The 52,430-nt window shown below is 69.4% G+C and carries 42 protein-coding genes and 1 pseudogene (1 of these 43 cut by a window edge); 25 read left to right on the top strand and 18 right to left on the bottom strand.

All coding sequences use genetic code 11. The features are described 5' to 3' along the window. Both ACZ7OY_RS35435 and ACZ7OY_RS35430 read left to right on the top strand, forming a co-directional pair. Nucleotides 1–1,026: acyl-CoA carboxylase subunit beta (locus ACZ7OY_RS35435; protein ID WP_472249653.1), on the top strand; the 1,026-nt coding region annotated here is incomplete at its 5' end. A gap of 37 nt (nucleotides 1,027–1,063) precedes the next feature. Next, entirely contained in the window at nucleotides 1,064–1,537 is a 474-nt protein-coding gene (locus tag ACZ7OY_RS35430; RefSeq protein WP_472249652.1) for an ester cyclase, read from the top strand. Between the two features lie 68 nt (nucleotides 1,538–1,605). Here the strand turns inward: ACZ7OY_RS35430 and ACZ7OY_RS35425 are convergent, their stop codons facing one another. Then, nucleotides 1,606–2,748, bottom strand: a complete 1,143-nt coding sequence (locus tag ACZ7OY_RS35425) for an acyltransferase family protein (protein ID WP_472249651.1) — start codon at nucleotides 2,746–2,748, stop codon at nucleotides 1,606–1,608. Between the two features lie 320 nt (nucleotides 2,749–3,068). Here ACZ7OY_RS35425 and ACZ7OY_RS35420 point away from each other — a divergent pair. The 3 genes and pseudogenes from ACZ7OY_RS35420 to ACZ7OY_RS35410 form a co-directional block, all read left to right on the top strand. Beyond that, nucleotides 3,069–3,371: pseudogene (locus tag ACZ7OY_RS35420) on the top strand (ATP-binding protein); the annotation flags it as partial. A 1,851-nt stretch (nucleotides 3,372–5,222) separates the two neighbouring features. Continuing rightward, complete coding sequence (locus ACZ7OY_RS35415; protein WP_472249659.1) at nucleotides 5,223–5,720, top strand: helix-turn-helix transcriptional regulator; 498 nt, start codon at nucleotides 5,223–5,225, stop codon at nucleotides 5,718–5,720. A 50-nt stretch (nucleotides 5,721–5,770) separates the two neighbouring features. Further along, complete coding sequence (locus tag ACZ7OY_RS35410) at nucleotides 5,771–7,138, top strand: cytochrome P450 (protein WP_472249650.1); 1,368 nt, start codon at nucleotides 5,771–5,773, stop codon at nucleotides 7,136–7,138. Nucleotides 7,139–7,164: 26 nt separating this feature from the next. Here ACZ7OY_RS35410 and ACZ7OY_RS35405 read toward each other — a convergent pair whose 3' ends face one another. The 3 genes from ACZ7OY_RS35405 to ACZ7OY_RS35395 all read right to left on the bottom strand — a co-directional run bounded on the left by ACZ7OY_RS35405 (nucleotide 7,165) and on the right by ACZ7OY_RS35395 (nucleotide 12,095). Next, nucleotides 7,165–9,612 carry an ATP-binding protein gene (locus tag ACZ7OY_RS35405; RefSeq protein WP_472249649.1) on the bottom strand — a complete coding sequence of 816 codons (2,448 nt, stop codon included), beginning with the start codon at nucleotides 9,610–9,612 and terminating at the stop codon, nucleotides 7,165–7,167. 90 nt (nucleotides 9,613–9,702) lie between these two features. Beyond that, nucleotides 9,703–11,250, bottom strand: a complete 1,548-nt coding sequence (locus ACZ7OY_RS35400) for a LuxR C-terminal-related transcriptional regulator (protein ID WP_472249648.1) — start codon at nucleotides 11,248–11,250, stop codon at nucleotides 9,703–9,705. Between the two features lie 230 nt (nucleotides 11,251–11,480). Further along, nucleotides 11,481–12,095, bottom strand: a complete 615-nt coding sequence (locus ACZ7OY_RS35395; RefSeq protein WP_472249647.1) for a TetR/AcrR family transcriptional regulator — start codon at nucleotides 12,093–12,095, stop codon at nucleotides 11,481–11,483. Nucleotides 12,096–12,262: 167 nt separating this feature from the next. On the opposite strand from ACZ7OY_RS35395, the gene ACZ7OY_RS35390 reads away from it, so the two are divergent. Beyond that, nucleotides 12,263–13,717, top strand: coding sequence for an MFS transporter (locus ACZ7OY_RS35390; protein WP_472249646.1), 1,455 nt, complete (start codon nucleotides 12,263–12,265; stop codon nucleotides 13,715–13,717). An 81-nt stretch (nucleotides 13,718–13,798) separates the two neighbouring features. On the opposite strand, the gene ACZ7OY_RS35385 is transcribed toward ACZ7OY_RS35390, so the two are convergent. The 3 genes from ACZ7OY_RS35385 to ACZ7OY_RS35375 form a co-directional block, all read right to left on the bottom strand. Beyond that, nucleotides 13,799–14,323 (bottom strand): pyridoxamine 5'-phosphate oxidase family protein, encoded by a 525-nt coding sequence (locus ACZ7OY_RS35385; RefSeq protein WP_472249645.1) that lies wholly within the window; start codon nucleotides 14,321–14,323, stop codon nucleotides 13,799–13,801. 340 nt (nucleotides 14,324–14,663) lie between these two features. After that, nucleotides 14,664–14,993, bottom strand: a complete 330-nt coding sequence (locus ACZ7OY_RS35380; RefSeq protein WP_472249644.1) for a hypothetical protein — start codon at nucleotides 14,991–14,993, stop codon at nucleotides 14,664–14,666. Between the two features lie 255 nt (nucleotides 14,994–15,248). Further along, entirely contained in the window at nucleotides 15,249–15,521 is a 273-nt protein-coding gene (locus tag ACZ7OY_RS35375) for a hypothetical protein (protein ID WP_472249643.1), read from the bottom strand. A gap of 179 nt (nucleotides 15,522–15,700) precedes the next feature. On the opposite strand from ACZ7OY_RS35375, the gene ACZ7OY_RS35370 reads away from it, so the two are divergent. From ACZ7OY_RS35370 to ACZ7OY_RS35360, 3 genes are all read left to right on the top strand, one after another. Then, nucleotides 15,701–16,675: a carboxylate-amine ligase gene (locus ACZ7OY_RS35370; RefSeq protein ID WP_472249642.1), complete on the top strand. Its 975-nt coding sequence runs from the start codon at nucleotides 15,701–15,703 to the stop codon at nucleotides 16,673–16,675. A gap of 222 nt (nucleotides 16,676–16,897) precedes the next feature. Beyond that, entirely contained in the window at nucleotides 16,898–17,653 is a 756-nt protein-coding gene (locus ACZ7OY_RS35365; RefSeq protein WP_472249641.1) for a YhjD/YihY/BrkB family envelope integrity protein, read from the top strand. A 263-nt stretch (nucleotides 17,654–17,916) separates the two neighbouring features. Continuing rightward, nucleotides 17,917–18,477: a hemerythrin domain-containing protein gene (locus tag ACZ7OY_RS35360; protein ID WP_472249640.1), complete on the top strand. Its 561-nt coding sequence runs from the start codon at nucleotides 17,917–17,919 to the stop codon at nucleotides 18,475–18,477. A gap of 100 nt (nucleotides 18,478–18,577) precedes the next feature. On the opposite strand, the gene ACZ7OY_RS35355 is transcribed toward ACZ7OY_RS35360, so the two are convergent. The 4 genes from ACZ7OY_RS35355 to ACZ7OY_RS35340 form a co-directional block, all read right to left on the bottom strand. Further along, complete coding sequence (locus ACZ7OY_RS35355) at nucleotides 18,578–18,745, bottom strand: DUF6480 family protein (RefSeq protein WP_384720574.1); 168 nt, start codon at nucleotides 18,743–18,745, stop codon at nucleotides 18,578–18,580. A 631-nt stretch (nucleotides 18,746–19,376) separates the two neighbouring features. After that, on the bottom strand, nucleotides 19,377–19,646 hold the full coding sequence (locus tag ACZ7OY_RS35350; RefSeq protein ID WP_472249639.1) for a hypothetical protein: 270 nt from the start codon (nucleotides 19,644–19,646) through the stop codon (nucleotides 19,377–19,379). Nucleotides 19,647–20,012: 366 nt separating this feature from the next. Next, complete coding sequence (locus ACZ7OY_RS35345) at nucleotides 20,013–21,104, bottom strand: hypothetical protein (protein ID WP_472249638.1); 1,092 nt, start codon at nucleotides 21,102–21,104, stop codon at nucleotides 20,013–20,015. Nucleotides 21,105–21,203: 99 nt separating this feature from the next. Beyond that, nucleotides 21,204–21,788 (bottom strand): TetR/AcrR family transcriptional regulator, encoded by a 585-nt coding sequence (locus ACZ7OY_RS35340; RefSeq protein ID WP_472249637.1) that lies wholly within the window; start codon nucleotides 21,786–21,788, stop codon nucleotides 21,204–21,206. Between the two features lie 68 nt (nucleotides 21,789–21,856). Here ACZ7OY_RS35340 and ACZ7OY_RS35335 point away from each other — a divergent pair, with 68 nt between their 5' ends. The 12 genes from ACZ7OY_RS35335 (at nucleotide 21,857) to ACZ7OY_RS35280 (ending at nucleotide 35,136) form a co-directional block, all read left to right on the top strand. After that, nucleotides 21,857–23,191 (top strand): alpha/beta hydrolase, encoded by a 1,335-nt coding sequence (locus ACZ7OY_RS35335; protein ID WP_472249636.1) that lies wholly within the window; start codon nucleotides 21,857–21,859, stop codon nucleotides 23,189–23,191. Between the two features lie 524 nt (nucleotides 23,192–23,715). After that, entirely contained in the window at nucleotides 23,716–24,942 is a 1,227-nt protein-coding gene (locus tag ACZ7OY_RS35330; RefSeq protein WP_472249635.1) for an ATP-grasp domain-containing protein, read from the top strand. A 122-nt stretch (nucleotides 24,943–25,064) separates the two neighbouring features. Further along, nucleotides 25,065–26,126 carry an LLM class flavin-dependent oxidoreductase gene (locus ACZ7OY_RS35325; RefSeq protein WP_472249634.1) on the top strand — a complete coding sequence of 354 codons (1,062 nt, stop codon included), beginning with the start codon at nucleotides 25,065–25,067 and terminating at the stop codon, nucleotides 26,124–26,126. Then, nucleotides 26,123–26,287 carry a hypothetical protein gene (locus ACZ7OY_RS35320; protein WP_472249633.1) on the top strand — a complete coding sequence of 55 codons (165 nt, stop codon included), beginning with the start codon at nucleotides 26,123–26,125 and terminating at the stop codon, nucleotides 26,285–26,287. The genes ACZ7OY_RS35325 and ACZ7OY_RS35320 overlap by 4 nt, the downstream gene beginning before the upstream one ends. Nucleotides 26,288–26,290: 3 nt before the next feature. Beyond that, a complete protein-coding gene (locus tag ACZ7OY_RS35315) occupies nucleotides 26,291–27,535 on the top strand; it encodes an ATP-grasp domain-containing protein (RefSeq protein ID WP_472249632.1) in 1,245 nt (414 codons plus the stop codon). Between the two features lie 46 nt (nucleotides 27,536–27,581). After that, the gene (locus ACZ7OY_RS35310; protein WP_472249631.1) at nucleotides 27,582–28,826 is read left to right on the top strand and encodes an MFS transporter; all 1,245 of its coding nucleotides are present in this window, start codon (nucleotides 27,582–27,584) and stop codon (nucleotides 28,824–28,826) included. 219 nt (nucleotides 28,827–29,045) lie between these two features. Further along, nucleotides 29,046–29,552, top strand: coding sequence for a flavin reductase family protein (locus ACZ7OY_RS35305; protein WP_472249630.1), 507 nt, complete (start codon nucleotides 29,046–29,048; stop codon nucleotides 29,550–29,552). 142 nt (nucleotides 29,553–29,694) lie between these two features. Then, nucleotides 29,695–30,759, top strand: a complete 1,065-nt coding sequence (gene hppD, locus ACZ7OY_RS35300) for a 4-hydroxyphenylpyruvate dioxygenase (protein WP_472249629.1) — start codon at nucleotides 29,695–29,697, stop codon at nucleotides 30,757–30,759. A gap of 52 nt (nucleotides 30,760–30,811) precedes the next feature. After that, nucleotides 30,812–31,729: a phytanoyl-CoA dioxygenase family protein gene (locus ACZ7OY_RS35295; protein WP_472249628.1), complete on the top strand. Its 918-nt coding sequence runs from the start codon at nucleotides 30,812–30,814 to the stop codon at nucleotides 31,727–31,729. Continuing rightward, a complete protein-coding gene (locus tag ACZ7OY_RS35290) occupies nucleotides 31,729–32,637 on the top strand; it encodes a prephenate dehydrogenase (protein ID WP_472249627.1) in 909 nt (302 codons plus the stop codon). Before ACZ7OY_RS35295 ends, ACZ7OY_RS35290 begins: the two co-directional genes overlap by 1 nt. 3 nt (nucleotides 32,638–32,640) lie before the next feature. Beyond that, nucleotides 32,641–33,975 (top strand): aminotransferase-like domain-containing protein, encoded by a 1,335-nt coding sequence (locus ACZ7OY_RS35285; RefSeq protein WP_472249626.1) that lies wholly within the window; start codon nucleotides 32,641–32,643, stop codon nucleotides 33,973–33,975. A 63-nt stretch (nucleotides 33,976–34,038) separates the two neighbouring features. Beyond that, nucleotides 34,039–35,136: an alpha-hydroxy acid oxidase gene (locus ACZ7OY_RS35280; protein WP_472249625.1), complete on the top strand. Its 1,098-nt coding sequence runs from the start codon at nucleotides 34,039–34,041 to the stop codon at nucleotides 35,134–35,136. A gap of 268 nt (nucleotides 35,137–35,404) precedes the next feature. Here ACZ7OY_RS35280 and ACZ7OY_RS35275 read toward each other — a convergent pair whose 3' ends face one another. The 4 genes from ACZ7OY_RS35275 to ACZ7OY_RS35260 all read right to left on the bottom strand — a co-directional run bounded on the left by ACZ7OY_RS35275 (nucleotide 35,405) and on the right by ACZ7OY_RS35260 (nucleotide 39,373). Then, nucleotides 35,405–36,103, bottom strand: a complete 699-nt coding sequence (locus ACZ7OY_RS35275; protein WP_472249624.1) for an SDR family oxidoreductase — start codon at nucleotides 36,101–36,103, stop codon at nucleotides 35,405–35,407. Between the two features lie 378 nt (nucleotides 36,104–36,481). Then, nucleotides 36,482–37,456: an AI-2E family transporter gene (locus tag ACZ7OY_RS35270; protein WP_472249623.1), complete on the bottom strand. Its 975-nt coding sequence runs from the start codon at nucleotides 37,454–37,456 to the stop codon at nucleotides 36,482–36,484. Nucleotides 37,457–38,078: 622 nt separating this feature from the next. Beyond that, nucleotides 38,079–38,402, bottom strand: coding sequence for a plasmid stabilization protein (locus ACZ7OY_RS35265; RefSeq protein ID WP_472249622.1), 324 nt, complete (start codon nucleotides 38,400–38,402; stop codon nucleotides 38,079–38,081). 599 nt (nucleotides 38,403–39,001) lie between these two features. After that, nucleotides 39,002–39,373, bottom strand: a complete 372-nt coding sequence (locus ACZ7OY_RS35260) for a low affinity iron permease family protein (protein ID WP_472249621.1) — start codon at nucleotides 39,371–39,373, stop codon at nucleotides 39,002–39,004. Nucleotides 39,374–39,615: 242 nt separating this feature from the next. Here ACZ7OY_RS35260 and ACZ7OY_RS35255 point away from each other — a divergent pair, with 242 nt between their 5' ends. Then, nucleotides 39,616–40,461, top strand: a complete 846-nt coding sequence (locus ACZ7OY_RS35255; RefSeq protein ID WP_472249620.1) for a hypothetical protein — start codon at nucleotides 39,616–39,618, stop codon at nucleotides 40,459–40,461. Between the two features lie 344 nt (nucleotides 40,462–40,805). Here ACZ7OY_RS35255 and ACZ7OY_RS35250 read toward each other — a convergent pair whose 3' ends face one another. Next, nucleotides 40,806–41,369: a GNAT family N-acetyltransferase gene (locus tag ACZ7OY_RS35250; protein ID WP_472249619.1), complete on the bottom strand. Its 564-nt coding sequence runs from the start codon at nucleotides 41,367–41,369 to the stop codon at nucleotides 40,806–40,808. A 258-nt stretch (nucleotides 41,370–41,627) separates the two neighbouring features. Here ACZ7OY_RS35250 and ACZ7OY_RS35245 point away from each other — a divergent pair, with 258 nt between their 5' ends. From ACZ7OY_RS35245 to ACZ7OY_RS35235, 3 genes are all read left to right on the top strand, one after another. Continuing rightward, a complete protein-coding gene (locus ACZ7OY_RS35245; RefSeq protein ID WP_472249618.1) occupies nucleotides 41,628–41,960 on the top strand; it encodes a trypco2 family protein in 333 nt (110 codons plus the stop codon). A gap of 70 nt (nucleotides 41,961–42,030) precedes the next feature. Continuing rightward, nucleotides 42,031–46,701: a tetratricopeptide repeat protein gene (locus ACZ7OY_RS35240; protein WP_472249617.1), complete on the top strand. Its 4,671-nt coding sequence runs from the start codon at nucleotides 42,031–42,033 to the stop codon at nucleotides 46,699–46,701. 102 nt (nucleotides 46,702–46,803) lie between these two features. Continuing rightward, on the top strand, nucleotides 46,804–50,610 hold the full coding sequence (locus tag ACZ7OY_RS35235) for a CHAT domain-containing tetratricopeptide repeat protein (protein ID WP_472249616.1): 3,807 nt from the start codon (nucleotides 46,804–46,806) through the stop codon (nucleotides 50,608–50,610). Between the two features lie 64 nt (nucleotides 50,611–50,674). Here ACZ7OY_RS35235 and ACZ7OY_RS35230 read toward each other — a convergent pair whose 3' ends face one another. Both ACZ7OY_RS35230 and ACZ7OY_RS35225 read right to left on the bottom strand, forming a co-directional pair. Further along, the gene (locus tag ACZ7OY_RS35230) at nucleotides 50,675–51,523 is read right to left on the bottom strand and encodes an alpha/beta hydrolase (RefSeq protein ID WP_472249615.1); all 849 of its coding nucleotides are present in this window, start codon (nucleotides 51,521–51,523) and stop codon (nucleotides 50,675–50,677) included. Between the two features lie 266 nt (nucleotides 51,524–51,789). Continuing rightward, a protein-coding gene (locus tag ACZ7OY_RS35225) for an alpha/beta fold hydrolase (protein WP_472249614.1) crosses the window boundary here: on the bottom strand, nucleotides 51,790–52,430 show its 3' portion. 187 nt of this gene lie beyond the right edge of the window; only the last 641 of its 828 coding nucleotides appear in the window; its start codon lies off the right edge, out of view; it ends in the stop codon at nucleotides 51,790–51,792.

The raw sequence follows: 52,430 nt of genomic DNA, 5'->3' as shown, positions 1-52,430 counted from the left end.
AGCCCCGCCCTCACCGACTTCGTCTTCATGGTCCGTGAGACCTCGCAGATGTTCATCACCGGACCGGACGTCGTCAAGGCGGTCACCGGCGAGGAAATCACCCAGAACGGGCTCGGCGGCGCCGACGTGCACGCCGAGACGAGCGGTGTCTGCCACTTCGCCTACGACGACGAGGAGACCTGCATCGCCGAGGTGCGCTACCTCCTGTCGATGCTCCCGCAGAACAACCGCGAGAACCCGCCGCGCGTCGAGTCGACGGACGCGGCGGACCGGCGCGGTGACGCCCTGTGCGACCTGGTCCCGGCGGACGGCAGACAGCCGTACGACATGTGCCGGGTGATCGAGGAGATCGTCGACGACGGCGACTACCTGGAGGTCCACGAGCGCTGGGCGCGGAACATCATCTGCGCGCTGGCCCGGCTCGACGGCCAGGTCGTCGGCATCGTCGCCAACCAGCCCCGTGTGCTGGCCGGAGTGCTGGACATCGAGGCCAGCGAGAAGGGGGCCCGTTTCGTCCAGATGTGCGATGCCTTCAGCATTCCTCTGATCACTCTGCTGGACGTGCCGGGGTTCCTTCCCGGTGTCGACCAGGAGCACGGAGGGATCATCCGTCACGGAGCCAAGCTGCTGTACGCGTACTGCAACGCGACCGTGCCGAGGATCTCGCTGATCCTGCGCAAGGCCTACGGCGGTGCGTACATCGTCATGGACAGCCAGTCCATCGGTGCCGACCTCACCTATGCGTGGCCCACCAACGAGATCGCCGTCATGGGCGCGGAAGGTGCCGCCAACGTCATCTTCCGCCGTCAGATCGCCGAAGCCGAGGACCCCGAGGCGATGCGGCAGAGGATGGTCAAGGAGTACAAGGCCGAGCTCATGCACCCGTACTACGCGGTGGAGCGCGGCCTGGTGGACGACGTGATCGACCCCGCCGAGACCCGCGAGGTCCTGATCAAGTCCCTCTCGATGTTGCACACGAAACACGCCCACCTGCCCTCCCGCAAGCACGGCAACCCCCCGCAGTGACATTGCTGCCCCCACCACGAAACAGAGAGGTTTCGCCATGGCGGACGACGCGGTGCCGGCCGAGGCACAAGGGGCCGAAGCGGTCGCCGAAGGACAGGTCCCGGATCCGGCCGAGGTGGTCCGCAGGGTCGTCGCGTGTTTCAACGCCGGGACGTTCGACCCTTCGCTCTTCGCCGCGGAAGTGGTGGACCACGTGGCCCCGCCCGGAACACCCGCCGGCCCGGAGGGCTGGCGCCAGAAGTGGGAGTCCATGCGAGCGGGCTTCTCCGATCTACGGTCCACTGTCGAAGAGACCGTCGTGAGCGGTGACCTGGTGTGCAACCGCCACACCGTCAGGGGCACTCACACAGGTGACTTCATGGGTGTGTCGGCGTCGGGCCGTGCGTTCGAGGTGCTGGCGTTGGACATGCTCCGGGTGCGCGACGGGCAGATCGTCGAGCACTGGGCGGTGAACGACGTGCTGTCGCTGTTCACGCAGTTGGGGCTGGAGCTGCCGGGCCGGGCCGACTGAGGCGGAGGCGCACATCGTGGTGCCCCGGTCGCGACGGACGTCGAGACCGGGGCACCGGTGCGAGCGGGTCAGTCCAGATTGAGTTCCGGCCGCTCTCGTCGGACTGCCACGGGCGTCCTCTCGACCCGTTCGCCGGGGACGCTCGTCCGCGCTGCCCTCGCCCTGCTCCACCGCCGCATGACGGGCATCTCAACACCTTCGTGCAGCAGCCACGCGGCGACGAGTGCCACTAGGAACCCGGCGGCCCACAGCCCGAGCGCGGCAGAGGTGCTCCACGTCTGGACGGGCCCGATGACGCGGTGGCCGTAGTGCAGCACCAGCCAGTGCACCATGTAGAACGCGAAGGAGATCTCGCCGAGCTTCACCATCACCCTGCTGCGCAGGCCCCAGGTGCTGGTGCCGCGGCGGTCCGCCTCGGCGGCGGCCGGGACGAGAAGGGCCAGCGGGATGATGCCGGCGGCGGCGAAGGAGTAGAACATCGGGACCTTCATGACCGCGTAGTAGGCGCACACGGCCAGGATCGCCGCCGGGGCGAAGCCCAGGTTGATCCAACGGCCGGCCAGGACGATCCGCGCCGTCAGAATGCCCACCACGAATTCGAAGAGGTGGGCCAGCGGGAAGACCTTCATGAACCATGCTCCGTAGAAGGTGACGTTGTAGCCGGGGATCACGGGCTGCTGCGGCAGCAGCGAGGTCACCAGCGGGGTGCACATCACGATGGCGACGGCGCCGATCGCAGCAGGCCACAGCATGACCGGCCGTATCTTCCGGACGAGCCAGATGATCAGCGGAAAGGCCAGGTAGAAGAGTGCCTCGCAACACAGCGACCAGGACGGGGCGTTCAGGCTGACCATCGTGTCCGACCACGGGAACCAGGCGTGCAGCAGGAACAGATTGAGCGTCGCTACGTGCCAGTTCAGTACGAGTCCGGGGGACTTGACGGTGGCCAGCAGCACGAGCGCCAGCGCCCAGGTGACGACATGCAGCGGGTAGATCTTGGCCAGCCGTCGCCGCCAGAAGCCTCGTACAGTGTCGTGGGGCCGTGCCGACCAGGTCAGCACGAAGCCGCTGAGGACGAAGAAGAACGAGACGCCGTACCTGCCACCCGGCTCCAGAGCGCGATGTGTCCAGGAGGCGACACCCTGATCGCTGAAGACGGACTCGATCGACGCATGCGTGAAGAAGACCAGTAAGGCAGCGATAAATCGCATTCCGGTCAACGACGGGAGACGTGCACCACGTTCCCTCTGATTGTTTTCAAACATGCCGGGATGGCCTCCGAGTCGTGTATGACAGCCTTGACCGATCTGCGTTCGAAAACACGTTACTTTATGGCCGGATCGACTCCTCCCCTAAAAACCCCCACAAAAATGGAAGCAAAGACTCCGCCTCGCCAGTGGAAAATGCACCGACCAGCGGGCCGGACCGCGCAGAGCATGCCGTAACGCTTTCCGCGTTACGGCACGAGACTTCCCTAATGGGGGGTGGCGATGACTGCAGGGGGTGAGCAACGATCAGTCACGGAGCTCCAATGATCAATTGTTTGCCCAGAACGAGCGGATTCCGGCCGAAACCACATGAAACGGCCGGCACCGCCAGGGGCAGGCGAGGAAGAGCCTGCCGAACATATTCCGCGCCGATGACGTCGCGCACCGCTAAGGAGAGAGACAATTACCGAGCGGGAGAATCCGTGGAGCACCTAGAAAGGGTCACCGAGTTAACCACTCTCAACAGTCTCGTGGAAAATACCGCGCGAGGCAGCGGAGGCATCGTGATCGTGCTCGGTCCGCAAGGGTCGGGCAAGACGACACTGATGTCGGCTGTCGCGGAAACTGCATCCTCCCGTGGTTTCGAAATGGAAACCATCACGTTCCCCCACTTCTCCAAGCCCCTTCCGCTGGAATCACCGGTTCGCCCCGGCAGTGCGGCACCTCGGCTGCTGTGCCTCGATGAGGTGCAGGATGCGGACGCCGGATCGTTGCGGGCCCTGATCGCCTTCGCACGGACCGTACGGTCGCAACCCGTGCTCCTCGTCCTCGGAGAAAGGTGCACGCTGCACCGCACGCACCAGCGGGAACTCGTCGAACTCGCCGGCCAGCCGCACTGCCGCACCCTGTACCTGGAGCAACTGTCCGCGGCAGAGGTCGTACGGATGGCTGCTCAGCGGTTCGGCCTGACACTGAACAGCAGCACCGCCGCTGAGCTGATGGAGCTGGCGGGCGACAACCTGTCCTTACTCAAGGCGCTGCTCGGCGACTGCCGGCGGCGGCAGGAGGAAGGCGCCGTCATGACCTCGGCCTCCCAGGTACCGGGCATGCGCTACCGCGAGACGGTTCTGAGCTGCTACTACCGCAGCACCCCCGAAGTCCGGGAGGTGGCCCAGGCCGTCGCGGTCCTGGATGAGTACAGCAGCGCGCACAGCCTGGCCGAGGTGGTCGGTACGACCCCGGAGAACGCCGCCCGGGCGTTGACCTCTCTCGCTGCCGCCGGGCTGGTGACCAACAACCGCTTCCGGCACCCGACGGCCGCGCACGCGATCCTGTCCTCGATCCCGCTCCAGCAGGGCTCCGCGCTACGCCGCCGCGCGGCCGTCGTGCTTCGCACGATGGGAGCGCGGGCTGTCACCGTGGCACGGGTTCTGATCGCGGCGGATCACACCGACTCTTCCTGGACCGACTTCCTGGCCCAGGAGGCGGCCACCCAGGCGCTGGCACTCAACGAACGGGAACTGGCAGTCAAGACCCTGTGGTTGGCGGTCCGGGGCATGACGGACAGTGTCGAGCGCGCGGAGACCCTGACCCAGATCGCCAAAATACAGTCGGCCGACAATCCCGAGCACTGCGCACAGTGCCTGCACGAAGCGCGTGCGCTGATCGGCGCCGACGCATTGTGGCAGAAGCAACCCTCCCTGCTCAGCGAGCAGATGGCGCGGCGCGGCAGGGCGGTGGAGGCCATCTCCGAACTGGACACGCTGACGGACCGGCTCGATCCGGGGAGGATCGCGGCGCATGCCGAACTGGAAGCCGATCGCCTCCTCCTGTGCGGAGACTACCCGGTGCTGACACGCAGTTCGGCGGTGCGTCTGGACGACTCCGCAAGGACCACCGCGTACAGCACGGCCTCCACCCGCTTCGCCGCGGCATGGCCCTTGGTGCGGATGCTGATGAGCGAACTGCCCGATCCCGCCGTCGTCGCAGCCGCGTCCGAAGCGTTGTACGCCTCCGCCTTCACCGAGAATTCCGCGCCGGCCGTGCTCGCCGCCCTCTCCACGCTCCTGTACGCGAAGGAGTTGAAACTCGTCCATTCCCTCACGGACAAGCTCGTGGACGAGGCCGCGGTACGACGCGCACCCGTGTGGCAGGCCCGGTTCCTCGCGATACAGGCCGAGGCGTCGCTGGGTGAGGGGCGGTACGCCGACGCGGCCGAGGCTGCCGAGGAGGCCATGGCCATGCTTCCCCCGCAGTCCTGGGGCGCCCGGTTTGGTGGTCCGCTGGCCTCGCTCCTGCTTGCCCAGGTCATGACCGGCCAACTGCCGCACGCCAAGAGGGGACTGGAACAGGCGCTGCCCAGCGCTTCTTTGGACACCCGGCACGGACTGCGATTCCTGTACGCCCGTGGCCACGTCAACCTGGCGGACGGCAGGGCCGAAGCGGCACTCGCGGACTTTCTCACCTGCGGGCGGCTCATGACTGCCTGGGGCATCGACCACGAGCACATCCTGCCGTGGCGACTCGCCGCAGCCGGTGCGCAGTTGGCGCGAGGCGACCACGAGGCCGCGGTGGACCTCGTCGACGAGCGCAACACCCGGTTGACGACGCACGACCAGCCGCTGAACCCCGACGAGGGTCGCCGCTCAGCGCGTGAGCAGGTGTACGACGTCCTCACCGGCGCCGTCGAGTGCGGCGAACTCATCGAGTCCATCAGGCTCCTGACACTGAACGAGGCGGCTGCGCCCAGCGCCCGTCCCGCCCGTTACCGGATCGAGGACCGATTCGACCGCTACCTCGACAAACTCACCTTCTCCGAGCGGAAGGTGGCCATGCTCGCGGCGACCGGCAGCAGCAATCGTGTCATCGCCCGCTCCCTGTCCCTGAGCATCAGCACAGTCGAACAGCACCTCACCCACACCTACAAGAAGCTCGGTGTCTCGGGACGGCAGCAACTGCGCGCCAAGCTCGGCTGAGCCGGCACACCGACGAATCATCCGACGATCACACGAAGGAGAACGACGGCATGCTGACTTCCGTCAAGGACGGAGCATGGACGGTGGGAGCGGCTCCCGGAGCGCTCCCGGTGCTCGGCCACTCGCGCCAACTGCGCCAGGACCCCCTGGGTTTCCTCAGCTCCCTGCACCAGTACGGCGACATCGTCGCCATCCGCATGGGTCCGACCCCGCTCAACGTTCTGTGCCGCCACGACCTCGCGCATCACCTGCTGGTCGAGCGCTCCAAGGACTTCGGCCGAGGCGGCCCTTTCCTCGAGCGGTCCCGCACGATCATGGGCAACGGTCTGGCCACCTCGACCGGGCAGGAACACATGCGGCAGCGCCGGATGTCACAGCCCGCCTTCCACTCCCAGCACATCAAGTCGTACATGCGGGTCATGCAGGAGGAAGTCGACGCCCTGTCGAGCGGCTGGGAGCCCGGTCAGGAGGTCGACATCGTCAAGGAGATGCACGACCTCACCACCCGTGTGACGCTGCGCTGCTTCTTCACCATGTCGACAAGTGGGTCCGAGTCGGCCGGCACCGTCGCCCAGGCGGCGGACTCTCTGGACCGGCTGACGGCCGGCATGTACCAGCAGATGACAGCGCCCCTGGCGATCCTGGGGAAACTGCCTACTGCCGCGAACCGGCGATACCAGGAAGCGGTGCGCCAGTTCGACGAGACGGTCGACAGGATCATCGCCGACCAGCGTCGCACCAGCACCCGCGACGACCTGCTCGGTCTGCTGATGTCGGCCCAGGACGAGGACACCGGTGCCACGTTCAGCGACGAGGAACTGCACGACCAGGTCATCACCTTCCTGGCCGCCGGCATCGACACCACGGCCAACACCCTCGCCTGGGCTCTGGGCCTGATCTCGCAGTACCCGGACGTGCAGCAGCAGTTCCAGGCCGAGATCGACACCGTACTCGACGGCGAGGACGTGTCGTACGACACCCTGCGCTCGCTGACCTACATCAACGCGATCCTGGACGAGACGCTGCGTCTGTACCCTCCGCTGTGGATGCTCACCCGCCGGGCGCTGCGCGACACCACGCTGGGCTCACACCGCTTCCCGGTCGGCACGCAGTTCGCGGTCAGCCCGTACGCCCTTCAGCGCGACCCCCGCGTGTTCGAAGAGCCCGAACTGTTCGACCCCGAGCGGCGCAAGCGCAATCCCGACGTGCCGCGCAGCTCGTTCATCCCGTTCGGGGCGGGGGTGCACAAGTGCATCGGCGACGCGTTCGCCATCACCGAATCCACCATCGCGCTGGCCACCATCGGACGGCACTGGCACCTGCGTCTCGCCCCGGAGAGCAACCCGCTCAGGCCGCAGACCGAGATGACGCTGGGGCCCGCGTCGGTGCGCGTGACCACCATTCCCAGGGCGGTGTGAGCCCTCGTGCGTGCCCCACGGCCGTGCTACCCGCGCAGTGTGGTCCTTGCCCAGGCGGCGACCTGGGCGCGTGACTCGATGTTCAGCTCGCTGCGCAGCCGGGCCAGGTGGGTGGACACCGTCCGAGGGGACACACCCAGGCGATTGGCTATCTGACTGTTCGTCATCCCCTCCGCCACGAAGAGGGCGATGTCCAGCTTCCTGGCGGACAGCACACCGGTACGCTGCTCCTCCGCGGTCTCGTGCGGCCAGGTCGCACCCAGCGCGAAGGCCCGCGCGAGCCGCGGCGAGAGGGTGGCCGCCACCTTCCGGATCCGCTGCACCTCCGCCGGTTGCTGGCCACCGACGAATGCCTGCAACTGCCACTCCACCTCGTCGTCCAGCCACTTCTCCTCGCTCACCCCGCCCTGATCACGCATGGCGCGGGCCAGCTCCGCCAGTCTCAGGGCCCGCAGCCGGTCCCCGTCGGCTGCGGCGGCCGCGGCCAGCCGGCCGAGCGGCCGGTGCAGCAGCCCTGCGTCGTCCGGCAGCCTGCGCAGCAGCTCCTCGGCATGGGCCGCGGACCTGCCGTTGTCTCCCGCGGCCAGCGCGATGTCGGTCGCGGCGTCGAGAGCCTGCACGGCGCCCGTCTCGTCGTCCTCGGGCAGGGAACCCAGCACAACGGCGATCGTCAGAGAGGCTCGGTCCAGGTCTCCGGCGGCCATGCTCGTGATGGCCACATGCTCAAGACAGGCGGCCTCGTCGAGGGCATTGCCGTACGCCCGCACGATGGTCAGAGCCTGCTGCGCCGTGGTCTCCGCGGCGGCGTGCCGTCCGATCCGTCGCAGACAGGAGGCCATGGTGAGCAGCGCGCGGGCCCGTACGGCATGCTGCGGGCACTCGTGCGGATCACGGGCTCCGTCACCGGCGTGTCCCTCATCGATCAGCTCTGCCGCACGCGAAGCGTAGGTGACCGCGTCGATCAGGCTGCCGGCGGCCAGCTTGGCCTCGGCCAGTTCGGTCAGCAGGATCGCACGGTCGGCGCTGTCGGCGGCGGTGTACAGAGCGCGCTCCCCCAGCGATCCGATCAGGGCGTACTCGCCCCTGGCCCGCAGCGCCCGGGTGAGCGCGGCGACCAGCACCACGTGCCGCTCATCGTCGGCCCGGGCCGTCCACTGTGCGGCGTTGAGGAGGTGGTGGTGCACCTGGCTGAGCCGGGACAGCATGTCGCGTGGCACGGTGATGCGCCGCAGTACCGAGCGGCACAGGTCCACCAGCCAGTCGATCAGCCGGTCGCGGGTGGTCTCGGCCTCCCCGGCCTCCTCCAACAGCTCGCCCGCGTATCTGCGCACCGAACCGTACTGGCGCAGCTCCGCCCCGTGCGGCGAGTCCACCGTGGCCACCAGCAGTGACTTCGCCCGCAGTCGCGTGAGGAGTTCGGCGCTGTGCTGGGTGCCGGGCACGTCATCGCCGCAGACCGCCATGGCCAGGTCGAGGTCGAACGGTCCGGACAGCACCGACAGCCGGCGGAACACGGCCTGCTCGGAGGGATTCAGCCGGTCGTAGCTGGAGGCGAACACCGACACGGAGCTCCTGTGCCGGTCGCTCGCGGTGCGGCTTGCGACGGTGAGTGCGTTCACCGACTGCCGCAGCCGCGTCAGCAGCTCGGTGACGGTCAGCAGTCCGACCCAGTGGGCGGCGAACTCGATCAGCAGCGGCAGTCCGTCCAGTTCGACGCAGAGTTCCGCGATCGCGGCAGCGTTGTCACGGCTGAGTGCAAAGTTCGGGTTTCCCAACGAGGCGCGCTCCACGAAGAGTTGAGCCGCATCGGACCGCAGCAGCGCCCGGGGGGTGGCCTCGGCGGGATCGGGCAGGGACAGCGAGTCGAGTCCGATCACGATCTCGCACGGTATGCGGAAAGCCTCTCGGCTGGTCGCCAGGATCCGCAGTCCTGGGCAACGGGCGAGAATCGTCTCCAGGTAGGGGGCATGACGCTCCACTACGTCCTCGCAGTTGTCGAGCACCAGCAGAACCTGTTGGGCGCCGAGCGACATGAACAGCGACCGGCTGGCGCCGGGCTCCGTCCAGGGGGCGAGTGTCGTGGTCAGGAGGTCCGGGAACCGCTCGGCGTCGCCCAGTCCCTCCAAATCGAGCCAGGCCACCGACAGACCGTCGGCGGACGACATCTCGACGTGCTGCATCGCCAGCCGGCTCTTGCCCACGCCCGGTGCTCCGGTCACGGTCAGAAGCCGCTTGTTGGAGAGTGTCTTGAGGCGCTCCAGCTCCTCGGCCCGGCCGACGAACTTGTCCAGGCGAACGGGGAAGGTGGTGGCGCCGATCGGCCTCGGTGGATCGGTCGGCAGTCTGCTGGCGGCGAGCCGGCGCCGGTAGGCTCGCTGACGGCACGCGTTGGAGCAGTACTGCTTGTGTGTTCTGACACGCCAGGTGGACGGTACGACAATTCGAGATTCACAGATGACGCAGTAGATCGCCAACGCTCCCAATGATCGTGCTCCCTTCGTCTGGTCCCTTCGCGGTACAGCGGTCGTCCGGAGACGGTGCTTCCTGGCATGGCCGACGAGGGCTCACATCTGCAGCACGGCACCTCCTCCGAAGGGACCGTCTCCCGCCGACGAGGTCGTCTCCTGGGCCGGCGCGGCGATCGAGTGACGCGGCACACCGCAGGGGCTGCGGGCGGCCACCCAGGCGGCGAGCTGGGTACGCGAGCGGATGCCGAGCTTGGCGTAGATCCTCTTCGTGTGCGATGCCACAGTGCTCTCGGCTATCTGCAGGTGATCGGCGATCCGCCGGTTGATCAGTCCCTGTGCGATCAGCATCGCGATCTCGTACTCCCGCCTGGTCAGGGTCGACGGCTCCGGGGTCGACAACCGCTCGTCGCTGCCCAGCGCATAGCTGGTGAGCTGCTGGTCCGTGTGCCCCTGGGCGGTCCGCCGGATGTCGTCGATCTCCTCGGCCGTTAGACACGCGATGGCGGCGAGGCGCGCGTCCGCCAGCTTTCGTTCCCACCACAGGGGAACACGTGTCTGCTCGCCAGCTCCATTGCGGAACCTCTCGTACGCGGTCACCAGCATCAGGCAGCGGCTCGGCTGTCCGCGCAGGAGCGCAATGAGGGCAAGGCCGCCGACGGGGTAGAAGCAGCTCGGACCTGATGAGTTGAAGATGCCGACCGCGGCGCGCATGTGCTCCTCGGCGGCGTCCAGGGCACCCGTCGCGAGATCACTGGCTCCGGCCACGAAGCGATAACTGGCGTACTGGAACGGCTCAGCCTGCTGTTCGAAGGACGGAGTGGTGACGGATATCGCGGCGCACGCTTCGGCGTCCTCGCCGATGCCGAGCAGGAACCACGCATAGATGTGGGAGCACAGCGAGAGGCTGAAGTCGTCGTTCAGCTGCCTCGCCAGAGCGATGACCTCCTCGAAGCACCGACGCGCCGAGTCGTCGTCCTCCAGCCGGACATAGACGCACGCGAGCGAGTTGAGCGCCCGGAGCAGTACGGAGTCCATACCCGATGCACGGGCTTCGACCACCGCGTTCTGGACGACGGCGAGATACTCGTCCGACTGTTCGTCCCGCTGGGTGAACCACAGCCCCCACAACAGCAGATCACTGCGGTACGCGGACCGCGCGCTACGGCCCAGCGCCCTGTCGACGAGGCGCTGACTGGACTCCTGCCGTCCGTTGTGCAACCAGATGTTGGCCAGCAGGACCACCATCAGGTCGTGCCGGTCGTCGTGGCCCGTGCGCCAGGTCCACTCGACGGCCCGTACGAGATAGTCCACGCGGTCGGCGAACCACTCGTTCTGCTGCCGGGACAGCATGTAGGCATGGGTCAGCCAGCGGACATGGTCCCATATCCAGTCCACCAGGCGGTCGTTGACGGTGGCCGTCTCTCCGAACTCTGCAAGGTGACCGGTACCGAACTCCACCGTACTCTCGGGCCACCGGAAACGGCTCTTCTCGGAGTCGCCGGGCACCCGCTGGATCAGCCCTGTGACCTCCAGCGCGGATAACGCGGCCACCACGTCCATCGCGCCCAGTCGGCTGTCGTGGCAGACGGCCACCGCGGCTTCGGCGTCGAATACCGGGCCCAGCACCGATAATCGCCGGAACACCGCGCGATCGTCCTGTGTGAGGTGCCGATACTTCGCGTCGAGCCGCTGTCGCGTCGCCCGGCCGACCCGATCCCGGGTCCCTGAGTCGTCGGACTCCGGGCACGCGGCCCGCCGATCCTCCCGGACGTCGCCGCACGTGCCCCCGTATTCCATCAGTCTTTCCCCCGGTTCCGATGTAAGCAACACGACTGATACGGCTCTACCAGTGACGTCCGCTCGTCCTCAGCAGGTCACAGGTACCGCAACGGATCGACGCGGGTGCGCAGTCCGTCCAGCAGCAGGCGCAGCAACCGGTCGGCGTGTTCCTCGCTGTCCGGCGCCCGCTCCGCGGCCACCGCGATGGCGTGGGTGAACGTGATCAGGTCCGAGACCGCCAGATCCGGGTGGAACGAGCCGTCTTCCTTGGCCCGCGCCAACAGGGGGGCGGCCGCCGCGTCGAGTACCTCGCGGCAGTACCGGAACAGTTCGGAGCCGCTGTCCTTGTTGTCCGCGGCGAGCGCCGCCGCGAGCCCGCGCCGCATCGTCAGCCGGATGAGGCTGCGAAGCCAGACGACGATGCCCGCGACCGGCGACTCCGCCAGGAGCAGGTCTTCTGCCTCCTTGCACAGTGCCTCGATCCGCCCCCAGAACACCGCCGCCATCAGGGCGTCACGAGTGGCGAAGTGACGGTAGAGCGTGCCGGAACCGAGACCCGCCCGGCGGACGACGTCGTCCAGGGGCACGTCCGTGCCCCGTTCGGCGAACAGCTCGTCCGCCGCCGCCACCAGACGGTCGTAGTTCCGCCGGGCATCCGTCCTGGTCGGACGCTTGGGAAGGCTCGGCGGAGCCGGTCTCGAACGCTGCATCAGTCCTCCACGTTGCAATACGGAGAGCATCCCCCGTATCGTACGAGCTATACCCGGAGAATACTCCCCGCTTTTTTGGGCCGGGCGTTCCGCCCTGCACTGGCCGTCATCGCCTCATCGCCGTCATCCGTTCGCGAGCATCGACTCGCTGAAGGAGGCTCAGCACCTTGTCCAGCACCAACCCCCCCGACCAGGCCACCAAGGCCCCCGCGCGCCGCGGCGCCATCCTGACCGTCATCCTCTGCGTCCAACTGCTCAGCGCCATCGACATCACCGTGATGAACATGGCGCTACCGAAGATCCAGCACGCGTTAGACGTCTCGCCCACCGGGCTGTCCTGGGTGCTCAACGCCTACACGCTGGTGTACGGCGGTTTCCTGCTTCTCGGCGGGCGCATGGGCGACATCCTCGGCAACCGCAGGGCGCTGTTGACCGGCGTGGCGATCTTCACAGCGGCCTCCCTCGCCGGCGGCTGCGCCCAGGAGACCTGGTGGCTGCTCACAGCCCGGGCGTTGCAGGGCCTGGGCGCGGCGCTGGCGCTGCCCTCCACTCTGGCACTGATCGTGCGGACGTTCACCGGCCAGGAGGAGCGCACCAAGGCGCTCGGCATCTCTGTCATGGCCTCCGGTATCGGCTCCACCGGCGGTCTGCTCCTCGGTGGCGTCCTGACCGACCTCGCCTCGTGGCGATGGGTGCTGTTCATCAACGTGCCCATCGGCGTCGCGGTGCTCGCCCTGACGCCGCGTCTCATCCCTGCGGCCGAACCCCTGGGCGGCCGGTTCGACGGAGCGGGCGCACTGCTGGGCACCGCCGGAATGAGCGCGCTGGTGTACGGCTTCGTCCACGCGGCCGACGCGGGCTGGTCCGACACGCTCACGGGGAGTTCCTTCGTCGCAGGCGTCGTACTGCTCGGCCTGCTCGTGCTGGTCGAGTCCCGGCACTCCCAACCGATCCTGAACCTGAGTTTGTTCACTCACCGCAACCGAGCCGGCGGCTTCCTCGTCTTCGTCTGCTCTGGTGGCGCGATGTTCGGGATGTTCTTCTTCCTCACCCAGTTCGTGCAGAACGTGCTCGGCATGAATCCCATTGAGGCAGGACTCGCCTTCCTGCCGATGTCCCTCGGCATGGTGGTGGTGCCCAGGACGGTGACGCCGAAGATCGTCAAGCGGTACAGCCCCAAGGCCTCGATGACGACGGGGCTGCTCATGGTCGCCGCAGGAATGGTGTGGCTGACTCAGATCTCGGCATCGACCGGGTACTTCGGCGGGATCATGCTCCCGATGCTGCTCGCGGGAGCCGGCGTCGGTCTGCTCAACGCGCCGCTCGCCGGGACCATCCTCGCGGACGTCCCGCCGAAGGAGGCCGGCGGCGCCTCGGGCGCTCTGCAGACGGTCGGCATGATCGGTGGTTCGATCGGTACGGCCGTACTGGTCACGATCTTCGGCAGCGCCCTGCGCGGACACGGCGGCGGGGCGACCAAGGACGCCCTGGCGGACAGCATTGCGACCACGTGCGTGGGAGGTCTGGCGTTCGCGGTCGTGGGTCTACTCCTGGTACTGACCGTCATCCGCACACCGAAGGCGGAGCGGGCCGACCAGCGTCAGGCCGTCAGCACCGCCTGACGAACAGCAGAAGAAGGGGGTGGGGAAACGGAGGCGACTCCGTTTCCCCACCCCCATTCCCGCGAGAGGCGTCCGGCCGACTCAGTCGGATTCCGGAAACACCCAGCGCGTCGCGGTGTTGAAGAACGGCGCGTTCCAGCCCAGCACCTTGACCGGCGTAATCTTGAAACCGGGACCGCCATACCCTTGCAGGGTAAAAACACCCTCGTCGGTGGCGACCGTTTCATGACTGAAGTGCTCGCGGTAATTGTCCGATATCACCTGGAGGTTTTCTTTTCCGTAGAGCCTCTCGCATCGGCCTTCCACGATCACCACTTCGTCACCGCTCTCGGTGTGCACGGTGACGTTGTTGTCCGCCTCGATGTACGCCACGGAGCGGTTCGTCGTCGAGAACCACAGGCCTCCCTGCAGCCAGAATCCCCAGACGGGCCGGCTGTGCGGGCGACCGTCCAGGGCGGTAGTGGTCAGCCAGAAGTTCTTCGACTCCCGCAGCCGTTTGTGCGCCCACTCCCAGTCCAGCTGCGGCCCGGTGGCCGTGTAGCTGAATATCCAGGCAGGCTCCGTGACCGGCTCACGGTCCACATGCAGCAACTCCGGGTTGGCCATCGGAATTGCCACCTCCATTCCGTCTAGGCTGGGACACGTTCGTCACCACGCTAGCGGTACGGCAGGACGCTACAACCCCTAAGAAGCCACAGTGCGACACGGCTGTCCGACCCTGTCATAGCATTGATTTCTTTATCTGAATGCGAATGCTGTCACCGAGCGGCTCGGAAAGGTACGCTGGTCGAGAACCGTCAGATTTCCGTGGGGCGGTATTTCACCGCAGCGGCTGCCCATGCAGGCGTCGTGCGGCATCAGAACGGTGCGGGAAGGAAAGGAATCACCCCCGTCTCCTCTCCTTCCCGCACCACCTGCCGAATCGGGACCAGGTGATCGGTCGCGTTCAGTCGTCGCGGTCGACCCACTCCAGGGCCATCGCGCGGACAAGGTCGAGAGCGGAGGTGTCCGCGTCGGTTTCGTCGTATGCGGCGGCAAGACGGACGAACGCCGCCGCGAATCCGCCGATGAGCAGATTGATCCTGCCCTCCGCCCGGCTCACAGTGATCGCCACGACCTCCTCCGCCGAGAGGCCCGGGGGCAACTCTCCGCCGAGACCGGCGAGATCGTCCATCAGCAGCGCCAAGCGGTCCGGCTCGCCGTCCCACGGTTCCTCAGGCATCAGGGTCAGCGCCAGGATTCCCGCGACCCGACGCCAGACGTCACTCTTCCTCATATGCACAGCATGGTGCCCGTCCCGGCCGCCTCGTCCGGCCCATGCCGGAATTCGGACGGCCGACGCAGGGTCGGTCCCGGGCCGGACGTCAGCCGGGGCGGCCCCGCGGCGGAGACGACCTGGCTGCGGCTGTCGTGCCATCACGACGGCTCCGGCGTGTGCTGCTGCTCGGCGCGGGCCGGTGGCCCTGGCGGGCGCGTTCACCGCCACCGCCGAGTCCGGCACCGAGATCGCCCCCGACGCACAGTTCGCCTGCTACGGCGTCACCACCAACAGTGTCCAGAAGTCGTTCACGGCGCGCGGCGCGTCCTGGGTGAACAGTCCGACCCGGGTGAGCAGGATTCCGGTGAGCTGGTTGATCCTGTCCGCATACGCGGTGGTGCCGCTTCCGCCGAATGAGCCGAACTGACCGAGGGGCGCACTGACCGAGGGGCGCGTAGCGCCTTGATGAGTGCGCACCGCCATCCCGAAGCTCCGTCCGCCATGCGCCCCCTGGCCGCACGACAGGTGGGCGATGTTGCCGAACATGGCCTCCCGGGGGCTCAGTTGCCCGGACGAGAGTCGGATGGTGTCTCGTCCGACGCCGTGACCGGCTTGGACACGGACGCCATCCGGAAGGACTCATCGCAACGCACCTGCGCGCAGCCTGCATCGCCGTCCCGCATCAGTGACATCCGCCCGACAGGCCCGGAGGGCGGAAACACCAGGTGCCCGGTCGGCGTCGGTCACGTTTGCACCCCGAAACTTACGGTCACCTGGTCTGCGCACACTCGACGAGGTCGGCGGCCATCTGCTGCGGCTGCGGCCACGCGGTCACCGCGGCGGCGGAATCACTCGGCTGCCGGGTCCTGGCGAGCGGCACGCCCCCGTCGCACACCGGATCCATTCCGGTCATCGACTGCCCACGCTACCGGACGATGCAACGACAGGCTCCGCGACTGGTGACCGGGCAACTCGTGAACGGCAGGCACATCCACGCCGCGGTACCCGACCGGCCCACCGGCGTGCAGGTACTCAACCGGATCCGGCCCTGGCTGCCCGTGCTCACCGCGATGTCGGCCAATTCCCCCCTGTGGGAGGGCGAGGACACCGGCTTCGCCACATGGCGCACCCTCGTATACGGCCGGTGGCCGGTCAGCGGCGTTCCACCGTCCTTCATCGACGACCTCGACTACGGCCGACGGGGCCAGCACCTGCTGGACGGCGGCGTCATCACCGACGCCGGCCAGCTCTACTGGCAGGCCAGACTGTCCGAGCGCTGTCCGACGATCGAGGTCCGCTGCTTCGACGTCCAGTTGCGTACCGACGAGGCCGTGATGTTCGCCGGTGTCGTGCGGGCCCTCGTACAACGCGCGATGTGGGACGGCGCCGGGGGCGAGCCGGCCTGGCAGCCCGACCCGGAACTGCTGGAGGCGGCGATGTGGCAGGCCGTCCGGCACGGACTCTCCAGCGATCTGATCGACCCGGACGGCCGACGGCGACGCGCCGGAGACGTGGTCTGCCGCCTGATGCGTCACGTCGGCCGGGCCCTGGAGGATGCGGGAGACGCGCGGGAGGTCCGGGCCCTGGTACACCGGCTGCTCCGACTGGGCACCGGCGCAAACCGGCAAGGGCAGGCGCCGGCCCGGGGTGGTGTCTCCGAGGTCATCGACATGATCACCGGCATGAGCGGCTCACTCTGACCTGCGTCACAGCGGTGCGGTGTTGCAGGCGGCAGCCGCCGAGACAGACTGGGACAGGCAGCCAGAGACCTCTGCGTCGCGTGCGATGGCAGCCGACAGCGCGCAACCGCTGGGATCCGGCCTCCCAGGCCGGCGTACTGCCGAAGGAAGTGTGCTTCCGTGGCCGGAGAACGGAGCATGAGGTTCGTCAAAGAGCCGTGCCGGCGGGTGGGAGAGGCCGCCGTGAGTGTGTGGCGCGCCGGTCGGGAAATCGAGCTGCTGCACCGCGCGATGGCCTTCGCCACCCTGTTCCTCGTCACGCTGGTGCCCCTGTTGGTCGTGATCGCGGCGGCATTGCCCGCCCAAGGAAGCGGGATCGCGGACTGGATCACCGAGGGTCTCGGCGTGTCCGGCAGCTCGGTCCCCGCGGTGGACGAACTCTTCGCCTCCCGCCAGGCCGTCCTGAGCGCCACCACCGTGCTGGGGCTGGTCGGCCTCGCCCTGTTCGGCATCTCACTGATGGCCGCCGTCCAGAACGCCTACGAACGGATCTGGCAGCTGCCGCCAGGCCCGTGGCACAGCCTGTGGCGCCAGATCCTCGGCCTGGCCGGACTGATCGCACTGATCCTCCTCAGCACATGGCGCGGCCTCCCCTGGCCCGGCACCGCTGCCTCGACAGCACCTCGCGTCGCGGTGGGGGCGTGCGGCGGCGTGCTCTACTTCTGGTGGCTGCAGCACTTCCTCCTCGAATCGCGCGTCTCGTGGCTGCGTCTGCTTCCCGGCGCGGTCGCGACCGTGGGGGCCTTCGCCGGCCTCCGGCTCTTCTCCAAACTGGTCTTCGCGCCGCTCATCGTGACCAACGCGGTCTCCTACGGCGCGGTCGGCACCATCCTGGTCATCCAGTCCTGGCTCGTCGGCGTCGGCTACACCGTCTACGGCGGCGCGCTCATCGGCCGCCTCCTGTCGGCACGCCCCCGATCGGACACACGCCCCTCGTGATCGGGCCAGGCTTTTCGATCACGGCACCCCGGGCACGCGGGACCACTGGTGTCCTGCGCGAGTGCACCGTCGTTCGTGATCGCGGTCATCGGTCGGGCTTCGACCGGCTCGGTGCGGCGCTCGGCTCGCGCCTCCGCCCGAGTTGGCCACCGACCGGGTGAGATCCGCGCGCCGGGATCGCTTCGCCCCCTCGGCAGGGGGATGGCTGTCCCTCAGGGCGGGAACCCGGCCCTGACAACAACCACTGAGAGGCGGAACAGGCGATGGGACACGGCGGAAACATCATCGAGGAACTGATGACCGACCACCGCGAGGTCGAGGAGATGTTCAGTCGGATCGAAGCCATGACCGGCAAGAGCCCGGAACTGCGTGACCTCGTGGACGAGGTCACCATCGAGCTCGTACGCCATTCGGTTGCCGAGGAGCAGTACCTGTACCCGGCGGTCCGGAAGCACGTCGCGGGCGGCGACCGGCTCGCGGACAAGGAACTCGCGGATCACGGCCGGATCGAGAAGATCCTCAAGCAACTGGAGAAGACGGACACCGATGCTCCCCAGCGGATGCAGCTGCTGCAGCTCCTGATGGACGAGGTGTCCAGCCACATCCAGGACGAGGAGAACACCCTCTTCCCCAAGCTGCGCGAGGCCTGTTCGCCCGAGACACTCGACGATCTGGGGGACAAGATCCGCCGGGCCAAGGCCATGGCCCCCACCCGCCCCCACCCCTCCGCGCCCGACACTCCGCCCGCGAACAAGCTCCTCGCCCCGGGCGCCGGCCTTGTGGACAGGGCCCGCGACTTCGTCACCGGCCGCGGTACATCCTGAAGCGCCCGGTCTCCGGGGCCGTCGCACCAGCCGACGGCCCCGAAGACCGGACAGGCAGCGGAGTGTCCGTGCGCCGACAAACCTCCCGGGCGTGTCGGAATTACGCCAGGGCCACGATCATGCCGACCAGCCCGACGACGACCAGCACAACAACAGCCATGATCAACAAGAGGGAGAGGGGCGCCCACGCCTTGGACGCCGCGGGCTCGTGCTGGGAGATTCCCTCCGTGGTGCTCCCCTCTCCCGGCGGCGTCGGGGTGGGAGCCACTTTTCGACTCACGGGGGCAGTGCCCTGCTCTGACCAGATGTGGGGATGTGAGGTTGCCATGACGTACTCCGGTTGATCCGACACACAGGAGCGGTGGCCAGCCGTTCACCGCGTCGCGTCGAACGGCGTGCCGCCCGCATCGCAGAGCCCGCAAGCCGCGCCGTAGAGGTCCACCCCTCCTTGGAGTCCGGTGGCAGAAACGGCACGGGAAAGAACCCTGCGGACTAAGGGTTCCCTGCGCAGGTTGCCGCAATCGGAGAGACTCTGACAATTTGCACCAAAGGCCTACAGGGTGCCGTCGACCCGGGCAGCGAGCTCCGCTGGGGCCTGACCGCAGACCCCCACCGAGCGCAACGCCCAGCCCGCCGCTCGGCGGGCGGCAACGCCAAAAGGCCGCCAGCGACCACCTGCACAACTACATCGGGTCCGGGGCGATCCGCGACCGGGGAGCCCGGCCGGACACGCTGTGGCCGACCGGACCCCCGGCAGAGTGCGAGTCGAAGTCCCGGGCCCTTGACCGAGCGGCCGGCTCGTATTGGGTGAAGCCGTCGGCCCGGAACACCGTCACGCCATCCCTGCACTATCCGCCCTTCGCGGCCGCGACCCCGCACGACACCCCGTACCAGCGCCCTCACACCAGCCCGGAGACGGCTTCCGCATCAGGGGTGGGGCGCATGAAGCGGCAGGCTGCGAGAGCGGCTGCGTCGGCCCCGCCGGAGGCCAGATCGTGGCCCATGGCATCCAGCAGCGTCAGGTAGAGCATGTCGTCGACGAGGTTGTGGGCGAAGGCGTCGCCGCCGATGTCGTGGGCGGGCTCCAGGACGGCGCTGGGGGTGACCTGAGCGGTACCGATGGTGCGCGGCGGCAGGAACGCCCACGGAAGTTCCGCCTGGATGGTCATGGCGCTCGAGCGCTCCCCGCATGATCACCAGGTCGCTGAAGACCGACTTGGACACGACCAGCAGGGTCGCCAGCCCCGCCGGCGCCTGGCTGTCCTCCAGGAGGCGGGGGGGGAGGGTGGCCGCGGTGACCTTTATGACGCCCACCCACTCGACTCCGTCGATCATCGTCAGCCATGCCGTGCCACCGTCGCGCGACCGCTGGAACATCGCTGTGATCGGCAGCCTGACACGGCACCCCTGCCCGTACGGGCTCGGCACGGCAGGCACCCGGCGGGCCGCGCATCGGGGAACCCGAGGGTGTCCGCCGGTACGAACACCCTCGGCACCCGGACGGCCCCTCCGCGGGCCGGAACATTCCGTGACCGCTACGACGACGATCGCTGCGTGGCCCTGGTGGCGAGGGCGGCCATGACGGCCCGGAGGGTGGGCCGGTATGTCACCGTGCCGGCCAGTCGGCCGAGCTCGGCGTAGGCGTCCTCGTCGCCGAGTTGGACCAGAGCGTGCACGGCGGCACTGGCCGTCCTCGGTGATCGCGGACCGATGCCGGAAAGACGAATCAGTGCCGCTTCCACCAGTTCGCCCAAGGCGGCTGCCGACTGCGGATGCGCCGGTGCGAGAGCGAGCAGCGCCGCGAGGCCCTGCAGCGCGCGAGCGTTGAACGGGTCGAGTTCGAGTCCGGCGGTACCGGTGCGGTGGCGGGAGTTCACCGGCGTAGTGCGGGATTCACCTGCCGGGGTGAGCCAGGAGGTGATCGCCGTACGGGCGCGATCCGGTCCCGCTTCCGCCAGCAGCTCGCGCCCGAGGCGCTGCCACTTGCCTGTGGGGCGGGAGCCGGTCGCGCCGAGGGCGTGGGCGACGAGCGCGTGCCACACGGGTTCCGCCCCGGTCAGATCCGCGATCACACGCTCGGCCCACGGCTCGCCGGGATTGAGTACGGGCTCCACGATGCGGGCCGCGAGCGTGCGGAGTTCACCGGGCGAGTCGGAGGTCAGCGCGGTCCTGCGCACGGTGGCGACAACCGGATCGGGCAGTGTCCGCCCTGCCGCTTGCTCCACCTCGACCAGGCAGGTCAGCCGCCAGCCCTCCCAGAGGGCCATCTCCGCGGCGGCCTCGGTCATCAGAGGTTCGCGCCAGGCGGCCAGTTGCTCCGCGGTCAGCCCGTGGGCCGTCAGGGTGATCAGCGAAGCGAGGCTGCGGCAGTGCTGCGGGGCATGCACGGCCGTCTCCTCCAGTCCGTCGGTCATCCGTCGCAGCAGCAGGACTCGGGTGGGGGTCGGTATCTCCCGCAGTACGCCGATCAGTTGGCCGTCGTCGAAGGCCCGGTCGTCACCGCTGTCGGCACACAGGTGGTAGAGGTACCGGTCCAGGCCCGGCACATCCCCGTCGTTCGCAAGCCGGCGGATCCTTGCCGTCCGCGCCACCCGCTCGTCCTCGCGCAACACCGACTCCCCCTCCACGCAACGCACCTGGCCTCTACCGCCCCGACAGTAGGCGAGGCCACTGACAACGCCGCGGCTCCTCGCACGCGAGCCGACCACGACGCCCGCACCGCATCCTCAGGACTCCGGAGTCGTCCATCCGCGCAGCGTGGCGTGGATCGTCGAGTCGAACGCGGACTCGGCCGTGGTGGCGTCGAGTGCCCCGGCCAGTTCGAGAGTCACGAGTCCGTGCAGGGTGGCCCAGATCGACAGGGCGATGGATGTGGCCTCGCCGTCGAGGAAGGACGCCGTCAAGGCGCGGTCGATCGCCGCGAGCAGCGGACCGATCGGGTCACGGGCACCGACTTCCCCCGACGGGTCGAAGGACTGCACACCACCGAACAGCACCGTGTACAGGTGGCTGTGACCGCGGCCCCATCGACGGTAGGCGACGGCGAGCGCGTAGAGGTCGGCGAGGGGGTCCGCGGAGGTCCGCACCGCCGCCAGGTCCTGGAACAGGCCGGCGACGGCTCTGTCGCGCACCGCACCGATCAGTCCGTCCTTGCCGGCGAACAAGGAGTACACCGCCGTCGTCGACGTCTCGGCAGCGGCGGCCACGGCACGGACCGTCACCGACTCCCGCGGACGAGTGGCGAGCATCTCGGTCGCACATTCCACCAGCCGCTCTTTGACGGCCTCGTCGTTCGTTCTCGGCCTACCCACGGTCAGCAGCCTACCCTCTCTGATAACGTCGTTTTGAAACAGCGTTCTGAAACTGTCGGAGGTATGCCGTGCCCACGCCCGCGATACGCCTGGTCCGCTGCACCGGACGCTTGCTGTCGGCACTGGTTGCCGTCGCCACACTGGTCGTCGTCTTTCTCGCGCTGCTCGCCCTCACGGACGGAGCGGGCTCGGGGCTGGCCGCATGGCTGACGACCCTCGGGGCCGGAGCCGTCCTCGCGCTGTGGCGAGGCCGGCACCGCGCCTGGCCTGTGCGACTCGTGCCGTTCCTGCCGGTGATCGTCGCCGCGACGCTGACAGCGGCGGTGTGCATCCCGACCGTACCGACGGCCCGACGGTATCCACCCGCCCTGCCCTTCGTGGTCACGCAGCACTGGAGCCTGGCCACGGGCAGCCGGGTGGCGGTGTACCACTACCCGCCCGCGAACCCCGGCGCCCGGCACCCCATCCCACTCGTGTACCTCAACGGCGGCCCGGTCCGCGCCGTCTCGGTGCTCGACCACCGGTTCCTGCAACTCCTCGCACGCCGGGGCTACGACGTCTACGCCTACGAACAGGCGGGCGGCGGGCGAAGCGACCTGCTCCCCATGAGCCAGTACACGATCTCCAGGTCGGTCCGCGACCTCGCCGCCTTCATCGACCGCCTGCACCAGGGCAAGGTCGACATCCTCGGATTCTCCTCGGGCGGGGTCGTGCTCACCCGAGCCCTGGCAGCCCCGCGCGTCGCCGCACGCCTGCACCGGGCGGTCATCGCCGAGCCCGGCCCCATGGACGGCCCCACCGCACACATCACCGGGCACAAGGGCCGAGAATCCGCACGCGGCCTCGCGCCGGCCATGACCGGGCCGCGATCGACACACATCCCCCGGTACGCCGTGGCCTTCGGCCTCATGCGACTCGGACTCCTCACCCCCGACACGGGATTGATCGGACAGGCCGAGGGCGACAACGCCTTCACCGCCGCCGACCTCGGCAGCGACACCGCATCCGCCTACTGCGCGCGCGACGCGCACCGCATCCCCGCCGAGGACACCGCACGGAACTTCTCCTTCAGCCCCGCCGCCAGCCTCCGCATCCAGCAGACGGTCAAGGACTCACCTTCCGTCGCCGCGCGACTGGGGCGCTCCCGGACCCCCGCGATGCTGATGATCGCCGAGTGCTCCTCCCAGGTCCGCCAATGGGCGACCGCCGTACTCGCCCATGACCCCGCCATTCAGCGCACGCAGTACATGCCCGGAGTCGGACACCACATATGGAACGGCCTCGACGACAACGACGACCGAGCCGTCGCCGTCATCACTGCTTTCCTCCAGGGCAAGCCGGCACCTTTGCCGAACTACCCGACCCGCGACGACATCCCCGCCTTCCTGCGCAACCACGAATGAAACCTGCGGCACAGCAAACTCCTCCTGAACAGCGCACCTGCGGCGGTTCCGGAGGGAGTCCCCGTTCGACATGGCCGTCGGGGCGATTGTGGGCTTGTTTCGCCAAAGTCGACATAAGGGACCGGACTAACGCGGTCGGGTTGACTTCCAGGATTTGTTGACCCTGAACCGTGCCGCCCTCTAGGATCATGATCGACACGCAGGGGATTTGTCGAGCGTCAATGGCACGGGGGCCCGGTTGACTGTCTTCTCCCTTCCTTCCTGGGATTCGCCGCACGTGAGGGTGTCCAGACCGAGGTAAGTACCCACGACCGACCACTCGTGGGTGCCGTACGGAATTTGATCCGTCAACTTCTATGCATGTTGCGGTGCGCCAGCCGTTTCGCAGCTTGCACACCTTACCCGCGTCTCGGCGCAGCGGTCAGCCTCGTCATGCCCTGACGCAGGTCGAGTGCTGCCCCGATGAATCCATCGCTGGCCTCAGAGCGAGATTTCGAGGAGCTATTGTGTCCTTACGTATTTTAGTGGTTCAGCCTGCCTTCTCGGCGAACGCCTATATCGCGCACGCACATTCCCAGGGCTGGGATGTCGTGGTCGCGTCTTATGAGAGAGAAGGCCGTGTCATCGCCGACGCGGTGCGTGACCTGGCCACCGAGATCGTCATCGCAGACACCAATGACAATGCCTCCCTCGAGGCGGTTGTCCTGGAATCCCATGAACGTCACCCCATTCACGCGGTGGTGGCCGGCGGGGAATACTACGTACCAGGTGCCGCGCATCTGTCCGCGCTCCTCGGACTACCCGCCCTGACCCCCGTGGCCGTCGACCAGGTCCGGCACAAGGGGAAGATGCGCCAGGCCGTTGCCGACGCCGGCCTCGAAGTCCCCAGATGGGTGGTGGTGAGTACCCCCGCCGCTCTCGAGGAGGCCTGTGCGCACGTGGGTCTCCCCGCGGTCATCAAGCCGGTGGACTCCGGGGGCAGCGTGCACGTCTCACGCGTCGACACCATGAAGGAGGCGCGCGCGGCGCTGGCCGCGATGCACGCCGAGGAGGGCCTGGAATTCGACCGCCCCCTCACCCACGACGCGATCATCGAACAGTACGTCCCCGGCACGGAGTACAGCGCCGACGGATACGTACGCGACGGTGAGGCGGTCGTCGTCGCGGTGACCCGCAAGCTGCTCGGCCCCGAGCCCCGCTTCCTGGAACTGGGCCACCTCACGCCCGCCCCGCTGGACGAGGCCACCCGCCAGGAGCTGGCCGTCTACGCCACGGACGTGGTCAGGGCGGTGGGCATCACCACGGGACCGTTCCACTGCGAACTGCGCCTGAGCGAGGGCCGCCCGGTCCTCATGGAGATCGCCGCACGACTGCCCGGCGACAAGATCACCGAGCTGATGGAGATGGCCACCGGTCTCATGCTGCCCGGCAAGGTCCTCGCCGACATCACCGGTGCCGACCCCGAGCGCTCAGGGGCCTACCGCGAGCCGGTCGCGAAGGCGGCAGGCATCCGGTTCCTGACCGCCGCGGGCGTGGGCTCGTACGCCCGCCTGGAAGGCTGGGACGAACTGGCCGCCGAGCCCTGGGTGGTGGCGAGCCATGTCCTCGTCCGGCCCGGCGCCGCGATCAAGACGGACGAGGCCGACTACAGCTGCCGGATCGCCGCCGTCGTCTTCACCGCCGATTCCCCCGACGAGGCCCATGAGCGGTGGTCGGAGATCGGCGAGCGCGTCCGCGTGCTCAGCGCCTGAGGCGCGCCGCACCCGCAGGACCTGTCGCACCCGTAGCCCCGCAATCACCTGAAACGCCACGCGCGTAAGGCGCCTGGCGCGCGAACGCGTGCCTCGCGCCCGCAACGGAAGGAAGACGCACGATGGAACCCCTCCGTCTCCACTGGTGCTCGCCGCCCGACACGGGACAGGCGAAGCCCACGGACAAGTACAACATCGGCAAGCTGGACATGGGCCAGGTCAGGGACTTCGTCCAGGAGGCCGAGGAACTCGGTGTCGACAGCCTGCTGTTCGGCATCTCCAACTACCTGCCCGACCCCCTGCCCGTCCTCGGCGCCCTGTCGCAGGTGACGGACCGCGTCAAGTTCATGCTGGCGTACCGTCCGGGCCTGATGTCGCCGACCCTGTTCGCCCAGGTCGTCAACACCTTGTCCTGGATGACCGACGGACGGATGTCCCTCAACATCGTCTCCGGCATCTCCCCCGCGGAGCAGGCAGGTTACGGCGACTTCCTCAGCCACGACGAGCGCTACGCCCGCTGCAACGAGTTCCTCGAGGTCATCCGCGGTCTCTGGGAGGACGAGTCGCCGCTGAGCTACGACGGACAGCACTACACCATCAAGGACGCCACGCTGGGCCTGGGCCACAAGGGCGGCGGGCGGCGCCCGGAGATCTACATCAGCGGCGCCTCCGCGGTCGCCCAGCAGACGGCGATCGCCTCCGGCGACTGCTGGCTGCGCTACGGCGACACCCCCGAGAGCCTGGCCGTGGCCGGCAAGCCGCTGCTCGACGCCGGCCGTCGGGTGGGCACCCGGATGCACGTGCTCTCCCGCGACACGCGCGAGGAGGCCGTGGCGGAGCTCGCCCACCTCATGCGCGACCCCGACGAGGACCACACCGCATGGATCCGCCAGTGGGTCGACACCACCGACTCCGAGGCGGTCAAGTCCTCGTACCAGCTGGCCGACAGCGTCAAGGACGAGTGGCTCTCGCCCTACATCTGGACCGGCGCCGTGGCCTATCGCGGCGGTCCCGCACTGTGCATCGTCGGCAGCCACGAGGAGGTCGCCCGCTACATCCACAGCTACAAGGCGGCGGGCATCAGCGAGTTCATCTTCTCCGGCTGGCCCACCCGCGACGAGATGCGGAACTTCTTCACCCATGTCGCCCCGCTGATCCGCCGGCTCGAAGAGCAGGAGTCATGAGCGGACGGCGGGGGTACGAGCCGCCGCTCGTCCGCGTCGGGGGCACGGCCCCCTGCCCCGGGGCGGCCGTGGTGCTCCGCGACAAGCAGTCGGAAGAAGTCATCGAGTTCGCCGGACGGACCCTGTCGACCAGGACGGTCCGCGCGGCAACGGAGGAGTGAGTCGTGCACATTGTCGTCGTCAACCGCTGGCCCCGGTTCACCGAAGGGCCGCGCTGGGACTTCTCCATGGGCCGCTTCGAGGAGCTCATCGACCACGAGCGGCACCGCGTCAGTTACGTCGTGGACGCGGTCGGCGCCACGGGTGTCCTGGCCCCCGCGGAGCGGATCGCGAGCACCGTGCAGATCGAGGACGTCAACGACTTCGAGGCGCTGCGCGACGCGGTCGGCCGGGTCGCGGACGAGGTCGGCCCGGTCGACCGGCTCATCGCCGTCTCCGAGTTCACCCTCGGCATCGCGGCCGAGGTCCGTGCGGCGCTCGACATACCCGGGCCACGTCCCGAGGACGTCGCGGTCTACCGGGACAAGCTGAGGATGAAGGAACTCGTCGCCAAGGCGGGCGTCCGGGTGCCCCGCTTCGACGCCTGCGAGAGCGCCGAGTCCGCTCTGGAGTTCGCCCGCGACACCGGCTTCCCGCTGATCTTCAAGCCCGTGTCGGGCGCCGCGAGCATGGGTGTGCACCGCGTCGAGGACGAGGCCGCGCTCACCGCACTGCTGTCGGAGGTGGACCTCGCCGAGTACGAGCTCGAGGAGTTCATCGAGGGCGCGATCTACCACGTCGACGGCTTCGCGGACGCCGAGGGCGGCGTCCCGTTCATGGCGGTGTCGCGTTACGTCAACGACTGCCTCGCCTTCGAGTCCGGCGGACAGCCGCTCGGCTCGGTGGTCGTCCAGGACTCGCCGCTGCGTACCCGGGTGCACGAGTTCAGCAGGCGCTGTGTGGCGGGTCTGGGCATGACGTCGATGCCGTTCCACCTGGAGCTGTTCGTCACGCCCGACGATGACCTGGTGTTCCTGGAGATCGCGGGACGTATCGGCGGGGCCGAGGTGCCCTACCTCACGGACAGGCTGTTCGGGGTGAACCTCTTCGAGCTGTGGCTGGACGCCCTGTGCGAGGGCGGCGCGACGGTACCGCCGCAGACCGGCGACCCGTCCGGCGGCTGGCTGATCATCCCCAAGCCCGCCTCGCTGCCGGCCGAGGTGGTCTCGGTGACCTCCATGCGCGACCGGTTCGCCTCGGTCTGGCGGGAGTTGGTGCCCACGCCCGGTGAAGTGATGGAGCCCGGCGGCAGTTACGACGCGGTGCACAGCGGCCGGTTCATCCTCACCGGTGACGAGTCGGCCGTCGAGGAGGACATCCGGCGGATCATCGCGGACTTCCGCATCGAGACCGTACCGGTGTCGCGGTGAAGGGTCCTGGCCGCGCTTGGCCGAGCACGAGGAAGAGGTCGATCTCATGACCGCGCGATCCGCGCTGCACCGGCGGCTGTTCGCCTGTGGAGTCCTCCTCGGTGTGGTCGCCGAGCAGATGGTGATGTTCGCCGTCCCGCTGCTCATCTTCCAGGACACCAAGGAGGTGTCGGCGCTCGGCCTGGCCTACGCGATCGAGTGGCTCCCCGCCCTGCTCGCCTACCCCTTCGCCGGCCTCCTCGCCGACCGGGACGGCGGGGCGCGGCTGTTCTCGGTCGTCACGACGGGACGTGCCATCGTCCTCGGCGGCGCCCTCGTGGGCTGTCTGGCCGCGCCGTCCTTGTTGACGCCGATCCTCATGACTGCCGCTCCGCTGCTCTCGCTGCTGATGGCGCCGGTGCGGATGTCGGTCGAGAAGGTCGTGCCCCAGCTGGCCAAGGGCACCGAAGTGGCCAGGATCCAGGGCCTGGTGCAGAGCATGGAGGTCTCGGCGATGGCCGTCGGCCCCGCCCTGGCGATGCTGGGCGTGGCCTTCATCGACAAGGTCTGGCTGCTGGGCGCGGCCGGCGCGGTCTTCGCCGTCGCCGCCCTGTGCTGGCTGCCGCTGCCGCGCGGCCTGCGTGCGCCGGGCAACGGTGGAGCGGCGGAGATCGTCGCCGAACTCCGCCTGGGCTGGAGCCTGTTGATGCGCAGCAGACCGCTGGTCCTGCTGGCCTCGCTCAACTTCTCGATCAACCTGGTGTTCGCCGTGGTGCTCGCCGCCAACGCCGCGCTCGTCACGGGTGTGTTCCACGCTCCGGAGTCGTCGTTCGCCCTGCTGAACATCTGCATCGGGGTGCTGGGGATCGTCAATCTCCTGGTCATCCCGTTCCTGCTGCGGTACGTCAACGTGCGCGTCCTCGGGATCTTCGGCCTCGCCCTGCTCTGCGCCTGTCTGCTGCTGATCGGCTTCGCCTCGTCCATACTGCTGTACGCCCCCGCGTTCGTTGCGGCCATGGTCGGAGTGACGTACTTCAACGTCTTCAACCGGACGCAGCGCATCAAGGTCCTTCCCGAGGAACACCTCGGAAAGGTGATGGGGCCGTTCTACCTGCTCAACATGCTGGCCATGCCCATCGCGGGTCTTCTGGTGGCCGGCTCCGGGTCCAGTCTCGGACCGCAACAACTCGTCCTGGTGCTGGCCGCGGCGCTCACCGTGTTCGGTGCGCTGATGCTGCCGCTGACGATCCGGGCCTTCGGTCACGCGATCGCGGCACGGGAGATGACTCTCGTGGGCGCGACCGCGGAATAGCCGAACAGGGAAACCGCCGCCGCAACGGCGCGGGGGCGGTTTCCGGGGGGGGCCACCGGCCCGCCACCAGTCGCCGAGTACCTCCACAACCGGCCTCACCGACGTCAGAGCCTTACCGGGCCGTCGGTTGATTCGGGCTGCCCGAAGACTCCTGCATCTGCCCACAGCCCTTTCGGCCTGCCCGAAAACAGCGCACGTGTTGCTCCGCGGAGGATCGTGATGGATATCGGTTCTGTACGCTTCAGCCAACTCTTCGGCTCATTTCCGACCCCGATCGCCATCGTGACGGCGACGGACGGAAACGGCCAGCCGTTCGGTTTCACCAGCAATGCCGTCTGCGCGGTGTCGGCGGCCTCGTCGACACTGCTGGTCTCCGTCGGCAAGGAGTCCCGTACCCTGCCGGCGATCGTGAAGTCGCAGGCGTTCGCGGTGAATTTCCTCTCCTCGTCCGGACGCGACGCCTCCCGGGTGTTCGCGAGCAAGGCAACGGACAAGTTCACACATGTCGAATGGCGCCCCTCGGCTCTCGCCGAAGGCGCGCCACTGCTCACCGAAATTGCTCTCGGGTTTGCGGAATGCAGGGTTGAGAAAGTCATCGAGGTGAGCGACCATCGGCTTGTGATCGGCCGGGTCGAAGGCTTCGAAGTCTTCGCCCGTGAGCCACTTCTCTACCGTCGGGGCGACTACGGTGTCTGGTCGCCGCTGAACGAGTTCTCCACTCTCTAGGACGAGTCGCGTGCCGGCCTGAACCATGGACCGGCAGGCGCCGCGGGACGGAATCCGAAGATTCACCCGCCCGTCACTTCCAGCAGGCATCTCGCAACTTTTCAACTCTCTCCTTTCCGGTGTGGGAACAGAAGGGTTTGTCATGGATATCGGGGCCGTAGACCACGTCGAGTTCTATGTCGGAGACACCCAGCAGTCCGCGTTCTACCTCTGCACCGCTTTCGGATTCCGTATTTGCGGCGAGGCCGGTCCCGAGACCGGACAGGCCGACCACCGCTCGCTGCTCCTGCGTCAGGGCGGCATCGACGTGGTGCTCACGTCCGCGCTCACTCCCTCTCACCCGGCCGCGTCCTATGTGATGCAGCACGGCGACGGTGTCGCCAACATCGCCTTCGAGGTCGGCGACGCCGTCGAGGCCTTCGAGACGGCCGTCGAGCGCGGCGCGGTCGCCGTGGAGCAGCCCACCGTCCACAGCAAGGACGGCACCGAGGTGGTCACCGCCGCGGTCCTGGGCTTCGGCGACGTGGCCCACCGGTTCGTCCAACGCAGCGGCGACCGCGCGCAGTTCATGCCCGGCGTGATGGACATGATCGCCACCGACCCCGAGGCGGGCAAGGAGCTGCTGAACACCGTGGACCACGCGGCGATCTGCCTGCCCGCCGGGCAGCTGCGTCCCACGGTCGCGTTCTACGAGAGCGTGTTCGGCTTCTCGCAGATCTTCGAGGAGTTCATCGAGGTCGGCTCCCAGGCCATGGACTCCAAGGTGGTCCAGAGCCCGTCCGGGAAGGTGACCTTCACCCTGATCGAGCCGGTCACCGACCGTGAGCCCGGTCAGATCGACACCTTCCTGGCCCGCCACGGCGGCGCCGGAGTGCAGCACCTGGCGCTGCTCTGCGACGACATCGTGGGCACCGTACAGACCCTGGAGAAGCAGGGCGTCGCCTTCCTGCAGACGCCGGGCTCGTACTACGACCAGCTCCAGGAGCGTTTCGAACGCTCCAGCCTCGATGTCGAGGACCTGCGCCGGACCAACGTGCTGATCGACGAGGACCACTGGGGCCAGGTGTTCCAGATCTTCACGCAGTCCCAGCACGTACGCAGGACGTTCTTCTGGGAGGTCATCGACCGGCACGGTGCCCGCACCTTCGGCAGCGGCAACATCAAGGCGCTCTACGAGGCGGTCGCCCGCGAGAAGGCCCTCCTCTGACCCCGCGCGCCGTGCCTCCCCTCCACCGAACCACCCACCTGTGAGGAAGACCATGACCATCCAGGACACCCAGAGCTTCGCCCTCACCGCCGAGGAGCGCGCCCTGCTGCCGACCGACGAGGACGTCGCGTTCTACGCCGAGCACGGCTGGTATCTGTCGAAGAAGCTGTTCACCGACGAGGAGGTCGAGCTGCTGGAGTCCGCCAGCGAGCGCTTCTACGCCGGCCACCGCGACCGAACCCTGCCGACCCGCCCGCCCAAGCTGGCCTACTGGGAGCCGGACAAGGGCGACGTGCAGCGGCACAACGACTACATCCACTACGAGGACGACACCATCGGCCGCATCCTGCGCAAGCCGCTGCTGGGTGCCGTCGCCGCGCGTCTGGCCCAGGCCGAGCAGATCCGGGTGTTCCAGTCGACGCTCATCTACAAGCCCCCGGTGGCGCAGGAGCAGTCCAACATCGTGCCGTGGCACTTCGACCGCCACTACTGGTCGACCTCCACCTCCGAGCGGATGCTGACGGCGTTCATCCCCTTCCACGACTGCGGCGAGGAGATGGGCACCATCACCATGGTCGACGGCAGCCACCTGTGGAAGGAGACGGCCGACAACGACACCACCTCATTGCACTTCGCCGAGCGCGACCGCTCCGAGCTGGACGAGATGCTCGCGGAGAACGCGGCCTTCAACGGGGTCGAGGTCACCAAGATCCCGGTCTTCATCCCCAAGGGCCACGTCAACTTCCACCACTGCCGCACCTACCACGGCAGCGGGGCCAACGTCAGCGACCGCCCGCGCCGCGCGATCTCCTTCCACCTCCAGGACGGCGAGAACCGCTACCGCGAGTTCCTGCGCTCCGACGGCACCCGGGTGAGCTACAACCACGACGTGCTCGTGCGCCGCACCGCCGAGGGCACACCCGACTACAGCGACCCCGAGTTCCTGCCACTGCTGTGGAGCGATCACTGATGCGCAGTGCCGCAGTGGTCGGGACCGGCCTGATCGGTACCTCGATCGCCCTGGCCCTTCGGGGCCGGGGCGTGACCATCCATCTGATCGACGCGGACCCGGAGACTGCGCGCGCCGCCGCGGACCTCGGAGCCGGCGTCACGGGCACCCCGCGCGAACCGGTCGACCTGGCCGTCATCGCTGTACCGCCGCGGCACGTCGCGGCGGCGCTCAGACAGCATCAACGAGACGGTCTCGCACATGACTTCACGGACGTGGCGAGCATCAAGGAACTGCCGCAGCGCGAGGCGGCGCAGGCCGGCTGCGACCTGACCCGCTACGTCGGCGGGCACCCCATGGGCGGCCGGGAGCAGTCCGGCCCGCTGGCCTCCCGCGGCGATCTGTTCCACGGCCGGCCCTGGGTGCTCACGCCGTCCGCGCACACCCGGACACGGACCGTCGAACGCGCCCGCGAGCTGGCCGAGTTGTGCGGGGCACGGCCGGTGGTGATGGCCCACGCCGAACACGACCGCGCGGTCGCGCTCACCTCGCACGTCCCGCACCTGGTGTCGAGCCTGCTCGCGGGGCGGCTGCTGCACGGCGACCCGTCCCAGCTGGCGCTCGCCGGTCAGGGCCTGCAGGACATCACCCGGCTCGCGGCGGGCAACGCCGACCTGTGGACCGACATCCTCAGCTCCAACGCGGTGGCCGTCGCCGACATCCTCGTGGGCTTCTCCGAGGACCTGGACCGGGTGGCCGACGCCCTGCGCAAGCTGAGCGCCGCCGACGGCCCGGAACAGCGGCGTGCCCACACCGACCGGCTCACCACCGCCCTGGTCCGCGGCGTGCAGGGCCGTGCCCGGATTCCCTTACGCACCACTGCCCCCGCCCTGAGCAGGGCCCCCGTGGCCGTGCCGAGAGGAGTCTGAGCGGTGACCGAGACCGCCCCGTCGCATCAGCACGCCATGGCACGCGAGCGCCTGCACGGGTCGCTCGACGACCCTGTCCTCGACGCCATGAACTTCCTCAACGAAGTCGTGAGCCGCTTCCCGCAGGCCATCTCGTTCGCGCCCGGCAGACCCACGGAGGGCGACTTCGAGCCGGAGCACCTCGCCCGCCACCTGCGCACCTACACCAACTATCTGGAACACACCCTGGGCCTCTCGCGCGAGCGGGTGCGTACCCAGCTGTTCCAGTACGGCCGCACCAACGGCCTCATCCACGAGCTGATCGCCCGTACCGTCGCCAACGACGAGGGCATCGAGGTCCCCCCGGAAGCGGTCGTGGTGACGACCGGCTGTCAGGAGGCCATGCTGCTGATCCTGCGGGCGCTGTTCGCCGGCCCCGAGGACACTCTGCTCGTCAGCTCACCGTGCTACGTGGGCATCACCGGCGTGGCCCGCCTGCTGAACATCCGGGTGCGGCCCGTGCCCGAGGGCCCCGCGGGGCCCGACCCGGAGGCCGTACGGGCGGCAGCGCGCGCCGCCAGGGCGGCCGGCGAGCGCCCCCGTGCCTTCTACGTGGTCCCCGACTTCGCCAACCCGACCGGCACCAGAATGAGCCTGCCGGACCGCGAGCGCCTGCTGGGGGTCGCGGAGGAGGAGGACCTGCTGGTCCTGGAGGACGATCCGTACGGCTTCTTCGTCCGCACCGGGTCCGCGCGCCCCACGCTCAAGGCCCTCGACACGGGCCGCCGCGTGGTGCACCTGGGCTCCTTCGCCAAGACGGCACTGCCCGGTGCCCGGGTCGGATACGTCCTCGCCGACCAGGAGATCATCGGCCCGGACGGCCGACGCACGCTGCTCGCCGACGAACTGTCCAAGATCAAGAGCATGACCACCGTCAACACCTCGACCGTCGCTCAGGCCGTGATCGGCGGACTGCTCGTCGAGAACGGCTGCCGGCTGCGCGAGGCGAACGCGGGGACGATCGCCTACTACCGCACCAACATGAACACCCTCCTGGACGAGCTCGAGCGGCACTTCCCCGCCGCGCGCAGGGCCGAGCTGGGCATCTCCTGGAATCGGCCGGACGGCGGCTTCTTCGCCGTCGTCACCGTTCCCTTCGAGGCCGACCACAAGGCGCTCGAGGTGTCGGCGCGTCACTACGGCGTGCTGTGGACCCCGATGAGCGACTTCCACCTCGACGGCGGCGGCACCCGCCAACTGCGGCTGTCGTGCAGCGCGCAGAGCCCGGAGGTCATCACCGAGGGCATCGCCCGGCTTGCCGCCTTCCTCACCGCGCAGGCCACCGGCACGACGGTCTGACAGCCCGTCCGCGCACACCCGTTGTGAACACTGTTGCGAAACCGTACGGCGATCGGAGAGACCGTGGTGCTGACGCTGGACGCCTACGAGACGGCGGCCAAGGAACGCCTGCCGGGTCCGGTGTGGGACTTCTTCGCGGGCGGAAGCGGTACCGAGTCGATGCTGTCGGAGGGGCGCGCGGCCCTGGACCGCATCCGGCTCAGGCCGCGCTGTCTCGTGGACGTCTCCCACTGCGACCCGCGCACCGAGCTGCTCGGCGCGGGGCTTGCGGCCCCCCTGGGCATCGCCCCCATGGCGTACCACCAACTCGCCCACCCCGAGGGCGAGGTGGCGACGGCACGGGCCGCGGGCGAGACCGGGGCCCTGTTCACGGTCAGCATGTTCGCCAGTCGGACCCTCGAGGACATCGCCGCCGCGGCCACCGGACCGCTGTGGCTCCAGCTGTACTGGCTCAAGCGCCGCGACCTCCTCGCGGACCTGGTCCGCCGGGCCGAGGCCACGGGGTTCCGCGCACTCGTGCTCACCGTGGACGCGCCCCGGGTGGCCTTCCGCCCTCGTGACGCCGCCAACGGGTTCGCGGTGCCACCGGGCATCCGGGCGGTCAACGTGGCGCACGACGTGATGGCCGCCTCGCACGGCGGCAAGGACGGCGAATCGGCCATTGCCCGGCACTCCAGGGAGCAGTTCGACGCCTCCATCACCTGGGAGGACCTCGCCTGGCTCCGGGGGATCACCTCCTTGCCCCTGGTCCTGAAGGGCATATTGACCGGCGAGGACGCCGAACTTGCCGTGAAGCACGGGGTGTCGGGGCTCGTCGTCTCCAACCACGGAGGCCGGCAGCTGGACTTCTCCCGTGGCGCGCCCGATGCCCTGGCCGAGGTCGTGGACGCGGCCGCGGGACGGTGCGCGGTCGTCCTCGACGGCGGGGTCCGCCACGGTGCCGACATCGCCAAGGCACTGTGCCTCGGTGCGGACGCGGTGATGGTCGGCCGCCCGGCGCTGTGGGGGCTCGCCCACTCGGGCGCGGCGGGGGTCGCGGACGTACTGCGTCTGCTCATGGGCGAGTTCGAGGAGGTCATGGCGCTGATGGGGGCACCCACGGTGGCGGACTTCGAGCGGACGGGGGTGGTCGTCCCCGGGTGTGCCCACGTACACGGCTAGCGGGTGCGGCGGCCGGGGGCGTACGAGCACCCGCGTACGCGCTTGGGGCGGCGGCCTGTTGACCGCCGCCCTTCACGCGACACACGCGTGAGCGCGATACGTACGCGTGCGGGCGTGGGCACCGTGCACGCGCGGGTGGTTGTGGGCGCCGTACCCGCGCGTAGGCGTATAGGCGCCGTAGCCGCGCGTAGGCGTGTAGGCGTGTAGGCGCCGTAGCCGCGCGGGTGGCGGGCGCGCCGTGGGCGAGCGTGTGCGGGCGCCGTGCGCGTCAGCCGGTCTGACCGGTCGGCCGCAGGGTGATGTGGTTGATGTCCACGCCCGCGGGCTGGTTGACGGTGAAGGCGATGATGTCGGCGATCTGCTCCGGGGTCATCGAGGGCGCCGCCTCGGGGGTGCCGCCGCGCTTGTCCCAGAACGGCGTGTCCACCACACCCGGCGCGACGACGGTCACGCCGACGCCGTCCTTGCCGACGAGCAGCCGGGTGTTCTCGGCGAGCGCGTGGGCGGCCCACTTGGTGACGGAGTACAGGTTGCCGGGGGTGTTGCGGACCCCCGCGACCGAACCGATGATCACGATCCGTCCCTTGGACTCCCGCAGGTGCGTCAGGGTCTCGCGGACCAGCAGCGCCGGGCCGAGGACGTTGGTGAGCACCATGGCACGCATGTTGTCGGGCGTGTGGCTCTCAAGGTTGCCCGGCAGCGAGAATCCGGCGTTGGCGACGACGTTGTCCAGTCGGCCCCACGTGCTGGTCACCTGGCGCACCGCGGCGGCGACGTCGTGCTCGTCACTGGCGTCACCGGTGATCGTCAGCAGCCGCTCGCCCGCCGAGGCGGAGACGGCGAAGGCGGCCAGCTTGTCCGCGTCACGTCCGGTGACGGCCACCCGGTGGCCCTGCTTGAGCAGGGCGAGGGCGGTGGCTGCGCCGATTCCGGTCGAGCCACCGGTGATCAGCGTGACGGGTTCCACGGGACGGCCTCCTCGGCAACGGTAACGACTCGGGCGGCGCTCGCGCGGTGAGCGCGGACACCGCCCGTAGCTGTCGACGGCGAGGAAAGCGAAAGAACTTGTTTCATAAGGTAGTTGAGAAGGAAACCCGTTCACGGCCTCGCCGTCGGCAACGCTAGCACTCGGCCCGGAATCAAGTCACGGAGGCTTTCGCGGGTGATGACCTGGGCACGGCCGGGACCGACGGTGTATCACTTCTCGCCCCGCCGGGCGATCGTGCCCATCCCGCGGTCGGTCGTTACTCGATCGCCGTGTGCGGGCAGGCGGGCACGCGTTACCCCACCCGGTGCAGACGTATTCCCTGCGTCGGGCCGGGCAGCGCCGTCCGTGGGCATTGCGTCATGTCCGTTCTCTCTTGGGAAAGACGTACTCGTCGAGCGCCAGGCCTACGGCAGCGGCCGCCGGGATGGCGACAAGGGCGCCGATGATGCCCAGGAGCGCGCCGCCGACCAGCACGGCGAGGATGGTGACCAGCGGGTGGATATCGACGGCGAACTGCATGGCCCTCGGCACGATGAGATAGTCCTCGGCGACCCGGAAGACGATGTAGAAGACGGCTGTCGCGATCGCTATGGGAAGGGACACGGACAGCGCGACGAGGCTGACGACGATGCCGGCGAGGGTGGAGCCGACGATCGGAATCAGGTCCATCAGGGCGGTGAAGATGCCCAGGGCGGCGGGATACGGGACACCGAGGGCCGCGCACCAGCCGAAGGTCGCCACTCCGGCGATGCCCGAGGTGACGAGGTTGCCGAGCATGAACTTGCCTGTCCGGTTCATGATCTCTTCGGTCACGCCCTCGACACGCTCGCGGCGGCTGGCCGCCACGAAGCGGAAGCAGAACTGTTTGACGGCCGGCAGTGCCGCCATGCAGTAGACGGTCACCGTGATCACGATCGCCGCGGAGGTGAGAGCGCTGAGGACCATGTGGCCTGCACCCAGGACTCCGCCGGCCAAGCCGGTCGCTCCGCTGTCCGAGTCGATCTCGTGCCTGGCCTTCTCGACCAGGTGATAGCGGTCCTCCAGGCGCCCGATCGCCGACTGGTGGTCGTGAAGCTGTTGCAACCAGCCCGGTACGGCGTCGACCAGTGCAGAGATCTCCCTCGTCACCGGCGGGATGACCAGCGCCAGGAAACCGCCGAGCACCACGATGAAGCCCGTCAGCACGATCGCGACGGCCCAGCCGCGCCGCAGACCCCGGCGCGTGAACCACACGACGAGCGGTTCCAAACTGATCGCGATGAACACGGCCAGTAGCAGCAAGGTCAGCACCGAACTCACCCGCAGGACCGTCTGGACCGCCAGCCACGCCAAGCTCGCTCCCAGGCCCAGAGCGAAGCCTACGGTCACCCACGACCGCCCACTCCGCCCGCGGGGATCCCGGCGCGAAGACTGAGGGAACTGGGACCAGAACGCCGGTGCACCACCCGCGGAGCCTGTCTCTGGGGCGTGCTCGCCCGTCCCCTCCACGGCGCCGTGCTCCTCACGAGCGGCCCCGGGCCCGGACTGCGCAGACATCGCGACGTCCCTCCTCGGCTGACTCGGACGGGCGTCGGTGTCACCGGGCATCGTCCGAGACGGGTTGGTGACGGTGCTCGCCGAGTACCCAGACACTGCGCCGGAACCGCGGTCGGCGGCTGAGCCCACGTGCCCGGGCCGGCGCTCGGTCGGCCGGGCGCCTCAGGTGTTCGGCCGCCCACTCGCGGCAGACGGCCGCACCGGATGAAAACAGTGATGCGATCATGCCGACCGCGACGCAACGGGCCAGGGCCGAAGCCCTGCTCACCCGCCCACGGGCAGACCTACGCGCACGAAACGGCAGGTCCAGCCATGTGTTCCAGTCCGCCGACTCCGCAGGACGCAGTTGCCCGGGCTCCGGCGGGGCGGGCTGCCGTCGGTGCGGCAGTGCAGGCACAGCGCCCGCCCTCGTGGACTCCTATCGGCCGAGGGCCTTTTCGAGCTCCTCCTTGTTCATCTTCGAACGGCCTTGCACATTGCGCTGCTTGGCCTCGTTGTACAGCTGCTCCTTCGTCGGGCCTTCGGAGCCGCTGTGCGAGCGCTGCCCGCCGCGCCGGGAGGAAGACATGTCCTCGATCGAGCTGCGGCTGGCCGTCTCCGACTCTCCGTGCCGGGCCCGTTCCTTGTTCACCGTGCGGGCGGCGATCTCCTCGGCACGCTTCTCGCTCTCGCCGCGATCCAGCGCGCTGTCCTTGATGTGCTCGTACTGCCGCTCCCGCTTCGGGCTGGATCCACGGGGCATGGTCATACCCTTCTGTGCCGGACGAACATGGTGGCCGAGGTCCGCATGACGTGCCCGGGGCGAGCCCGTCGGCGTCGTGCACGGCTTCTCGTAGATCGTCCACGACCTTGTTCCTGATCGCCCGCCGGTGCTCCGAGCCGAAGCGCTCACGGAGGTGGCGGCGCCGGATCCGCACGGACGTGGCGATCTGCAGCGTCCGGGTTCCCCGCTGCTCCCTTTTGACCCGTCCTCCGAATTCGACCTCCGACCTCCGAGCGCTGCCGGTCTCCCTCGCATCCGGCGGGACGAGGTGCGGCACCGGCCGGACCTCGGTGCGGCAGAAGCCGAGACACTGCTGCCGGTCCCCGCCGACCTGCTCGGCCGTCCGCGCCTGTTCGACGGGGTCGGCCGGGGTCTGGTCTTCGCACGACACGAAGGATCCGAGGCCCGTCATGGCACCTCCCGAACCGCGTGTGTGACTGTGGACCGCTGCCGAGTACCCAGTGCGCTGCGCCGCCTGCACGTCGGACGCCCTGGCGACTGGCCGGCCCAGCTCGCTGCCGGCACCGCTGTGCTGTACGTCGCGATCAGCGTCCGGGCCTGGACCACCGAGCTGCGCCTCACAGACGCTCTTCCATGCCGACGGCCGCCTTCAGGTCCTCGTGCGCCTGCCCACGCCGGCCTTCCTGCTGTTCCAGCATCGCCCGGGCGATGGCGTCGAGCTTGCGCTGGATGGCGTGCTCGGCCCGCCGCTCGGCGTTCTTCAGCATCGCCAGCAGCAACAGCGTCACCGCCCCCATCGAGTCGCCGACCAACAGCTGCCACTCCGTCGGCAGCCCGGCCACGTGCACCGCGACGAACGCGACCACCAGGCACAGGCAGAGAATCGCGAACAACGGCGAGCTGGTGAAGTTCGAAGCCAGCTCGGCGAGTTCCTCGAACCGCCCACGTCGGCCGTCCTCACGCTTGCGCGCCGGATGTTCGAACGTCATGACCTCACACCTCTCCGTCCAGGGCCGCACCGACGGCACACCTCCACTGTCCGGCCAGAACCGTTGCCGAGCCCGTAGCCAGCTCTCGGCATTCCGGTCATTTCCGCCCGGAGGGTCCGTCTCATCACCGGAGCGTCAGGGGCTCGGCTTGCGTACGCTCGTTTCGCGTCGCAGCAGCCACTGATGTCGGTCCGATCGGGCAGGATCGGCTCCGATCGGACTCGGCAGTGGGGTGGTGTGACATGGGCGAGTGGCGGACCGATCCGACGTTCGCGATGTGCCGGGCGTTGACGGACGGGGCGGACCTGGCCGCGTTCGTGGGCGGGCCGTTCGACGTGCGGGCGGTGGTGGCCGCCATCCGGCCCGAGACCAAGGCCGGATTCCTACTCGACGAAGTCCCCTGGGAGCACTTCCCTCGGGGGGACCGGGTCAGGGAGGCCGTTCACCTGCTGCACACCGGCAACTCGCCCGTTCGCACCGGAGCGGGCGTGGTGGACGGCATGAGCGCCAACGACATGCGGGCCGCCGCCGTGCTCGCCGTACCGTTCCTGATCCGGATCGCCGCCGACACCCGACATCCCCACCGTGCCGACGCGCTCGCCGAAGTCTCCGCCCCGGCCCGCGCCCGCCATTTCGGCGTGGCCTCCCGCGACGGACTGCTGCTCCATCGCACCGGCACCCAGCAGGACGGTCTCTGCGACGACTACGGTGTCGAGGTCACCGGTTACCCGGCGGGCTGGTCGGTCGCCGCCGCCCGGGCCGCGATCACCGCCGACACCGCAGTCCTGCGGCCCCTTCTCGACGACCTCGACCCGGCGATCCGCATCCACGCCGCCTACGCCCTGGCCACCGCCACCGACCCCCATCGGACCATCCGCGGCGCTTTCCGCACCCGGCTCGCTCGAGCGGGACCCGATGGTCCGCGCCGCTCTCGTCCTCGCCACCGCCGAAGCCACCCGCGCCCACCCCCACTCGCCGACCACCGCATGGACGCGACAGCAGTGGCGGGACCGGTCACAGGCGCCCGAGGTCCGGCTGGCCGCTGCGATCGGCTGGCTGTGCCTCACCGACGAACCCGCGCCCGATGACCTGGACGCCGTCGTCGACGACCTCGCCACCGACGGCCGGGCCCTCGCCATGGAAACGCTGCCCTGGATGGCCGCCGCCGGAGGGTCCGGCGAGACGGGACTGCGGCGCTGCGTCCGAGAAATGCTCCATCCGCAACAGCCCGATCCGGCGGAGAACGACGACCCATGGGCCCTGCACCGCTGACGGCAATCGCCCGGCCTTGGTGGTCAACGCTCATTCCTTCGCGGGTTGACCCCAGAACAGGATGTGTGCCACGGGCCTCGGGTTCAACCTGGTACAACTCCTGTCGTGCATCTACCGGTTCCGGTCGGTGTGGATGCACAACGGCCGTTCACAACCGTTGCTACTGCTGCTCCCACTGCTCCTTGGTGATCTCGTACCGGACGCCTCCATGCTCGGAGCCCTCGACCATCTCCATGTCCGAGGGAATAGGGATGGTGTCCACGAGCCTCATTTCGAGCTTCTCCATGATGTTCCGCGAACCGTGGTTCACGGACATCGTCTCAGCCCAGACCGTGCGCACACCGAGCTCTGCGAACGCCTTGCCGAGCAGGGCCCGCGAGCCCTCGGTGGCATAACCCTTGCCCCAAGCCGCCTGCCGCAGCCTGTAGCCGAGTTCGACTGCGTCCAGCGGGCCGTCCGGCTCGGGACGCAGGATGAACCAGCCGATGAACGCGCCGCCGTCCTTCTCCTGCGCGGCGAACAATCCGAGGTCGCCGCCCCACTTCTCGTAGCCGGCGAGAATGTTCGGCAGGTAGCGATCGCGGACGAGCTCCGGCGCGGTCGGACTGCCGCCGGTCAGGTAGCGCATCACCGCCGGGTCGCTGTCCAGCTCGATCAGCAGCTCCGCGTCATCGGCCGTGAAGCGGCGCAGGGCCAGGCGCTCGGTCTCCAGGTAGGTGTCCACGAGTCGATCATGCCTGAGGCGAGTCGGACAGCCCAACGGCTTTCCCGGCAACTCGGGAGCGTCCCTGGATACCGCACGGACTGCGAAACCGGGATCCGGCCCGAACCCTCGGCCAGCCGAAGGCCGTTGAGGCGTTTCCCTTTGCTTCCCTCCGCTCTCCGACGCAGTGAGGTTGAAGGATGGGCTGCGAGTGGCGTGATGACGGTTCTACGGTGTTGGCACCGTAAGGGCATGTTGTCGTGTGAGGGGTGGGTGTCCATGGATATTCCTTTGGTGGCTGCGGTGGCCGCGGTGCGCGATGAGTTGATCTCTGCGGCGGCTGTGGGCGGGAGTCATCCGGATGTGGTGTTCGCGGTGGGCCCGGTGGAGATGGAGTTCGAGGTCGAGATCCGCGCGGACGCGAGCGTGAAGGCGGGATTCCGCTTGTGGGCGGTCGGGGCCGAGGCCAAGGCCGGTGTCTCACACGGTCGTACGCACCGGGTGAAGTTCACGCTGACCCCGCAGGGGGTAAACGGTGGTGACCTGCTGGTCAGCGGCAGCTCCGACCGGACCGCGGGCCCCGGGGACGCCTCGGAACGCATCGAGGACTGACCCGCGAGGAGTCGGGGCGGTCCTGTGGATCGCGGTTCTGGGTCGGTGACGGGTCAACGGGGGTGTCGGGGTGGAGCGATCGCGGCTTGTCGGGGTGACGGGGCCGGGCGGTCCGGGGTCGGGCTACGCGCTGGGCGGGCGGTTGGTGCTGACCTCCGCGCACGTCGTCACTGTTCCGCAGCAGGAGCGCGTGGCGCCGATCGCGCGGCAGGTCCAGGTCTTCCACCCCGGCGGGGACCGCGCTCTGGACGGGGCGGTCGTGTGGTGCGGCACGTCGGGCGGCCGGGACGACGCCGCGCTCGTCCTGGTCGACGACAGCCCCGGGTGGAACGCGCCCGTCGCACCGGTGCGTTGGGGCCGTCTGGTCACCGACCGGCCCGGTGCCGAGTGCGAGACCTGGGGCGTCCCCGATCTCGCCCAGCACAAGAGCCGGGCGGTGGAAACCGCGCAACTGCACGGCCGGCTCAACCCGGGCAGCGGGATCACCCACAACCAGTATGTGATGGACCTCCTCCAGCATCCGCCGCAGTGGTCGGCGCCCGGCACCTCGCCATGGGGCGGGCTGTCGGGCGCGGCGGTCTGCTGCGACCGCCTGCTCGTGGGCGTGGTGGCCTCCGACCGGGCCCACTCCGGCCACGGACAGCTCAACACCGTCCCCGCCTACGTCCTGCATCACGACGCGGCCTTCCGCGCCGCCCTCGCCACGCACGGCGCCTCGCCATCCGCTCTGGACGCGGTCGAGTTGCAGCACCTCGCCGACCCGGCCACCGGCCCCCGAGGCACCGGGCCGGTGCGCTCACCGGCCGCGCTCCTGCCCGCCGCACGGCAGACCGTCCCCTTCCACGGCCGTCGGCAACTGCTGGAAGAACTCACGACCTGGTGCGCCCGGAGCGGGTTCGGAGCGTGGCTCCTGCACGGGCCCGGCGGGCAGGGCAAGACCCGCCTTGCCCATCACCTCGCCTCGCTGCTCACCGCCGATCGGTGGGTCGTGCTGTGGCCACGTCCTGACGCCACGGCCGATCAGCTGCGGCAAGTACGGGACGTCTCCAAGCCGTTGCTGGTCGTCCTCGACTACGCCGAAACGCGCGCCGAGCAGTTGGCCGCCCTGGTCGAGGCCGCCGCCGACCACCCCGGCACAGCTCCGTTCAAGGTGCTGCTGCTGGCTCGTACCGACGGCGACTGGTGGCGCCAGGCCGCTTCCGCCGGGAGCCTTGCCCAGGACTATCTGGACGCCGCCCCCACCCGCCTGCTGGCGCCCCTGGAGAGCGACCCCGACGCCCGGCCCCGCGCCTACCGTGCAGCCGTCGGCGCGCTGGCGTCAGCACTGGGCCAGGTCAAGGGCCTGGCCAGCCACGACTGGCCCACCATTGCCGGCAACCTTCCCCTGCCGGTGCGACTGCACGAGGAGGTCTACGGCAATGCCCTCACCCTTCACATGACCGCTCTCGCCGACCTTCTCGACACCACCACAGCCGGGCGCATCGACTCGGCCGCGGCCGGGCCCGGCTCGAGCCGCGCCGTGGGCGACACAGCCCGCGAAGACGCGGAGGACGTGGAGGACCGCCTGCTCGGACACGAGCGCCGCTACTGGTACCAGAGTGCCGCCGCCCGCGGCCTCAGCCCGGGCCTGTCCACCGCCACGCTGGAGACAGCCCTGGCCGCCGCCCACCTGGCCGGCGCTGCCGACCGCGACCAGGCCGACGCGCTGTGGGGGCGACTGCCGGCCTTGGCCGACCAGCCTCGCGACCGGCGCGACACCGTCACCGCCTGGATCGCCGCCCTGTACCCGGCCATCGCCCCGCTGCCCTGGGGCACCCTCCAGCCGGACCGCCTCGCCGAACGCCACGTCGGCCGCTGCCTGGACGCCGACCCCGCGCTCGCCGACCACCTCCTCGACGGCGCCGACGACACCCAGACAACCCAGCTCCTGACCGTCTACAGCCGCGCCGCCGCCCACCCCGTCTTCAACCACCGCATGGACGACCGGCTCACCGCCCTGTGCACCCGTCGCTCCCAGCAGCTCGCCGCGGCCGTCGTCGACACCGCCACCCGCACCGACCACCCCGCCCCTCTCACCGCCGCGCTCGACACGATCACCGCCGACCCCGCCGCTACCCTGGGCGACCTCGCCACCCTCTACGACCTCCTCCCGGATTCCAGCCAGCGCCTCGCTCGCACCGCGCTACGCCTCGCTGACACCCTCACCGGTCACTACCGCACGCTTGCCCGGACGGATCCCGACGCCCACCTGCCCCCTCTCGCCGGATGTCTCAACAACCTGTCCGCCCGGTTGGGCGCGGTGGGGCGTCGGGAGGAGGCCCTGGCCGCGATCCAGGAAGCCGTCGGCCACTACCGCGCACTCGCTCAGACGAATCCCGACGCCCACCTCCACCACCTCGCTATGTGCTTGAACACCCTGTCCGCCAGCCTGGGCGCGGTGGGGCGGCACGACGAAGGCCTGGCCGCAATCCGGGAAGCCGTCGGCCACTACCGCGCACTCGCCCAGGCACATCCCGACGACCACCTCCAGCACCTGGCCGCATCTCTGAACACCTTGGCCGCCAGCCTGGGTGCGGTGGGGCGGCGCGAGGAGGCCCTGGCCGCGATCCGGGAAGCCGTCGCTCACTACCGCGCACTCGCCCAGGCGGATCCTGACGAACACCTCCACCATCTCGCCATGTCCCTGAACAATCTGTCCGCCAGCCTGGGTGCGGTGGGGCGGCGCGAGGAGGGCCTGGCCGCGATCCGGGAAGCCGTCGGCCACTACCGCGCACTCGCCCAGACGAACCCGGACGCCCACCTGCCCAACTTCGCCGCGTCCCTGAACACGCTGTCCGCCCAGTTGGGTGAGACGGGGCGGCAGGAGGAGGCACTGCCCGCGTGCCGGGAAGCCGTCGGCCACTACCGCGCACTCGTCCAGACGAATCCCGACGCCCACCTGCACCACCTGGCCATGTGCTTGAACACGTTGTCCGCCAGCCTGGGCGCGGTGGGGCAGCCCGACGAAGGCCTGGCCGCAATCCGGGAAGCCGTCGGCCACTACCGCGCACTCGTCCAGACGAACCCGGACGCCCACCTCCACAACTTCGCCATGTCCCTCAACAACCTGTCCGCCAGCCTGGGCGCGGTGGGACAGCACGACGAAGGCCTGACCGCGATCCGGGAAGCCGTCGGCCACTACCGCGCACTCGCCCAGGCGAATCCCGACGCCCACCTGCCCAACCTGGCCATGTCCCTCAACGTCCTGTCCGCCAGCCTGGGCGCGGTGGGGCAGCCCGACGAAGGCCTGACCGTGAGCCGGGAAGCCGTCGGGCACTATCGCGCACTCGCCCAGGCGAATCCCGACGCCCACCTGCACAACCTCGCCGCCTCCCTGAACACCCTGTCCGCCAGCCTGGGCGCGGTAGGGCAACGGGAAGAAGGCCTGGCCGCGATCCGGGAAGCCGTCGGGCACTACCGCGCACTCGCCGAGGCGAATCCGGACGCGCACCTGCACAACCTCACCGTGTCCCTGAACACCTTGGCCGCCCGCTTGGGTGCGGTGGGGCAGCGGGAGGAGGCCCTCGCCGCGAGCCGGGAAGCTGTCAGCCACGACCGCGCACTCGCCCAGACGAATCCCGACGCCCACCTGCCCCACCTCGCTGGTTCCCTGAACAACCTGGCCACCAGCCTGGGCGCGGTGGGACAGCACGACGAAGGCCTGACCGTGAGCCGGGAAGCCGTCGGCCACTACCGCGCACTCGCCCAGACGAATCCCGACGCCCACCTGCCCCACCTGGCCATGTCCCTCAATGTCCTGTCCGCCAGCCTGGGTGTGGTGGGGCGGCGGGAGGAGGCCCTGGCCGTGGGACGGGAAGCCGTCGGCCACTACCGCGCACTCGCCCAGACGAATCCCGACGCCCACCTGCCCAGCCTCGCCGGTTCCCTGAACAACCTGTCCGCCCGGCTGGGCGCGGTGGGGCAGCGTCAGGAAGGCCTGGCCGTGAGCCGCGAGGCAACCGGTCACTACCGCACCCTCGCGCAGGCGAATCCGGACGCCCACCTGCCCAGCCTCGCCGCGTCCCTCAACATCCTGTCCGCCAGCCTGGGCATGGTGGGGCAGGGCAAGGAGGGCCTGGCCGCGGGCCGGGAAGCCGTCGGCCACTACCGCGCACTCGCCCAGACGAATCCCGACGCCCACCTGCCCAGCCTCGCCATGTCCTTGAACACCTTGTCCACCAGCCTGGGCGCGGTGGGGCAGCGTCAGGAAGGTCTGGCCGCGAGCCGGGAAGCCGTCGGCCACTACCGCGCACTCGCCCAGACGAACCCGGACGCCCACCTGCCCCACCTCGCCGCGTCCCTCAACACCCTCTCCACCCGGTTGAGTGAACTGGGGCGGCCGAAGGAGGCCCTGGCCGCGAGCCGCGAGGCATCCAGCCGCTACCGCGCCCTCGCAGAGGCGAATCCGGACACCCACCTGCCCCACCTCGCCGCGTCCCTCAACACCCTCTCCACCCGGTTGAGTGAACTGGGGCGGCGGAAGGAAGCTCTGGCCGCGAGCCGCGAGACCGTCGGTCACTACCGCACACTCGCCCGGGAAAATCCGGACGCCCACGTGTCCAACCTCGCCGCGTCCCTCAACACCCTGTCCACCCGGTTGGGTGAGCTGGGGCAGCGGAAGGAGGCTCTCGCCGCGCGCCGGGAAGCGACCGCCTGTGCGTCCCGGATGTATCTGGGTTCGGGCGCAACTCCTGCTGAGTGAGCGACTCGGACCGGCCGGACCGTCCAACGGTGCCTCCTCCATCCCTCCCCTCCCCAACAGGCCCGTTTCGATGCCGTGTTGTTCCGTGCGATGCTCGACCGCATGGAGCTGCCGAAGTCCTGGACGCGCTGGGCTCGGACGGGCGGGGAACGGGCGGGGCGGCACGTCCTCGATCCCGCACTCGACCGGGAGATCGCCGACCTGGTGGGCGAACTCGCGGCGGACGACGTCGAGGCCCGGACCAGGGCGGGTTGGTTCTACTGGGACCGGTACGAGGCAGCGCCTCGGGACGCCGGCGGCGCCGACCTCGAAGCCGCCGCCGCAGTGCTGCGGCCGCTGTTCCATGAGAACCCGCGGCGGCTCCCCGGCCCCGTACGCCGCTTCTTCGAGCAAGTGCCGGCAGCGGCGTCCGACACCCCCGGCACCACACATGACAACGCCATGGCACTCCTGACGATCGCGGAGCGCACACACAGCCGGCTCCTGCTCGACCGCTGCGTTCGCATGCTGGAGGAGGCGGCCGAGGGAACCTCCCCCGACGATGCCGATCTGCCGATGCTGCTTTCCAACCTGGGCAAGGCCCTGTACGGCCGGTATGGCGAACAGGACCTCTTGGACGACCTCCTGCGCTCCGTCCGACTGGCCCGGCAGGCGCTCGATCTCACCCCTGGGGACGCGCCGCAGCTGCCGGCCAGATGGTCCGTCCTGGGTATCGCACTGGCCGAGAACTACCGGCGCAGCGGCGACACAGCCGTCCTGAAGGAAGCCGTCGGCGCGGCCCGTACGGCGGTGGACCTGTCGCGTGGCCATCCCCAGCGGGTCACGATCCTGATGAATGCGACCTCGGCCCTGATCGCCTCGTACGAGGCCACCGGTCGACCGGGCGAGCTGGACCGGGCGGTGCAGGTGGCGGAGGAGGCGGTGGAGCTCGATTCCGCAGCCGGCCACGAGGACCCCCGCCGGCTGACCAACCTGGCCCTGGCGCTGCGCCACCGCTTCGAGCTCTCCGACGAGATGCCGGACATCGACCGGGCGGTCGATCTGGCGCGGCGTGCCGCGGATTTCGGGCAGAGCCCGGACCGGCTCGGCAATCTCGGCAGCATCCTCTCGAGCCGGTACGCGCGTGGCGGGCGACGGCAGGACCTCGCGGATGCGGTGGAAGCCGGGCGGGCAGCGGTGGCGCTGAGCCAGAACGGGCATCACGGCAGCAGCCTGCGGCTGGCGCAGCTCAGCCTCTCGCTGCGGCAGCTCGCGGAACTCGACGCCTCCACCGGCCTGCTCGACGAGGCTGTGCGCCACGCCGAGCAGGCCGTCGCCGTGGTACCCGACGGACACCAGGAGCAACCATTGCGCCAGGTGGCCCTCGGTACCGCCCTGCAGGCACGGCACGCCCGGCTGGGTGGACTCGCGGACCTCGAGCGGGCCGTCGCACTGCTCCGCGATGCCTACGCACGGATGCCGGACACCGCTGTGCACCGGGCCACCTGCGCCACGAATCTCAGTGGGGCCCTGCTGAGGCGGTTCGAGGCCACCGGGCACCCCCTCGACCTCGAGGACGCCGTCGCTCTCGGCCGGGCCGCCGTGGACGCCACCCCTGCCGGCAGTCCGGAGCGTTCCGGGAGGCTGTCCAACCTCGGGATCGCGCTCACGGAACTGTTCGACCAGGCGGGCCGCCGCGAGGACCTGACGGCGGCAGCCACGGCGATCAGGTCCGCGGTGGCCGAGATCGGCGACGACCATCCGGAGCGTGCGATCTATCTGGCCAATCTCTCGGGCGCGCTCAGCAGTGTGGCTCGGCGGAGCCGGCGGCGGACGGACGTCGAGGAGGCCCTCGCCGTCGCGCGTTCCGCGGTCGCCGCAGCAGGGTCGGCCGATGCCACCGCCATGGCCAATCTCGGTGCCGTCCTGCTGACGCGCTACTCCTTCACCGCCGGCCCGACCGACCTGGACGATGCCGTCGTCGCCGCGCGCCACGCGGTGCAGGCCGAGCCCGAAAGCTCCCCCTCTCACACGCTGTTCCTGGCCAACCTTGCCGGACTCCTGCTGCACCGCTGGACCGCGGCCCCGGCCGCGTCGCGTGCGGCGGATCTCGAGGAGGCGCTCGACGCGGCCCGTCGTTCGCTGGCCGACAGCGACGAGGGGCTTCCCGATCGGACCCGGCGTCTGATCCACGTCGGTATCGCGCTGCACCGCTCGGCCAGGCGGCCCGGGGCGCCGCCGGACGACCACCGGCTCGGCGAGGCCCTCGACATCCTGCAGGAGGCGGCCAGGACGCCGACCGCGACGCCCCGCATCCGTATCCGGGCCGCCGCCGAGTGGGCCGATGCCGCGGTCAGCGCGCAGCGGATGGACGTGGCACACGAGGCGCTGTCCCTTGCGGTGGGCCTGCTGGGCCGCCTGACCACGCGCCGCCTGGATCGCGCCGACCAGGAACACGAGCTGGCGGACCTGTACGGGCTTGCGGCCGACGCGGCCGCCTGCGCGTTGCGGGCCGCCGGCCCGGAAGCAGCCCTCGTCCTGGTGGAACAAGGACGTGGGGTGCTCCTGCAGCAGATGTTGGACACCCGGGTGGATCTCACGGATCTCCAGGCGCGGGAACCCGAACTGGCCTCGCGTTTCGAGCAGTTGTGCGCCGCGCTGGACGCCGGACCGGACGTGCCGGGGACGGTGCCGCTGACGCTCGGCCCGGACCGGCTGCCGGCCCGTTCCACGGGACGGCAGGCGCTGGCGGCGGAACTGGAGGAGTTGATCGAACGGATCCGCGCCGTCCCGGAGTTCGCGCGTTTCCTGCTTCCACCGGACGTCTCCCGGCTTTCCGAAGCTGCCTCCGGCGGTCCGGTCGTGGTCGTCAACGTCAGCCGATACGGCTCCGACGCGCTGATCCTCACGGGCACGGGCGTCGAGCAGGTGGCGCTGCCGGCAGTCGACGTGGACACGGTGTACGAGCACACCGTGGAGTTCGTCAGAGCGCTGGAGGACATCCGGGAGCCCGGCCGAGCCCGTGCTCGAGGTGAGTGCGAGGTGGTCCTCCACGACACGCTGGCCTGGCTGTGGAACGCCGTCGCCGAACCCGTCCTCGATCACCTGGCCATCGGGCCGACGGCATCCCCGCCCCGCCTGTGGTGGTGCCCGACCGGGGTGCTGTCGCTGCTTCCGCTGCACGCGGCGGGCCGCCACCGCGACGGCGGCGCGGCTGCTGCCCGGACAGTGCCGGCGCTGGTCGTCTCGTCCTACACCACAACCGTCAGAGCCCTGCTGCACACCAGGCAGCGGCGTCGGCGCACGGACCGGCGGCGCACCTCCCGCACGGCACCGCGGGGGCTCGCCGTCGTCATGCCTCGCACGCCCGGCGAGCGGGACCTGCCCGGGGCGGTCGAGGAGGCGGCGCTCTTCAGTCGCGCGCTGGGCGGCCGCGTGACCACACTCGTGGGGCAACAGGCCGTGCGCAGCGAGGTGCTGGGCGCGGTGCCACGGCACGCGTGGGCCCACTTCGCCTGCCACGCCTACAGCGATCTGGACGATCCGGCACAGAGCCGGCTGCTGGTGCACGACCATCGCGGCTCGCCCCTGACCGTGGCGGACCTGTACCGCATGCGACTGGTGGAAGCCGAACTGGCATTCCTGTCGGCATGTTCGACCGCGCGGGTCGCACCGGGACTCGCGGACGAGGCCGCCCACTTGCTGTCCGGCTTCCAGCTCGCGGGTTACGACCATGTGATCGGCACGCTGTGGCCGGTTCCCGACCGGTCCTCGCTGCGCGTCGCCGACCGCCTCTACCAGGCGCTCGGGGAGGGCGGATTCGAGGCGGACGGCTGCGCTGCGGCGCTGCACGACGCCGTGGCGCGGTTGGCGCGGGGTTGGCCCGACCATCCGTCGATGTGGGCGGCGTACGTCCACACCGGCCCCTGACGCACGGGCCGCGCCGCCCGTGCGTCACAACGGGCGGCCGGACTCCGGGATCCGTGCGGCTGCCTCAGCTCACGGACGAGATGGCGGACTGGATCACCTTGGTCACCGCCGCGGGGTCCGACACCAGTGTCAGGTGTGAACCGCCTTTGTAGAGCGTCACCTTGGAGCCCGCCCGGTGTGCCATCTCCTGTTCCGAGGCAGCAGTGATGATCTGGTCGCCGCTGCTGATGAAGTACCAGGAGGGGATCGACTTCCACGTCGCGTACTTGGACGGGGTGTTGAGGGCCACCGTCGTCGCGGCACGCTGCGTGGCCCACAGGCCGACCGCCTGGTCACGAGGAAGATTGTTCGCGAACTTGGAGACGAAGACGTTCTCCTTCAGGTACAGCGCGGATGCGTTGGGCGGTGCGTTCGGGTACGGCACGGCGTCGTACAGATCGGCCGGCGACCCCTTGGTCAGAGCCGACGTCGGGCCGCTGAGCTGCGCCGTGGTCTCCCCGACCGCCGGTGCGGCGGCGTCGACGTAGACGAGCGCCTTCACGTTGCCGACTCCCTGGGAGGCATTGGTGATCACCGAACCGCCGTAGGAGTGGCCCACGAGAACGATGGGACCCTTGATGGTGTTGAGGAACTTGTTGACCGTCTGCGCGTCGGTCGTCAGGTCCTGGAGCGGGTTGCCGATGGCGCGCACCGAGTAGCCCGCGTGGCGCAGCAGGCTTACCTCGCCGGCCCAGCTCGATGTGTCCGCCCATGCCCCGTGCACGAGGACGACCGTGGGTTTCGCCTGGCTGCCGGCCGCTCGATCGACGTGCGCGACACCGCTCGGCGGGGCCGCGCCGACCATGGTGGTCGCGGCGATCGAGGCCGCCGCCAGAGCCAGCGGGAGATCCCGTCGCCGTGGAAAGCGGGCCATCGCAGGCCTCCTTGTTCCAGGATCACCGCAAGGGCGCTCCTGACGGATGAGGACGGCCAGGCAGAGCGGCTCGCGCGGGAAGCCCGCCGCGGCCACCGACACGTCCCTGGCCACCACACGACGGTAGCCTCACACCGCCCCGTCAGCATCCGGGAGGCGCACGGCCAGGCCCGCAGCACTGGATCAGGCCGCTGCGCCCCATGGCTGTGAGCAATTCCCCTGTCCGGCTGCGGCATCCCGGACCTGTACCGCCCCATCGGTGCTGTTCAGCTGCGGGCGAATTCGAGGAGGTCCTTGTTGAAGATCTCGGCGAACTTGGGGACCATCGCGAGCCCGTGCGGGGCGCCGGGGTAGACCTTGTAGATGCAGTCCTTGACGAGCTTGGAGGACTTGTCGCCCGCGGCGATCTTGGGGACGATCTGGTCGTCGTCGCCGTGCACGATCAGGGTGGGCACGTCGATCTTCTTGAGGTCCTCGGTGGTGTCCGTCTCGGAGAACGCCTTGACGCAGTCGTAGGCGCCCTTGATCCCGACGGTCATGCTCCAGAGCCAGAATTCGTCACGGGTGCCCTGGGTGACGGTCGAGTCGTCGCGGTTGGCGCCGTAGAAGGACGCGCTCAGCTCCCGGTAGAACTGGGAGCGGTCCTTCTCCACGCCCTCGCGGATCTGATCGAAGACCTCGATCGGCTGACCCTCGGGGTTGGCGTCCGTCTTGAGCATCAGCGGGGGGATCGCGCCGACCAGGACGGCCTTGGCGACGCGGCCGGTGCCGTGCCGTCCCATGTAGCGGGTGACCTCGCCGCCGCCGGTGGAGTGGCCGACCAGGATGACGTCGTGGAGGTCCTCGGCCTCGATGACCGCGGCCAGGTCGTCGGCGTAGGTGTCGAGGTCGTTGCCGGCCCAGGGCT

The organism is Streptomyces sp. NPDC107559 (genome assembly GCF_055657365.1).
The sequence above is the reverse complement of the archived record's forward strand: the minus strand, read 5'-3'. Positions and strand labels throughout refer to the sequence as shown.

What these genes read in the sequence shown, in the direction of transcription:
- ACZ7OY_RS35265 (WP_472249622.1), bottom strand. Translation starts at nt 38,402, where the DNA reads ATGCCCCGTGGATCCAGCCCGAAGCGGGAGCGGCAGTACGAGCACATC.
- ACZ7OY_RS35260 (WP_472249621.1), bottom strand. Translation starts at nt 39,373, where the DNA reads ATGACGTTCGAACATCCGGCGCGCAAGCGTGAGGACGGCCGACGTGGG.
- ACZ7OY_RS35290 (WP_472249627.1), top strand. Translation starts at nt 31,729, where the DNA reads ATGCGCAGTGCCGCAGTGGTCGGGACCGGCCTGATCGGTACCTCGATC.
- ACZ7OY_RS35295 (WP_472249628.1), top strand. Translation starts at nt 30,812, where the DNA reads ATGACCATCCAGGACACCCAGAGCTTCGCCCTCACCGCCGAGGAGCGC.
- ACZ7OY_RS35245 (WP_472249618.1), top strand. Translation starts at nt 41,628, where the DNA reads ATGGATATTCCTTTGGTGGCTGCGGTGGCCGCGGTGCGCGATGAGTTG.
- ACZ7OY_RS35320 (WP_472249633.1), top strand. Translation starts at nt 26,123, where the DNA reads ATGAGCGGACGGCGGGGGTACGAGCCGCCGCTCGTCCGCGTCGGGGGC.
- hppD (WP_472249629.1), top strand. Translation starts at nt 29,695, where the DNA reads ATGGATATCGGGGCCGTAGACCACGTCGAGTTCTATGTCGGAGACACC.
- ACZ7OY_RS35255 (WP_472249620.1), top strand. Translation starts at nt 39,616, where the DNA reads ATGGGCGAGTGGCGGACCGATCCGACGTTCGCGATGTGCCGGGCGTTG.
- ACZ7OY_RS35415 (WP_472249659.1), top strand. Translation starts at nt 5,223, where the DNA reads ATGACTGCCTGGGGCATCGACCACGAGCACATCCTGCCGTGGCGACTC.
- ACZ7OY_RS35360 (WP_472249640.1), top strand. Translation starts at nt 17,917, where the DNA reads ATGGGACACGGCGGAAACATCATCGAGGAACTGATGACCGACCACCGC.
- ACZ7OY_RS35325 (WP_472249634.1), top strand. Translation starts at nt 25,065, where the DNA reads ATGGAACCCCTCCGTCTCCACTGGTGCTCGCCGCCCGACACGGGACAG.
- ACZ7OY_RS35375 (WP_472249643.1), bottom strand. Translation starts at nt 15,521, where the DNA reads ATGTTCGGCAACATCGCCCACCTGTCGTGCGGCCAGGGGGCGCATGGC.
- ACZ7OY_RS35310 (WP_472249631.1), top strand. Translation starts at nt 27,582, where the DNA reads ATGACCGCGCGATCCGCGCTGCACCGGCGGCTGTTCGCCTGTGGAGTC.
- ACZ7OY_RS35385 (WP_472249645.1), bottom strand. Translation starts at nt 14,323, where the DNA reads ATGGCCAACCCGGAGTTGCTGCATGTGGACCGTGAGCCGGTCACGGAG.
- ACZ7OY_RS35380 (WP_472249644.1), bottom strand. Translation starts at nt 14,993, where the DNA reads ATGAGGAAGAGTGACGTCTGGCGTCGGGTCGCGGGAATCCTGGCGCTG.
- ACZ7OY_RS35395 (WP_472249647.1), bottom strand. Translation starts at nt 12,095, where the DNA reads ATGCAGCGTTCGAGACCGGCTCCGCCGAGCCTTCCCAAGCGTCCGACC.
- ACZ7OY_RS35410 (WP_472249650.1), top strand. Translation starts at nt 5,771, where the DNA reads ATGCTGACTTCCGTCAAGGACGGAGCATGGACGGTGGGAGCGGCTCCC.
- ACZ7OY_RS35230 (WP_472249615.1), bottom strand. Translation starts at nt 51,523, where the DNA reads ATGGCCCGCTTTCCACGGCGACGGGATCTCCCGCTGGCTCTGGCGGCG.
- ACZ7OY_RS35430 (WP_472249652.1), top strand. Translation starts at nt 1,064, where the DNA reads ATGGCGGACGACGCGGTGCCGGCCGAGGCACAAGGGGCCGAAGCGGTC.
- ACZ7OY_RS35305 (WP_472249630.1), top strand. Translation starts at nt 29,046, where the DNA reads ATGGATATCGGTTCTGTACGCTTCAGCCAACTCTTCGGCTCATTTCCG.
- ACZ7OY_RS35235 (WP_472249616.1), top strand. Translation starts at nt 46,804, where the DNA reads ATGGAGCTGCCGAAGTCCTGGACGCGCTGGGCTCGGACGGGCGGGGAA.
- ACZ7OY_RS35350 (WP_472249639.1), bottom strand. Translation starts at nt 19,646, where the DNA reads ATGACCATCCAGGCGGAACTTCCGTGGGCGTTCCTGCCGCCGCGCACC.
- ACZ7OY_RS35425 (WP_472249651.1), bottom strand. Translation starts at nt 2,748, where the DNA reads ATGCGATTTATCGCTGCCTTACTGGTCTTCTTCACGCATGCGTCGATC.